The sequence below is a fragment of the Ensifer sp. SSB1 genome (assembly GCF_016652895.1).
Classification (GTDB): Bacteria; Pseudomonadota; Alphaproteobacteria; order Rhizobiales; family Rhizobiaceae; genus Ensifer.
On the sequence record NZ_JAEPRP010000033.1, the window covers coordinates 1 to 46,534 of the forward strand.

Annotated in this window: 34 protein-coding genes and 2 pseudogenes; 27 read left to right on the forward strand and 9 right to left on the reverse strand. The window is 60.4% G+C overall.

Going from position 1 to position 46,534, the window contains the following annotated elements:
• Nucleotides 1–2,501: molybdopterin-dependent oxidoreductase (locus I8N66_RS10870; RefSeq protein WP_291153431.1), on the forward strand; the 2,501-nt coding region annotated here is incomplete at its 5' end.
• A 49-nt stretch (nucleotides 2,502–2,550) separates the two neighbouring features.
• Here I8N66_RS10870 and I8N66_RS10875 read toward each other — a convergent pair.
• From I8N66_RS10875 to nuoH, 3 genes are all read right to left on the reverse strand, one after another.
• Nucleotides 2,551–2,991 carry a CBS domain-containing protein gene (locus I8N66_RS10875; protein ID WP_113540270.1) on the reverse strand — a complete coding sequence of 147 codons (441 nt, stop codon included), beginning with the start codon at nucleotides 2,989–2,991 and terminating at the stop codon, nucleotides 2,551–2,553.
• Between the two features lie 45 nt (nucleotides 2,992–3,036).
• Nucleotides 3,037–3,603 (reverse strand): NADH-quinone oxidoreductase subunit I, encoded by a 567-nt coding sequence (locus tag I8N66_RS10880; RefSeq protein ID WP_291153439.1) that lies wholly within the window; start codon nucleotides 3,601–3,603, stop codon nucleotides 3,037–3,039.
• A 104-nt stretch (nucleotides 3,604–3,707) separates the two neighbouring features.
• Nucleotides 3,708–4,703 carry an NADH-quinone oxidoreductase subunit NuoH gene (gene nuoH, locus I8N66_RS10885; protein ID WP_291153442.1) on the reverse strand — a complete coding sequence of 332 codons (996 nt, stop codon included), beginning with the start codon at nucleotides 4,701–4,703 and terminating at the stop codon, nucleotides 3,708–3,710.
• Between the two features lie 435 nt (nucleotides 4,704–5,138).
• On the opposite strand from nuoH, the gene I8N66_RS10890 reads away from it, so the two are divergent.
• From I8N66_RS10890 to I8N66_RS10920, 7 genes are all read left to right on the forward strand, one after another.
• Nucleotides 5,139–6,398, forward strand: a complete 1,260-nt coding sequence (locus tag I8N66_RS10890) for an ABC transporter substrate-binding protein (protein WP_291153446.1) — start codon at nucleotides 5,139–5,141, stop codon at nucleotides 6,396–6,398.
• Nucleotides 6,399–6,604: 206 nt separating this feature from the next.
• A complete protein-coding gene (locus I8N66_RS10895) occupies nucleotides 6,605–7,528 on the forward strand; it encodes a sugar ABC transporter permease (protein ID WP_113540266.1) in 924 nt (307 codons plus the stop codon).
• A gap of 5 nt (nucleotides 7,529–7,533) precedes the next feature.
• Nucleotides 7,534–8,400, forward strand: a complete 867-nt coding sequence (locus I8N66_RS10900) for a carbohydrate ABC transporter permease (RefSeq protein ID WP_291153451.1) — start codon at nucleotides 7,534–7,536, stop codon at nucleotides 8,398–8,400.
• Between the two features lie 4 nt (nucleotides 8,401–8,404).
• Nucleotides 8,405–9,466, forward strand: a complete 1,062-nt coding sequence (ugpC, locus tag I8N66_RS10905; protein ID WP_291153454.1) for a sn-glycerol-3-phosphate ABC transporter ATP-binding protein UgpC — start codon at nucleotides 8,405–8,407, stop codon at nucleotides 9,464–9,466.
• 10 nt (nucleotides 9,467–9,476) lie between these two features.
• A complete protein-coding gene (locus tag I8N66_RS10910) occupies nucleotides 9,477–10,229 on the forward strand; it encodes an SUMF1/EgtB/PvdO family nonheme iron enzyme (RefSeq protein ID WP_291153517.1) in 753 nt (250 codons plus the stop codon).
• Complete coding sequence (locus I8N66_RS10915; RefSeq protein ID WP_365887128.1) at nucleotides 10,229–11,215, forward strand: ScyD/ScyE family protein; 987 nt, start codon at nucleotides 10,229–10,231, stop codon at nucleotides 11,213–11,215. The genes I8N66_RS10910 and I8N66_RS10915 overlap by 1 nt, the downstream gene beginning before the upstream one ends.
• 444 nt (nucleotides 11,216–11,659) lie before the next feature.
• On the forward strand, nucleotides 11,660–13,582 hold the full coding sequence (locus I8N66_RS10920) for a HAMP domain-containing methyl-accepting chemotaxis protein (RefSeq protein ID WP_291153457.1): 1,923 nt from the start codon (nucleotides 11,660–11,662) through the stop codon (nucleotides 13,580–13,582).
• A gap of 199 nt (nucleotides 13,583–13,781) precedes the next feature.
• Here I8N66_RS10920 and I8N66_RS10925 read toward each other — a convergent pair whose 3' ends face one another.
• Nucleotides 13,782–14,264, reverse strand: a complete 483-nt coding sequence (locus tag I8N66_RS10925; RefSeq protein WP_291153460.1) for a hypothetical protein — start codon at nucleotides 14,262–14,264, stop codon at nucleotides 13,782–13,784.
• 390 nt (nucleotides 14,265–14,654) lie between these two features.
• Here I8N66_RS10925 and I8N66_RS10930 point away from each other — a divergent pair, with 390 nt between their 5' ends.
• The 8 genes from I8N66_RS10930 (at nucleotide 14,655) to I8N66_RS10965 (ending at nucleotide 24,754) form a co-directional block, all read left to right on the forward strand.
• A complete protein-coding gene (locus I8N66_RS10930) occupies nucleotides 14,655–16,028 on the forward strand; it encodes a lyase family protein (protein ID WP_291153463.1) in 1,374 nt (457 codons plus the stop codon).
• Nucleotides 16,029–16,068: 40 nt separating this feature from the next.
• Nucleotides 16,069–17,565: an aldehyde dehydrogenase family protein gene (locus I8N66_RS10935; RefSeq protein ID WP_291153466.1), complete on the forward strand. Its 1,497-nt coding sequence runs from the start codon at nucleotides 16,069–16,071 to the stop codon at nucleotides 17,563–17,565.
• 59 nt (nucleotides 17,566–17,624) lie between these two features.
• Nucleotides 17,625–18,662 carry an aldo/keto reductase gene (locus I8N66_RS10940; RefSeq protein ID WP_291153469.1) on the forward strand — a complete coding sequence of 346 codons (1,038 nt, stop codon included), beginning with the start codon at nucleotides 17,625–17,627 and terminating at the stop codon, nucleotides 18,660–18,662.
• Between the two features lie 61 nt (nucleotides 18,663–18,723).
• Complete coding sequence (locus I8N66_RS10945; RefSeq protein WP_291153472.1) at nucleotides 18,724–20,325, forward strand: ABC transporter substrate-binding protein; 1,602 nt, start codon at nucleotides 18,724–18,726, stop codon at nucleotides 20,323–20,325.
• Nucleotides 20,326–20,415: 90 nt separating this feature from the next.
• Entirely contained in the window at nucleotides 20,416–21,363 is a 948-nt protein-coding gene (locus I8N66_RS10950; RefSeq protein ID WP_291153475.1) for an ABC transporter permease, read from the forward strand.
• Nucleotides 21,360–22,202 (forward strand): ABC transporter permease, encoded by an 843-nt coding sequence (locus I8N66_RS10955; protein WP_291153478.1) that lies wholly within the window; start codon nucleotides 21,360–21,362, stop codon nucleotides 22,200–22,202. Before I8N66_RS10950 ends, I8N66_RS10955 begins: the two co-directional genes overlap by 4 nt.
• A complete protein-coding gene (locus tag I8N66_RS10960; RefSeq protein ID WP_291153481.1) occupies nucleotides 22,199–23,776 on the forward strand; it encodes an ABC transporter ATP-binding protein in 1,578 nt (525 codons plus the stop codon). Before I8N66_RS10955 ends, I8N66_RS10960 begins: the two co-directional genes overlap by 4 nt.
• 72 nt (nucleotides 23,777–23,848) lie before the next feature.
• Nucleotides 23,849–24,754, forward strand: a complete 906-nt coding sequence (locus tag I8N66_RS10965) for a LysR substrate-binding domain-containing protein (protein ID WP_291153484.1) — start codon at nucleotides 23,849–23,851, stop codon at nucleotides 24,752–24,754.
• Between the two features lie 1,383 nt (nucleotides 24,755–26,137).
• On the opposite strand, the gene I8N66_RS10970 is transcribed toward I8N66_RS10965, so the two are convergent.
• Nucleotides 26,138–26,893 (reverse strand): SDR family NAD(P)-dependent oxidoreductase, encoded by a 756-nt coding sequence (locus tag I8N66_RS10970; RefSeq protein WP_291153487.1) that lies wholly within the window; start codon nucleotides 26,891–26,893, stop codon nucleotides 26,138–26,140.
• Between the two features lie 321 nt (nucleotides 26,894–27,214).
• On the opposite strand from I8N66_RS10970, the gene I8N66_RS10975 reads away from it, so the two are divergent.
• From I8N66_RS10975 to I8N66_RS11000, 6 genes are all read left to right on the forward strand, one after another.
• Nucleotides 27,215–27,802: a L,D-transpeptidase gene (locus I8N66_RS10975; RefSeq protein WP_113540253.1), complete on the forward strand. Its 588-nt coding sequence runs from the start codon at nucleotides 27,215–27,217 to the stop codon at nucleotides 27,800–27,802.
• A gap of 190 nt (nucleotides 27,803–27,992) precedes the next feature.
• On the forward strand, nucleotides 27,993–28,124 hold the full coding sequence (locus I8N66_RS10980; protein WP_113540252.1) for an ABC transporter: 132 nt from the start codon (nucleotides 27,993–27,995) through the stop codon (nucleotides 28,122–28,124).
• Between the two features lie 126 nt (nucleotides 28,125–28,250).
• On the forward strand, nucleotides 28,251–28,823 hold the full coding sequence (locus I8N66_RS10985) for a hypothetical protein (protein WP_291153491.1): 573 nt from the start codon (nucleotides 28,251–28,253) through the stop codon (nucleotides 28,821–28,823).
• A gap of 203 nt (nucleotides 28,824–29,026) precedes the next feature.
• On the forward strand, nucleotides 29,027–29,614 hold the full coding sequence (locus I8N66_RS10990) for a protein-S-isoprenylcysteine O-methyltransferase (protein WP_291153523.1): 588 nt from the start codon (nucleotides 29,027–29,029) through the stop codon (nucleotides 29,612–29,614).
• Between the two features lie 10 nt (nucleotides 29,615–29,624).
• Nucleotides 29,625–30,407: a hypothetical protein gene (locus tag I8N66_RS10995; RefSeq protein ID WP_291153525.1), complete on the forward strand. Its 783-nt coding sequence runs from the start codon at nucleotides 29,625–29,627 to the stop codon at nucleotides 30,405–30,407.
• Nucleotides 30,404–31,282 carry an SDR family NAD(P)-dependent oxidoreductase gene (locus I8N66_RS11000; protein ID WP_291153494.1) on the forward strand — a complete coding sequence of 293 codons (879 nt, stop codon included), beginning with the start codon at nucleotides 30,404–30,406 and terminating at the stop codon, nucleotides 31,280–31,282. Before I8N66_RS10995 ends, I8N66_RS11000 begins: the two co-directional genes overlap by 4 nt.
• A gap of 146 nt (nucleotides 31,283–31,428) precedes the next feature.
• Here I8N66_RS11000 and I8N66_RS11005 read toward each other — a convergent pair whose 3' ends face one another.
• Entirely contained in the window at nucleotides 31,429–31,800 is a 372-nt protein-coding gene (locus I8N66_RS11005) for a hypothetical protein (protein ID WP_291153497.1), read from the reverse strand.
• 768 nt (nucleotides 31,801–32,568) lie between these two features.
• On the opposite strand from I8N66_RS11005, the pseudogene I8N66_RS11010 reads away from it, so the two are divergent.
• The 5 genes and pseudogenes from I8N66_RS11010 to I8N66_RS11030 all read left to right on the forward strand — a co-directional run.
• Nucleotides 32,569–33,707, forward strand: a pseudogene (locus I8N66_RS11010) (ATPase domain-containing protein); the annotation flags it as partial.
• Nucleotides 33,704–34,246: pseudogene (locus I8N66_RS11015) on the forward strand (response regulator); the annotation flags it as partial. The pseudogenes I8N66_RS11010 and I8N66_RS11015, both read left to right, overlap by 4 nt.
• A gap of 711 nt (nucleotides 34,247–34,957) precedes the next feature.
• A complete protein-coding gene (locus I8N66_RS11020) occupies nucleotides 34,958–36,187 on the forward strand; it encodes a hypothetical protein (RefSeq protein WP_291153500.1) in 1,230 nt (409 codons plus the stop codon).
• 97 nt (nucleotides 36,188–36,284) lie between these two features.
• Nucleotides 36,285–38,003, forward strand: coding sequence for a type I secretion system permease/ATPase (locus I8N66_RS11025; protein ID WP_291153503.1), 1,719 nt, complete (start codon nucleotides 36,285–36,287; stop codon nucleotides 38,001–38,003).
• A 1-nt stretch (nucleotide 38,004) separates the two neighbouring features.
• Nucleotides 38,005–39,540 (forward strand): HlyD family type I secretion periplasmic adaptor subunit, encoded by a 1,536-nt coding sequence (locus I8N66_RS11030; protein ID WP_291153506.1) that lies wholly within the window; start codon nucleotides 38,005–38,007, stop codon nucleotides 39,538–39,540.
• A gap of 751 nt (nucleotides 39,541–40,291) precedes the next feature.
• Here I8N66_RS11030 and I8N66_RS11035 read toward each other — a convergent pair.
• From I8N66_RS11035 to I8N66_RS11045, 3 genes are all read right to left on the reverse strand, one after another.
• A complete protein-coding gene (locus tag I8N66_RS11035; protein WP_291153509.1) occupies nucleotides 40,292–41,623 on the reverse strand; it encodes an HlyD family type I secretion periplasmic adaptor subunit in 1,332 nt (443 codons plus the stop codon).
• Nucleotides 41,620–43,455 (reverse strand): type I secretion system permease/ATPase, encoded by a 1,836-nt coding sequence (locus I8N66_RS11040; protein WP_291153512.1) that lies wholly within the window; start codon nucleotides 43,453–43,455, stop codon nucleotides 41,620–41,622. Before I8N66_RS11040 ends, I8N66_RS11035 begins: the two co-directional genes overlap by 4 nt.
• A 105-nt stretch (nucleotides 43,456–43,560) precedes the next feature.
• Nucleotides 43,561–46,534: DUF5801 repeats-in-toxin domain-containing protein (locus I8N66_RS11045; protein ID WP_291153514.1), on the reverse strand; the 2,974-nt coding region annotated here is incomplete at its 5' end.

Here is a 46,534-nt window from a genome sequence, read left to right on the forward strand (position 1 = left end):
CCCGCCGATTGGGCATCGATATTCCAACCTTCTGCTACCTGAAGCGCTTGCCGCCGCTTGCCTCTTGCCGCATGTGTCTCGTGGAGATCGAGGGGCTGCGCCGTTTGCAGCCGTCCTGCGCGACGGCTGTCACCGACGGCATGGTGGTGCGTACGGACACACCGTTGATCGACGAAACGCGGTCTTCCATGCTCGACATGCTGCTCGCCAATCATCCTCTCGATTGCCCGATCTGCGATAAGGGCGGCGAGTGCGAGCTTCAGGACATGGTAATGGCCTACGGTCCCGACAGAAGCCGGTTTCGCGATCCCAAACGCGTGTTCCATTCGCGTGACATTCGCCTGAGCCCAGTCGTCATCATGAACGTCAACCGCTGTATCCAGTGTCAGCGCTGTGTGCGGATGTGCGAGGAGGTCGTCGGCGCCGTTGCGCTCGGAACGGTCGAAAAAGGCATGGATACGGCTGTGACCGGGTTTGAGGGGAGCCTTGCCAGTTGCGACCAATGCGGCAACTGCATCGAGGTCTGCCCGGTCGGTGCGTTGATGAGCTTTCCCTATCGATACAAGGCACGGCCCTGGGATCTTGCCGAAACCGACACTGTCTGCCCGCATTGCGGTACGGGTTGTCAGGTGACTGTTGGGGCACGCAAAGGGGAGTTTATGCGGGTCCGCTCCAAGGAGGAGCACGGCGTCAACCGAGAAACCCTCTGTGCGCGCGGCCGCTTCGGTCTCGACTTCATCGAAGGGCATGATCGGGTCAAACGGCCGATGATCCGCCGCGATGGCGTCCTTGTTTCAGTCTCCTGGGACGAGGCAGGAAGTCATCTGCGCCGGCGGCTGGAGGACGTCCACGGCAAGGCGGTCGGTGGAGTTATATCGGCACGCTTGCCCAACGAAGTGCTCTACCAGTTCCAGAAGCTGTTGCGGACCGTCTTCCTCACCAACAACATTGACTGCTCGTCGCGCTGGTCCACGCGTTTCGATGCGCTTGCCCCCATCTTGGCGCGCTATACCCGCGGCCCTCTGAGTGAGGTGCTTGGGAAAGAATGTGTGCTCGTTGTCGGCGGCAACCCGACGGAGGAAAACCCGGTCACGGAATATCTGCTGCGTGATGCCGCGAGACGACGCAAGACCGGGCTTATCATGCTTACAGCCCGGCCGTCCCGTCTCGACGACGATGCGGAAGCGGTGGTTCGCGTGCCGCCCGGCGCAGAAGCGATGAAACTTCAGGCAGTTGTTGCCGGCCTAGCGGCGGCGGCGGGGGAGAGCCTCGATAGCGAGACACACGCGGCGCTGGGACCGACAATCGCCAGCGTGGTGGCCGACGAAGACGTCGATCGCCTGGTTGCCGCGCTCAACAATCGAAAGACCGTTACGGTCCTTCTCAGTGTCGACCTGCTGCGATTGCCCGAAGTGCGCGCGACATTCCAGCAACTGAGCAACCTCCTGCAGCTACTTGAGATCCTTGGCAAGGATCCGGCATTGCAGGTCCTTTTTGACCGCGCCAACCAAATGGGGAGCTGGGATATGGGTGTTCTGGCGGGAGCATTGCCTGGGATGCGGGTCATCAGTGACGGTGCTGTGCGTAACGCCTTTAGCCGAGACTGGGATGCAGAAATCCCAGATGAGCCCGGTGCTGACCTCGACGGCATGCTTGACCTTTGCGTCGCTGGAAAAATGGGCGCGCTTTACCTCATCGGAAGCGATCCCCTGATCGCATATCCGGACCGGGAGTTCGTGGGCCAAGCCCTTCGCGCTTGCGATCTCCTGATCGTGCAGGACAGTTTCCTGACAGAGACGGCCGCACTGGCCGAGGTCGTTTTGCCCGCGGCGGGATACGGCGAGGAGCCGGGCACCTTCACCAACAATGAGGGGCGCGTCCAGAAGGTCCGCAAGTTCCGCGAACCCGTCTTCGAGGCACGAAATAATCTGGAGATCTTCGATTTCGTCGCAGCACTGCGTGGCCGCAAATTGCAGCATTCGACGCAGAGCGAGATTTTCAAAGAGATTGCGCGGACCGTTCCATCCTATCAGGGGCTGAGCGAAGACGAAATTGGCGCCGACGGCGCCTTCACCACGACAAGCGCGATATCGCCTGGCAGCGCATTTTCCGCGTTGCCGCCTTCTTGCACAACTGCCGACGGCCTCATGCTCGTCACAGGCAACTGCCTGTTCCACAACGGCTACCTTTCGGAGCGCTCGGAGATCCTGAATACGGTCGCCAACGACCCTTATGTCGCGATGAACACGCTGGATGCTCAAGAATTGGGGCTTTCGGCCGGTGACCAGGTGACCGTTTGCTCAACCCGGGGCGCGCTGGTAGCGGCGCTGAAGGTCGAGAGGCAGTTTCCAAGACGCCTCGTATTTGTCCCTGAAAACTATCGGTCGCTACGCCTCAACAGCCTGATGCGGCGCGGTGAGTACCCGTGCCCGGTTGAGGTCAAACGCGTAGCGACGGCAGAGCAAACCGCGGTCACGAACCGGGTCTGGCGTGGACCGTGATCGCTAACCTTTGGCTCTGCGTAGCCACGGCCGACAGGCTTTAAACCGTTCAATGATAACCGGCCCCGGCGATGTAGTCGTGCAGGTGCAGTTCTGTGCGCTGTGCTTCCTCAAGCCGGTGCTTGACCACGTCGCCGATGCTGACAACGCCGACAAGCGCCTCCTCCTCGATGACGAGCACATGGCGTGTGCGCCGCTGGGTCATGATACCCATGACCACCGGCAACCCATCGAGGGCCGAACAGACTGCAACATTGCGGTTCATGATTTCAGCGACCGGCATCAGCGCCGCCTCGGGGCCGTACTCTGCAAGAGCATTGCAACAATCCCGCTCCGATAGCGTGCCCAGATATCGTCCAGGCGCGTGGCTGACGACCACGAAGCCGATATTGTTGTCCCGAAATAGCCTGAGGACTTCCACCATCGACTGGTCCGGAGCAACAGCAATGACGCCGGCACCCTTGTCCTTTACGATTTCGCCGACAAACATCTGACCCTCCTGCCTACGCGCGGCGGCCTGACAGATGGCGCGCGTTCACGTCCGCCGGATATTCCGCCACCAGCTATAACCATTCGACTCCTTGGTCTCGACCAACACGTCCGCTTTGGTGTTCAGACGCGCGGCGACGACGCCACCGCCGGTCAATGCCTTTCCCGGTTTGCCAAGGAGGTCGTCGCGCCCGATCACCAGGTCACGTGAGGAGAAACTTGAGAACTCGTACTGCTGACCGAGTGCGATCGCGTCTGCCGGGCAGGCGTCTTCGCATAGGCCACAGAACAGGCATCGGGCCGTGTCGATCTCGAATTTGGCGGGGTGGCGGTTGCCCTTCTCGTCCTCATAGGGGACGACCTCGATGCAATCGCAGGGGCAAATCCGCGCGCAGAGTTCGCAGGCGACGCATTTGATCTCGCCTTCGTCGTCACGTTTGAGGAAGTGGTGCCCGCGATAGCGCGCGTAGGGCAGCCATTTCTCCTTGTCCGGATACTGCATGGTCACGGGTCTTGAGAGCATGTAGCCAAAGGTCAACCTCAAGGCGCTTGCCAGATCGGAAAATAACGCCCAGCCGATCCATGTTCCAACTCTGTCGAGCACGCGTGCCATCACCGCGCCGTTCTACGACGCCCCTCTGCCCGCTTGGGCCTCGGGCGGCCGTAGCCCTTTTGATTGCTGCGTGTGTCCTGATCAGGAAAGACGCAGTGGAGCCTCTATGACCCCTGAGAAAAAGCAATTCCGGTAATAAGTATGTTCGCCAAGGACAGAGGAAGCAAGACTTTCCATCCGATCGCCATCAGTTGATCATAGCGGTAGCGAGGCAATGTGAAGCGAAGCCACATGAACAGGTAGACGAAGATCGCCACCTTAAGCAGGAACCACAGAAGCGGTGGCAACGGCAGGAGTATTCCGTTCCAGCCGCCGAAGAACAGGATCACCGAAAGCACGGATACGAGCAGCATGATGACGTACTCGCTGACCATGAAGAACGCGAAGCGGATGCCGCTATATTCGGTATGGAACCCGGCGCCGAGATCGCCTTCCGCTTCAGCCAGGTCGAAGGGAATGCGCTGCGCTTCGGCCAAGCCGGCAACGAAGAACACGAAGAACCCGATCGGCTGATAAACGATGTTCCAGACATCGCTTTGGGCGCGCACGATATCTACGAGGCTCATCGATTGCGCCAGCATGACGACGCCGATGACCGCAAACCCCATGGGAATTTCGTAGCTGATCATCTGTGCGCAGGTTCTAAGACTGCCGAGCACCGCGTATTTGCTGTTGGCGGCCCAGCCGCCGAAGATGACACCGTAGACCTCGAGGCCGATCACCGCGAAAACAAAGAGCAGGGCCACGTTCAAGTTGGAAACGTAAAGCGTGATCTCGGCATTCAGCACCGAGACCTTCTCACCGAACGGGATCGCGACAAAGACGACAAAGGGTGGTGCAAGTGCGAGGATCGGCGCCAACCTAAAGAGGAAGCGGTCGGCATCTAAGGGAATGTGGTCCTCTTTCGTCAAGAGTTTGATTCCGTCGGCCAAGGGCTGCAAAAGACCGTGCCAACCGACGCGCATGGGACCCATTCGCTGTTGCATATGCCCGGCAACCTTGCGCTCCAGCCAGGTTAGCGGCAAAGGCAGAAGAAGCAGCATTGCAATCAGCAATGCGATCTTGATGGCGATCAGGCCAAGGGCGAAAAAAAGTTCCATGATCCGCGGCCACCTGGTCAAAAGGCCGATACGCGACTGGAGTTTGCCCAACCTACCCCTGAGAACTTCGGGTACGTCTAGCTTGTTCTACTTTCTCACGAAACGACGGCTTTCGACAAGCGGCGAGAATGGCGAGGCTGAGCGTGACTAGAGACGAACCGGTCTGCCAATACCCACGTGCTCGCTCGCGCCGCTCATCCTCAACCACCGCGCGGGAGACGCAATTTCAAATAACAGCATTCCCTAATGCAACCACTCTGATTACGGCTTCCGATGTGGTAAACTTGACGCGGGAGCAACAGCCGGCTCTAGGAGACGTCGGCCTCCTCGTTCAGTCGTTCGTATATGTCGAGGCAACGTCTCCGTCAGGCCGGACAAAGGTCGGGCCTATTTCGACGTGTGCCTCGACCAGGAACTCGGAATGGGAGGTGTGCAATGGTTCGAAAACTGTTTCTCGCCCTGGCTGTCGCGGCGTCCGCGCTTGCGATCAATGGAGCCGCGTGGGCCGACATCACTATCCTCGTACCGTCGGGCAGTGAAGGGGACGGCTTGAGGGCTGCGGCCGAAGACTATGCCAAACTGAAGGGGGCCAAGGTCGAAGCCGTGCAGGCGCCCTATGCCAATGTCTTCGAGCAGGGCGCCAATGCTGGCGCGACCAAGTCAGGCGTCTTCGACATCATCCTGATGGACGATCCGTGGATTCCGTTCTTCGCCGAGAATGGGCATCTGGAGGATCTGATGCCGTTCTTCAAGAAGGCTGGCTTGGAAGGGCCAGACAGCGACTTCCTGTCGAAGTCTCTGGCAATCTGCCGCAACCCATATAACACAGGGCCTTATGTCTGCCTGCCCTATGTGGGAAACGCGCAGATGTTCTTCTATGACGCTGCCAAGTACAAGAAGGCGGGGGTCGGAGCCCCGAAGACCTGGGATGACGTTTTGAAGGCGAGCGCGGCGCTGACCAAGGACGGCGGAGGGCGCTATTTCGGCTACGTCTTCCGCGGCGGTCAGGGCAACCCGGTCGTTGCCGACTTCATGCCGATCTTCTGGTCCTATGGTGCGGATCTTTTCAATGCCGACCGGTCGAAAGTGACGATTGATACGCCGGAAGGCGCCGCCGCAATGAAGACCTTCATGGCCTTGCGTGACGTCTCGCCAAAGGGTGTCGAGAGCTACAATGCCAACGAAGTGGGTACGGCACTCGCCGCCGGTACGGCAGCGTCCTCGATCAACTGGCCAAACTGGGTCGCAACTTTCGAAGATCCCAGCCAATCGAAGATGGTCGGCAAGATTTCCTACGGCCCCATTCCGGCCGGAACCAAACCCGGCAGCTCGGAAATCGGTCACTGGACCATGGGCATCATGTCGGCGTCCAAGAACAAGCAGGAAGCCTTCGACTTCATGCTGTGGGCGACTTCCAAGGAACAGATCAAGATTTCCGCCGAGCGCGGCAATCCGCCGGTCAGGGCCTCGGTCTTCACCGATCCAGAGCTGACCAAGCAGGAGAAGTTCCGACACTATCCGGTGCTGATGGAGGCGATCCAGGCATCGACGCCGCGTCCGCGTCATCCGAAGTGGCCGGAGATCGAGAATGCCTTTGGCATCGAACTCTCAAAAGCAGTCGCCGGCACTGTCACGCCAGAGGAAGCCCTGAAGAACTCGCAGGCAGCGGTGGAGCAAATCACCGGCCTTAAGTAATCGGTGCTGCATGTTCGATTTGATGGCCGACTGAAGGAGAAGACATGCGGCCATTCAAAGTATGAAAGCGACCTTTGCGCGGTTGATAGGACGCGTAGCGCTGGAGGCCGGGCGCATGGGGTTTCGCCCGTCGTGGCCCGGCCGCACGATTGGTCGAACGCGTTGCAAAAGCCGGGAGCACGCTTTTTGGGAGGAGATCCTCGGCAATGTCGAAGTCCGCAAATGGTGCAGGGACCGCTGAGCTTCGGCCGGGTGGCCGCTTGGAACAATGGGCGGAACGCCATCTGCGCTACCTGATGCTGGCGCCGACCGTCCTGATCCTCTTGGCGCTGACAATCTTCCCCAGTTTCTACATGTTCTATGCGGCCGTTCACCGGATCAGCCCGAACCCCGACCTGCCCTGGGAATTCGTCGGCCCGGGCAATTTCGCCCGGCTGCTCACCGATCCGCAGTTTCATGTCGCGCTGCGCAACACTGTTGTCTTCACCGTCGTCGCCGTGACAGCGGAGTTCCTGCTTGGTCTCGGCCTGGCGCTCTTGCTCGACCGGTTCATTCGCCGACTGACCTTCCTGAAAACAGTACTCATGATTCCGATGATGCTGCCGCCGATCGCCGTCGCGATCACCTGGAAGCTCATCTACGAGCCCCAGTTCGGCGTGCTGAACGAGATCATGTACCGCCTTGGCCTGCCACTGCAGGCCTGGGCAGGTGATGTGAACCTTGCGATGTTTTCGATCATCGTTGCCGATGTCTGGCAGTGGACGCCCTTCATCTTCCTCTTGATGCTTGCGGGATTGGCGAGCCTCCCGGTGGAGCCTTACGAAGCGGCCGCGATCGACGGCGCCTCATCCTGGCGACAATTCTGGGACCTGACGCTACCTTTCCTGAAACCTGTGATCGCTATTGCGCTGCTGCTCAGGGTCATGGATGCGCTTCGTCTGTTTGATCTCGTCTTTATCCTGACAGGAGGAGGTCCGGCGGATCGTACAAAGGTGTTGAGCCTTTACATATACCAGGTGGCTTATCGCTTCGCCGATCCCGGCTACGCTGCGGCGATCTCGCTGTTCGTCCTTTTCGTGACGATTGTTCTGAGCACCTGGTTCATGAAACGCATGCGGTTGGCGGAGTGACGTTAATGGCGACGGGGACCCACCGCGCGCGCAGCCGCATCAGGGAATGGCTCATCCGACTGGCGGCCTATCTGGCGATCCTCGCTGCCGTGATACTCACGCTCTTTCCGATCTACTGGATCGCCGCGAACTCGCTCAAGTTCGACATCGACATCTTCGCCGTGCCGCCGCAATGGGTACCGCAGAACCCGACGCTGAAGCATTATGACGAAGCTTTCATCCAGCGCCCGTTCCTGCGTTACGCCTTGAACAGCTTTCTCGTCGCCGTCGGCACGACCATCGTTTCCGTGGCTTTCGGCACAATGGCGGGATATGCGCTGGCGCGCTTCAGCTACCCGTGGCAATGGCGCAAGCAGATTTCCTTCTGGATCCTGTCGACCCGGATGATGCCGCCGATCGTCAGCATCATCCCGCTCTACCTGTTCTTCAACTATTTCGACATGCTGAATACGAAGACGGCGCTGATCATCGCCTACACAGCCTTCAACCTCCCCTTCGCGACCTGGATGATGAAGAGCTATTTCCAGGACCTGCCGCTAGAGCTGGAAGAAGCCGCGATCGTCGATGGCGACACGCGCTGGGGTGCCTTCCTGCACGTGGCGCTGCCGCTCGCGCGGCCGGGGCTTGCAGCGACCGCCATCTTCTGTCTGATCATCTCCTGGAACGAATTCCTGCTTTCCCTGATCATCACCCTCACCGAGCAATCTCAGACGCTGCCGATCGGCATTGCGGGTCGCGTCACGCAATACAACACCTATTGGGGCGAGATCAGCGCTGCAGGCTTCATGGCCTGTGTGCCGATCGTCATTTTTGCGTTCATCGTCCAGAAGCATCTCGTCCGGGGCCTGTCCCTGGGAGCGGTCAAGGGGTGAGGCCATGGCGTCCGTCACGTTCAGCAATGTCTCCAAGAAGTTCGGCGATTTCATCGCCGTAGCCGGCTTCAACCTGGAGATCCGGGACAAGGAGTTTCTCGTGCTGCTTGGTCCGTCCGGCTGCGGCAAGACCACGACGATGCGCATGGTCGCCGGTCTCGAGGAGGCGACATCGGGCGATATCTACATTGACGCAGAGCGGATCAACGGCGTCTTGCCCAAGTATCGCGACGTAGCGATGGTCTTCCAGTCCTATGCGCTCTACCCGCACCTGACTGTCGAGGAGAACATCGGCTACCCGCTCAGGATCCGCAAGGTGCCGCTGGAGGAGCGCAAGAAGCGCATTACCGAAGTCGCTCGTCGAGTCGGGCTCGAGACCATGCTTTCCCGCTTGCCAAAAGAGCTCTCCGGCGGCCAGCGCCAGCGCGTCGCGCTCGCCCGGGCGATCGTGCGTACCCCGCGCGTCTTTCTGATGGACGAGCCGCTCTCCAATCTCGATGCCAAGCTGCGCACCCAGATGCGCTCGGAGTTGAAGCATCTCCAGCACGAGCTGCAGGTCACCACGATTTACGTGACGCACGACCAGATTGAGGCGATGACTTTGGCCCACCGGGTGGCGGTCATGAATTACGGCGTGATCGAGCAGCTCGGGACGCCAAAAGAGATCTACAGCGATCCCCGCACGCTTTTCGTTGCCGGCTTCATCGGCTCTCCGCCGATGAACCTCATTCCGGGGGAGATGCGCGACGGCGTGTTTGCGAGCGCCGGCCTCAGGGTCGGCGGGCTCGGCGGCGGGACCGTTGGTCGCGCGGTGCTCGGAGTGCGGCCCGAGGACGTTCACGCGACCGGCGCGGACGATCCCGATCTCAATCTGGTCGCGCCGATCTATTCTGTCGAACTTACCGGCGAGAACACGCTCGTCAGCCTGAGGATCGGCGCTCAATTGCTGACCTTGCGCGCCGATAAGAACTTTGCCGGCCAGATCGACCAGCCGATCGGTATCAAGGTCCAGGCTGACCGGGTGTTTCTCTTCGATGGCGAGTCTCAGCGTCGTGTCGACTTTTAATTTTTGCGCGGTGGTCACCGTAGTCGCGTTTACGTTTGCGATCGAGGCAACCGCTGCCGGTCACGGTCCGATCACCGGAAATCCGCTCGTCGAAATTCCTGCCGGACCCTTCGTTTTCGGTCGTGACGATGGCCCGGACAACGAACGTCCGCAACGGTTGTTGCAGGGGAGGGCATTTGCCATCAACCGCACCGAAGTCACCAACCGGCAGTACCGGGATTTCGTCGACGCGACCGGTCATCGCTCAGCCTTTTATGCCGGTCATCCGCTTCTCGGTTTGGACGATCATCCTGTTGTCGGCGTCAGCTGGGGTGATGCTGATGCCTTCTGCCTCCACTACGGCCTCACTCTTCCCTCGGAGCAGCAATATGAGCGGGCGGCACGCGGAAGCGAAGGACAGGCGTTCCCCTGGGGTAAGGCGCCACCGGACGCGCGGCACGTCAATGCAGGTGCCGCAACCTGTTGTTCCGGCGATGCCGCCGACGGCTATGCGATGACCGCGCCGGCCATGTCGTTTGCCGGTGGTGCGAGCGCCGAGGGAGTGCTCAATCTGCTCGGCAATGTTTGGGAATGGACTTCCGATCTCTATGCACCCTATAGCGCCGAAGGCGCAGCGACGGGTGCCAAATCCTACCGCGTATTGCGTGGCGGATCCTGGAACAGTGATCGGATCCATCTTACCACAACCTATCGTTTGGCCTATGATCCGGACTTCCGCTTCTCTGCCAATGGCGGCTTCCGATGTGCGCGCTCCGGCAAATGATGATCGCCACGGTTTTGCTGCTGCTGGCAATTGGCGCGACGGCCCAGCCGTCGGTCGCGCCGGGCTATCGGCTCGAAGCGGTGCGCGTGAAAGGTGCCGTTTTCGGCGGCCTTTCGCGTGACGGCGATGCTCTTCTGGTGACCGACCTTGCCGGTGGTTTGCTTTACAAACGCCTGGCCGGCGGCGAACTCGTCGCGTTGGGGCCAGCCTTTCCCCATGGGCTCGATGTGATCGGCGACCCGACGGGCCCCTATCGCGTGCGTCGCGTCGGCGATGATCTCATTGTCGCTCAAGGGTGGACGCCGGCCAATGCGGATGAGGGACCCTATGACCACGCCCTAGTCGCGATCGATCGCACCGGAAAACGCCGCGTCGTCAGCGCCGACTTCTGGAACCCGTTCGACTTCGTTGTGGCCGACGGTGCGTATTATGTCGTCGATTCTGCTCGCAACAGCGTCGAGCGTATCGGGGCAGATGGCCGTAAGCAGACGCTCATGAGCTTCCGCCGCTTGCGGCAACAGGCCACCGCGATGGAGACGCTCTCGCCGACCGAGTTCAAGGGGGAAGACAGCCAAGAGGTCGACGCTGTACCGACGGGTATCGCGCTTCGCGAAGGGCGCCTCTATGTCACGCTGTTCGGCGGCTTTCCTTTCCTGACGGGTGCTGGAAAGGTCGTCTCCATTCCACAGAATCTCGGCCGTGCGGAGCCACGATCTGATGTCGAGAACCTAAATGCACCGGTTGCAGTTGCGTTCGAGGGCGATGGTCGGATGCTCGTCCTCGAGCATGGCCTCTACGACCAGAAGGAAGGATTCCGCGAACACAGCGGCCGGCTACTGCGGTTCGACCGAAAGACGGGTGGCCGGGAAATAATTGTCGATGGGCTCACGCGGCCGGTTTCGGTCCTCGTATGGGACGCGCGCGAAATTGTCATCTCCGAACTCGGAGGCAGGCTTCTCTTTCTGACAAGCCCGCAGGGCCGTTGAATTTGCGTCGAGCGATGGCCATTGCTGCAACCTTGGCGCGCCGCGGAACGACAAGACCGTTGAGGGCTATGCTGGTCCTCGGCAAACGCCGGCCCCTGGTCAGATTCTCCTCAAACACAAGAGGTTGCTTGAGATTGTTGATCTGAGCCGGACGTTGGGTTGCGCCCGTTCGCCAATCCGATTTTGTGAGTACGTTCTCAGGTTCGATTGATCTCGCGCAAAGATGCAACGCCGGATTTGCGTAGGGGTGTCAGCGCGTCTTTCAGTGTTGCGGCGAGCTATGTCCGCGGCGGAAGCGCCGCTCAACATCATGTTGACGTTCTGGCCGCATGACCTGCCGCGGCTGCACTTCCTACATCAGTGCTGCGACAGTCGGTGACAATTCATCGAACTCTCGAGCGCGGATCGAAGTCGGCTTTGTATCTAGTTTCGGCTGTGTTCGTCATGAAAATGCTCACCATCAAAACCTCCTTGGTTGCGTTGATCGCCGCCATCATCGTTGTCGTCGCTGCGTCTTCGTCTATTTCGCTGAGAAACATGCGATCGATCACCATGTCTGCGGAAAAGGTCGGCAACTTCTGGATTGAGCGGTTGCTCGCCTCGCGAGAGGTGAAGGGTGATTTCGCGGACGTTCGTCTTTCGCTGGCGCGCTTTTCCATGATTGCAAACGAGAGCGAATTCCAGACTGAAATGCAGTCGTTTGCCGCGGCCAAGGCGAAACTCGAAGCTTCGATCACCAAGTACGAAGCCGGTGTCTTCTCACCGATCGGACGAGCGCTCATCACGGACATCCGATCGCTAACGACCAGCTATCTTGACCAGGCAGCTCGCTATGTCGACCGGATCAGGAACCACGATATGGATGCGGCCCGCGTCGTCTTCACCTCAGACATGAGGCCGTTCGCCGACCAGGCAAACCAGAAAATCTCGGAACTTGTCGCCTTCATCATGACGCAGACCGAGGCAGAGGTCGTAACCGCCGACAAGGCGGCGGAAGTGGCCTTCTCTCTTTCACTTGCCGCCGCTGCTGCAGCGGTATTGCTTAGCTTTGCGGGCATCTACGTCGTCGTTGTGCGCGTGGCCAATCCAATCCAGCGCATCACCGGGGCCATGCGCGCGCTGGCCAACGGCGACATCGACAGCAAGGTTCCGTTTACAGGCCGCACGGACGAAATAGGTTCGATGGCAGGGGCGGTGCAGGTGTTTCGCGAGAACGCTGTGGAACGGGCGCGGCTGGAAGAGGAAGCGGAGGCCAATCGCAACATCGGCGAGACTGAGCGCGTTCAGCGCGAAGCCCAGAAGGCGCAGGAGGCGGCCGAGGTGGAGTTTGCCGTCGGCAACCTCGCCGAGGGCCTCTCGCGACTTTCGAACGGCGACGTAACCCATCGCATAGGTGCTCCATTCTCACGGGCGCTCGATACCGTTCGCAGCGATTTCAACAGTTCGGCGCAGAAGCTGCAATCGGCACTGGCACGTGTTGCGGACAATGCCAGTGCCATCGACGCCGGCGCAAACGAGATCAGAACGGCGACCGATGACCTGGCCAAACGCAGCGAACAGCAAGCTGCCACCGTCGAGGAAACAGCGGCGGCAATCGAGGAAATCACGACAGTTGTGAAGGATTCCGCCAAACGCGCTCATGAAGCGGGCCAGTTGGTTGCTGGCGCCCGCAGTCATGCGGAACAGTCCGGTGTCGTGGTGCGCCGTGCCGTGGAGGCGATGGAGCAGATCGAGAAATCGTCCAATGAGATTACCAATATCATCGGTGTCATCGACGACATTGCGTTCCAGACGAACCTTCTCGCTCTGAATGCCGGCGTAGAGGCGGCCCGCGCCGGGGAAGCCGGAAAGGGGTTTGCGGTCGTCGCGCAAGAGGTTCGCGAACTGGCGCAGCGCTCAGGAAAGGCAGCAAAGGAGATCGCAACACTGATAGCGGTCTCGAAGGCCCAGGTCCAAGAGGGTGTACAGCTTGTCGGCGATACTGGTCGCGCCCTGGAGGCGATCGTGTTTGAGGTGCAGGCAGTGAACCATCACGTCAGCGGCATAGTCGAGGCGGCACAGGAACAAGCCTTGGGCCTGCAGCAGATCAATACTGCCGTCAACCAAATGGATCAGGACACGCAGAAGAATGCGGCGATGGTCGAGGAAACCACAGCTGCGATCCACAGCCTTTCGCGGGAAGTGTCTTCGCTGAACGAACTCATCGCACTTTTCAAAGTCACCGAGGTGGCGCCAAAGGCACCCAACACAGCATACCCGACAGTCGTGTCTCCGCGGCACTCGCCCGCACGTGAGCTCCGACGCCGGCTGATTGGCGCGTCCGGCAGCAATGCAACGTTGAGACGAGAGGACTGGGAAGAGTTCTAGGCACGCGAGGGTCAGATCCCAATGATCGCTGCTGCAGCTGAGCAATGGACCCGAAACTTGCCCGGATATGACTTCTGCGCCGACGAGCTGAGGACCCATATCCAAGGTTGTGAAGAGGGAAGTTGCCTGGGGGCGTTCAATCGAGGAGGCGCGCATGGCGCGAAGCCTCGTTCGAGGCTTGTCCATGCAGCATGGCACATCACAAGCCGATCCATAAGCCGGCAGTCAGAAAGGCGAGTGTGCCCGCCGCGACTTTAATGCCGCGGCTGTGGAGAACGCGCGTCATACGAGATGGGTGTCCTGGACGGCCGGTAATGTAGCGTTCCGTGACGTCAGCGTCGGCATGCATGATGTCTTCGTCATCCCAGCCGAAAGCTTCACAGGCTGTTGTCGGCCAAACGGAGCTTTGATTGAGCTCATCGATCGCCCTCAGACTACGTTCCTGCATCGCCTTTAAGGTGGCTTCCTTGGGCTGAGGCGTCTCGGTTATCTTGATTGCGACAAGGTCCGAAACCCTGACGATTTTCTTGCCGATGTTCACGCTCCCTCCGGTGCGATAGGGGACGACGAAGCGTTTGATGAACTGCCTTTCGTTCAGGTCGGAAAACACCAGCACAGCCTTATCCGCAGCCTGCGAGGTGCAAACGACGACGTGGAAGTATGATTGCTGCGGTTTGCCCATCACGCGCCTGCAAGTCCTCGATTTCCGCCGAGAAGTATCGCCAGTGACCGTCAGTTGAAGCATCCGGTCCACCGTATCAGACGAATATGAAGGTGATGCGTACGTCCCCGGTTCGGGCTCGCAGGTCTCTGTCGCAAAATGTTCCAACTGCCAGTCGCAAGAGCCAGGCGCACAAGCCGCCGGAATCGGTTGCTGGCACAGATGCTCATGACGCCCGGTTCCGCCAGGGCGTTGCAGGCAAGCCGGATGCGAACGCTGGAACGGCTGCGCGCTTGCGCCGCCCCTCTGCGAAGGGGCATGAGTTTTAGGAATGACCCCTGCGCGATAGTCGTTTGTCAGGCAGGGCCGAATACCCGATCTATGCGTCCCATTGGAGAGGAGAACGCATTTATGATCGCAGGCCACGGCCCGACCCGTCAGGAAGTTGACAGCATTGGCGCGCATGCCGTGCCAGCGGCGGCCGTATACGGCATCCAGACGCAGCGGGCAGTCGAGCTTTATCCGCTCGAGGGTGCCGCGCGGTTTGCCGACTATCCTTTGCTCCTCGCCGCCATGCTGCATGTTAAGAAGGCGGCCGCGCGGACCAATATCGAGACCGGCGCGATCGAGGCGGCCATGGGCCAGGCGATCATCAAGGCGATCGACGACCTCCTGGCGCGCATCCCTCCCGAGGCATTCCCGGTCCATGCCTTCCATGGCGGTGGCGGGATCTCGTTCAACATGAACATCAACGAGGTCCTGGCCAACCTGGCCAATGCCAGAGATTTCGGCGTCGCTTTTGGCACCTATGCGCCCATCCACCCGAACGACCATGTGAACGCCAATCACTCCACGGCAGACTGTTTTTCGACCGGCTGTCATATCGCCGCACTTGCTGCCTTCGATGGTCTTTCGCAGGAAATTGAAGGACTTGCTGCCGACCTCGACAGACTGGGTGCCGAATGGACGCCGCTGCGCAAGCTCGCCCGCACGTGCCTCCAGGATGCCGTGGACATCGGCTTTGAAGACTATCTCGGCGGTGTCGCGTCCTGCCTGCGTTATAATCTGGTGCGGGCGGCACAAGACGCCGAGGGCCTGCGCCAGATCAGTATCGGCGGCAACATCATCGGCCGTTCTACCGATTGCGATCCCGGTTTCTTCGCGCGGATCGTTCCCACGCTCAACGAGCAGCTTGAAGCAGCCGGACTGCCGGCCGCGCTCACCCGAACCGGCAACCTTTTTTCGGCCTCGCAGGCGCACGACCCTCTGCTGGCTCTTGCCGGATCGCTCGAACAGACTGCACGCACGCTGATCCGTTTGGCCAAGGATTTGCGCCTGATGGCCTCGGGACCGCATGGCGGTCTCGCTGAGATCCGCCTGCCTGCGGTGCAGCCGGGATCCTCGGCCATACCAGGCAAGGTCAACCCGACGATCCCGGAATTCATGGTGCAATGCGGCATGATGGCCTGTGGTCGCGCGGCCGCGGTGGCCATGACCGCAGATCATGGGGAGATGGACTACAATCCATGGGAAGCGGTGGTTGTCACCGGCCTCCTCGACATGATCGCGATCCTCACTTCAGGGGTTTTTACCCTCAGGCGCAATTGCGTGCAGGGCATGCGGCCTGATGCGAAGCGCAACACCGACAATGCCACCAGTCTCTTGCCCTCGCTGATCCGGCTGAAACAGCTGAAGGGCTACAGCTATGCCTCCGCCATCGCAAAGGAGGCCGCCGGCGACGTCGACTTCGTACGTCGCAAGGTGACTGAGGCCGAAGCCGGCTGACCTTTCCCTCCCAATCACTTCTAAGCAAGGCATGAAAGACATGTTGCAGGAAACCGAACTTGCCTGGGCTCAGCGTTGGCTCACAGCTGAGAAAAAGCAGTATATCGATGGCCAGTGGGTCCGGGGCGCCGGCGCCGAATGGTCTGTGATCAACCCGGCGACCGGCAAGGCGCTTTGCGCAATACCACTTGCCGATGCGGACCAGGTCGAGACCGCTGCGGTTGCCGCTAACCGCTGCCATCGCAGCGAGGTCTGGAGCCGAAAGACGTCGCGCAAGACCCGGGCTGACCTGTTGAACGCCATCGCCCGGCTGATCCGCGAAAATGTCGAAAAGCTGTCGCTGCTCGAAAGCCTTGCCAACGGCAAGACCTACGCCGAGGCGCTGGTCGACGACATCCCGACCTGCGCCGACATTTTCGAATATTATGCCGGCTGGACGGACAAGTATTACGGCGAGGTCTCGCCTGTCGAGGACGGGTTCCTGAACTTCACCTCGAAGGACCCGGTTGGCGTCTGCGGGCTGATCGCGCCCTGGAACTTCCCGCTCTACCAGGCCAGCCTGAAGATCGCTCCGGCGCTTGCCATGGGCAATACGGTGGTGATGAAGCCGTCGGAGTTCACACCGCTTGCCACGCTCTATCTCGTAGAGTTGATCGATCGCCATCTCGACCTGCCGAAGGGCCTCCTGAACCTTGTCCTCACCGATGGCGAGGCAGCAAACCAGCTCACCCTCAGCCGCAACGTGCACAAGGTCTCCTTCACCGGCTCGACCGTGGTCGGACGCAAGATCGTGCAGAATTCGGGCGTCTCGAACCTCAAGGCCGTGACGCTGGAACTGGGCGGCAAGTCGCCCTGCATCTTCTTCGACGATACGCCGAACCTCGACGGGGCGATCGACCGGGCCTTCACCGTGATGTTCTCGCACAAGGGTGAGAAATGCTCGGAACCGACACGCTTTCTCATCCAGAAGGGCATCTATGACTATGTGCTGGAGCGCCTGATCGACAAGGCCGAGGCGGTGCGTTGCGGCGATCCGCTTGCGTCTGGAACCCAGCAGGGTCCGCAGTGCAACGAGGCGCAGTTCCGCCGCATCATGAACTATATCGAGATCGGCAAGACCGAAGCAGAGCTTGTAGCGGGCGGACGCGATGACCGGGCGGGAGAGAACGCCGACGGCCTCTTTATCCGTCCCACCATTTTTTCAAACGTGCCGCAGACCGCACGTATCGTGCAGGAGGAGATTTTCGGCCCCGTCCTTTCCTGCACGCCCTTTTCGACGGCGGAGGAGGCGGTGACCCTCGCCAACGACACGGTCTATGGCCTCGCCGCGGGGGTCTATACCGGCAACGTGACCCTGGCCCACCGCATGGCCGAGCGGCTGGATGCCGGCATGGTCTTCGTCAACCGCTACGGTTGCTACGGGCTTTCCAGTCCCTTTGGCGGCTTCAAGGAAAGCGGCTGGGGCAAGGAAATGGCCGTGCATTCGCTTTCCTCCTACACCCGGACCAAGGGGACCTGGGTCTATTTCGGCGATTGAAACACTCGCCTTCCTCCCCGTCGCACATCCTCCCAACGCTCCATCCGAAAGTCTGAAGAATGCAATACATCCGTCTCGGTCAATCCGGCCTCAAAGTCTCTCGACTGTGCCTCGGCACGATGAACATGGGCTCCAAGAACTGGAAGCCCTGGATCTTCGACGAGAGCGAAAGTGAGCCGATTATTGCCCATGCGCTCGACAACGGCGTGAACTTCATCGATCTCGCCGACTTCTATTCGGCCGGCGCGGGCGAGGAGGTGGTGTGCAACGTGTTGCGCCGGGTGGCACGCCGGGAAGAACTGATCATCACCACCAAGCTCGGCTACGCCATCGGCAAGGGCGTCAACAGTGGCGGTCATTCGCGAAAGCGTGTCTTCGACGCCATGGACGGCTCGCTCACGCGCATGAAAAGCGACTACGTCGACATCTACATGCTGCATTACTTCGACACGGAGACCCCGGTCGAAGAGACGATGGAGGCAATGAACGATCTCGTTCGGGCCGGCAAGGCGCGCTACATCGGCGTCTCGACCATGTTCACCTGGCAGTTCGCCAAGATCCTGAAGGTCTGCGAAAAGAACGGCTGGGCCCGCCCAATCAACATGCAGCTTCAGCTCAACTGCGCCTATCGCGAGGAAGAGCGCGAGATGATCCCGTTCTGTGCGGATCAAGGCGTCGGCGTTTCGGTCTTCAGCCCGCTTGCCCGCGGGATCCTGACCAACGACATGAACTCGATCCGCAACCAGACCGATTTCTTCACCGCCGAAATGTACAACGACCGCGCCTCGCGCGACATCGCTCTTTCGGTCGCCCGGGTGGCCGAGGCGCGCGGCGTCAGTCCGGCGCAGATTGCCCAGGCCTGGGTTCTCGGGAAGCCGGAAATCTCATCCATGCTGGTCGGCGCCGATACCAAAGCGCAGTTCGACAGCGCCGTGGCGGCGCTCTCGACCGCGCTCGATGCCGACGAGGTGTTCGAGATCGAGCGCAACTACACGCCCTGCGACCTGATCAACGACTACACCGCGGGCAAGCGTCTGCCGCGCGAGCCGCGCCCGGCCGCCGGACGTTTCGCGGCACCCATGGCAGCAGTTGCCTGAGGAGGAGGGCGGACCGGATGGCGGTCCGCCCGCAAGGCAAGTTTTAGAGGGAGAAGAGGAAATGACGGATTACAAGACACTCAGCGGCGCGCCGCTTCATCCGGAGGCCGAGGCGCTCATGACGCGTCTTTCTGCCGGAGCAATTGACCGCCGCGGCTTCCTGCGTGCCATGGCCTGGCTTGGCGTTGCCGTCGGCAGCGCCAGCACCTTCGGCGGCAAGGTCTTTGCCCAGGAGACGCCCAAGGACGGGGGCACGCTGCGCTTTGCCTGCCAGATCCAGGAAATCACCGATCCGATGATGACGAACTGGATCGAGGCTTCGAACCTGTTTCGCAACAGTCTGGAATTCCTGACCTACGTCGACGAGAACAACATCACCCATCCCTATCTGGCGAAGAGCTGGACACCATCGGCGGACCTGACCGTCTGGGATTTCGAGCTTGACGAACGCGCCAAGTGGTCGAACGGTGACCCATTCCTGCCCGAGGACGTGATCTTCAACATCGAGCGCTGGATTGCACCGGATTCACAAAGCTCGAACAAGACTGCCTTCGGCGCAATCTCGCGCGTTGAAAAAACCAGCGACCACGGCGTGCGCATCACGCTGTCGCGGCCGATGGCATCGCTGCCCGAGCAGCTTTACTCCTACACCTGCCCGATCGTTCACCGCAGCTTCAAAGGCAACTGGCCGGCCGACCCCGTCGGAACTGGACCGTTTGCGCTGGTCAGCCACGAGGTCGGACGGCAGGCCGTCTTCCATAAGCGGCCCGATTACTGGGGCACGCCCGCCCATCTGGACGAGATTCAGTATATCGACCTTGGGCCCGATGTGACGACGCACCTGGCGGCACTCTCCGGCGGGCAAGTGGACGTCATCTACCGTGCCACGATTGCCGAGTACGACCTGATGAAGTCGCTGCCGAACATAAAGATCCTCTCGGTGAAGGGCGCCAACACCATCGTGCTGCGCATGCAGGTGGATCAAAAGCCGTTCGATGATATCCGCGTTCGCCAGGCGGTCGTTTTGGCCGCCAACAACCAGCAAATGCTTGATGTGGCCTATCGTGGGCAGGGCGATCTCGGCGCCAATTATCATGTCTCTCCCACGCAGGCCGACTATTTCTCGCTTCCGGCGACCCCGCGCGACGTCGAAAGGGCAAAGGCCCTTTTGGCTGAAGCTGGCCATCCGGACGGGCTGGATATCGAGCTGACCCTTGGCAATACCCAGGGCAAGTGGGAACAGGACACCGCACAGGTGCTGCAGCAGAACCTTGCCGAGGCAGGCATCCGGCTGAAGCTCAACGTATTGCCCGCCTCGCAGTACTGGCCGATCTGGAACAAGGTGCCCTTCGGCCTGACCTTCTGGGCGCACCGTCCGCTCGGCACGATGACACTGGACCTTGCCTATCGCTCTGGCGGCTCATGGAACGAAAGTCACTTCGCCAGCGCGGAATTCGACGCGGCACTGGACAAAGCCATGGCCGTTGTCGACCCGGAGGCGCGAAAGGCCGCCATGCAGGATGTCCAGCGCGTCCTTCAGGACAACGCCGTCATGGTTCAGCCTTTCTGGCCGGAGCGTCTGACCGCTGCCGCCGAGCGGGTGCGCGGCTTTGTGCTGCATCCGTCGGACTATTTCCGCATGGACAGCGTCTGGGTCGCGTAAGCGCAACGGCCGGGCGCAAGCCGCGCCCGGCCATCCAATCGCGCGCCGCGAATGAGGCGCGGCCTGTTTCACGATGAGGGGGAGAATTCGGTGTTTTTGGGCATGTTCCTGTTGAGAAAGGTAGCGATCGCGCGTGCCACGATGCTGGCAGTCTCATTCCTCATCTTTGTGGCGCTGGAGGTGAACGTCGAGGATGTCGCCGTCAAGGTGCTGGGGCAGTACTCGACCGTCGAGCAGCGTACGGCCTGGCTGGCGCAGAACGGCTACACCGATCCTTTTCTGTTTCGCTACATTCGTTGGCTGGGCCAATTCGTGGTCGGCGACTGGGGCATGTCCACCTTCTTTCGCGCGCCGGTGATCGAGATGGTAATACCGCGCCTTGCGGCCTCGGCTCTCCTGGCCGGCGGCGCCTTGTTGGTGATTGTCGTTTTCGGTCTCGGCTTCGGCGTACTTGCCGGCATGCGGGCGGGCTCGCTCCTTGATCGGGTGATTTCGGTCTTTTCCGTCGTGACCACCTCGATACCCGACTTTGCCTCGGCGGTGTTCCTGTCGGGGATTTTCGTATTCTGGCTCGGCCTTCTACCTGGTGCGAGCACGATGATCTCCGGATTTTCGCTGGCAGAACTGGTTCTGCCAGTCTCGGTGCTCGGGCTTTATTCGATGGGTTACCTCGCGCGCGTGACGCGTGCTTCGATGGTAGAGGTGATGAACGCGCACTACATTCGCACCGCGCGCCTCAAGGGTGCCGGGATGGGCCGGATCGTGCTGCGTCACGCGCTGCGAAACGCCCTGATTACGCCCGTCACGGTCATCATGCTGCAACTGCCCTGGCTCTTGTCGGGTGTCATCGTTGTCGAGGTCTTCTATGCCTACAAGGGTTTTGGCACGCTTCTCTACGACGCGGCGCTCAACCAGGACATCTACCTGATCGAGGCCTGCGCCATGATCTCCGTGCTTGTTGTCGTGGCAAGCCAGGTTCTGTCCGATCTGCTCTACGGTTGGCTTAACCCGCGCATCGCACTGGGGGTTGCGGCATGAAGACGATGATCTCGTATTTGGCAAAACCGCTTGTGCTTGTGGGAGGCGTGCTCGCCATCGGCTGGCTGCTGGTCGCCGTATTGGCACCACTGATTGCTCCCTACGACCCCTTGCAGACGCTACAGCCCCTCGCCAAGCCATTGACGACGGGAGCCAAGGGGGAATTCTTCCTCTTTGGCACGGACATGCTGGGCCGCGACATTTTCTCGCGCCTTGTGTGGGGCGCGCGTACGGTGGTGGTCTACTCCACGCTCGCCACGCTGACCGCCTATGCCTTCGGCCTTTTCTTCGGCCTCATCGCCGGTTATGCCGGCGGCCGGACGGACGCGACCCTGTCGTTCCTCGCCAACGTCGTGCTCAGCTTCCCGGTCCTGGTGCTCTATATCGTCATCATTGTCATGATCGGTGCCTCGCCCGTAAACATCGTCATCGCCGTGACGTTCAGCAGCGCGCCCGCCATCTTCCGTATCGTGCGCGGCATTACGATCGATGTCGCCAGCCGGGACTTCGTCAAGTCTGCCATCACCCAGGGCGAAAGCACCCTGCGCATTCTCTTCGTCGATATCCTGCCCAACACGACCGGGCCGCTCGCCGTCGATTTTTGCCTCAGGCTCGGCTATACGGCGATCACCATCGGCACTCTCGGTTTCCTTGGCCTTGGCCTGCCTCCACCGACGCCCGATTGGGGCGGGATGGTCAACGAGGGCCGCGCCATGGCCATCGCCTTCCCGCATCTCGTCATCTTCCCCTGTATCGCCATTTCGTCCCTGACCCTCGGCCTCAGCCTTTTGGCAGATGGCCTGCGCGAAGTGAACGACGCGAAGGAGCGCCAGGCATGAACCAGCCCCTCTTGCAGATCCGCAATCTTTCCGTGGCCCTGCCGAAGGGCGCCGACCGTCTTTTCGCGGTGCATGATGTTTCGCTTGAGGTGAAGCCAGCCGAGATCCTCTGCGTCGTCGGGGAATCCGGTTCGGGCAAGTCCGTGCTGACTTCGGCGCTGATGGGTGCCGCGCCGCGCGGTCTTAGTGTCGCGAGCGGCGAGGCGCGTATGGGAGGACGCGATCTGCTCGCGCTCACCGAACGCCAGTGGCGCGATATCCGCGGCAAGGATATCGGCATGATCTTCCAGGAGCCGATGGCGTCTCTCAATCCAGCGCTGACTGTCGCGCGGCAGATTGAGGAGGTCTTCGAGTTGCATTCCGACTATTCCCGGGCCGAACGTGCCGAACGCGCGCGGCAACTGGTCGTGGAAATGCACCTGCCCGAACCGGACCGGGTTCTCAAGAGCTATCCGCACCAGCTGTCGGGTGGCCAGTGTCAGCGCGTGGTCATTGCGATGGCGCTGGCGATGAGCCCGAAGCTGCTGATTGCCGACGAACCGACCACGGCGCTCGACGTGACCACCCAGGCCCAGGTGCTGAAGCTGATCCGGGAGCTGCGCGACAATCACGGCCACGGCATCATCTTCATTACCCACGATCTCGGCGTTGTGGCCGACATCGCCGATCGCATCGCCGTGATGCGGCGCGGCGAGGTGGTGGAAATTGGTAGCGCCGAACAGGTACTGAAGGAGCCTAAGCACGACTACACCCGCGCGCTCATCGCTGCGGTGCCGAGCCTCGTGCCGCACTGCCGCCCTACGGTAGAGGCGCAGGACGTGCCGGCTCTATCGGTCAACGGGCTCAACCACAGCTACGGCGCAAAGCAGGTGTTGCATGACATCGCGCTTTCGGTCGCACCCGGAAGGGTGCTGTCGATCGTGGGGGAATCGGGATCGGGCAAGTCGACCATCGCCAAGAACCTCATCCGCCTTACCGACCCGACCGAGGGGAGGATCGCGGTTGCCGGGCAGGACATACTTGAGCTGAAGGGCGGTGCGCTGCGTCGCATGCGACGGCGGATCCAGATGATTTTCCAGGACCCCTACGGCTCGCTCAATCCGCGCCGCAAGGTCGGGCCGATGATAGCGCGTGCCGCCATGCTGTCCGGCATGAGCCGTGCCGAGGCGGTGGAGCGAGCAAAGGAATTGCTGGAACTCGTCGGCCTGCAAGGCAACGCCTACGAGCGCCGACCGGCTGCATTTTCGGGCGGCCAGCGTCAGCGGATCGGCATAGCCCGCGCACTGGCGATGCGCCCCGACGTTCTTGTCGCCGACGAAAGCGTTTCGGCACTGGATGTGTCGGTTCAGGCCCAGGTGCTCGACCTTCTCGCCGATTTGCAGAAGCGCTTGTCGCTGGCCGTGGTCTTCATCACCCACGATCTCAGGGTGGCCGCGCAGATCAGCGACGAGATCGTGGTCATGAGCAAGGGCCGTGTCGTCGAGCGCGGCCCCGCAAGCGAGGTCTTGACCCGGCCGCAGCATCCCTATACCCGCGATCTGATCAAGGCGGCGCCGGGGCGCGGCGCCTTCTGATACGACCCGGTGGGCACAGTGCTATCGGGCCCGGATACTCAACGCACGCCTGGGGCCGGCCGCCCCGGAGCCATGACAGGTATAGCCGCGATGTCGGTTGCTCCATCCCTCACGTCTCTGCGGGCTTTTGCAGTCGTCGGGCAATGTCTCAGCTTCACCCAGGCAGCGCATCGCCTAGGCGTAACGCAGAGCGCAATCAGCCGGCAAATCCGGCAACTTGAAAGCACGCTCGATGTTGCCCTGTTCCGTCGCATCGGCAACAGCGTTGCGTTGACGGAGGTGGGGGCCGTCCTGCACGAGCGGTTGATCGTTTCGTTTGACCTGATGGACGAGGCGGTGCGCGAAGTGCGTGCGACTGTGCCGCGACAGACCCTGAAGGTTCTCGCCCCACCGACCTTCGCCGCGCGCTGGCTGGCACGGCGGCTTGCCTCCTTCCGCCAGCGATTTCCTGATCTCGATCTGTCGCTGCACATGCGAGGCGATGAGAATGTCCGCTTTGATTGTGTGATCCGCTTCGGCGCCGGCCCTCGGGAGCGCCACACCAGCACCCGGCTGATGACCGAGCAGCATATCGCGGTCTGTGCGCCCGGGCTTGAAAAGGATCCAGAGCGGCTACGCAGCAGTTGCCTGCTCTACGTGCTCGACCAATCACGTCGCCTGCCGACCTGGGACAACTGGTTTGCCGCCACACAGCGCGACCGGCGCGAACTGCCCGAGAACTCAATGGAGTTCGCCACGCTCGACATGGTGATCCAGGCGGCCCTGACCGGAGCTGGGATTGCCGTGGTGGACCGCAACATGATCGAAGCCGAATTGCAGGCTGGACATCTCATTCAGCTTGACCCCGTGGTGGTCACAGGGCCGGTCGGCTACTGGTTAGACATTTCCGGAGAACGCCTCGCTCATTCGCGTGTCGTGCATTTCGCGCGCTGGCTGCAGCAGATGGCCGGAGGCGGCCGGGAACTTGACCTTTCCTAGGACGAATTCAGGCCAAGTACCCGGCTACACCGTCCCACAACAGCCAGGTTTGAAGACGCAAGCCGGATGCTTGCATGTTCCGTTTATGCAGAGCCTGCAGTCACCGCAACATCATCGGTACATCCATCAGATGCGAACCGAAAATACCGAAAAAGACCTCTGCTACGGCTCTTATCTCGGCATAGGTTGTTAGAACAGCCAATCCCAGGATTGAGATCGCAGATCCGAACCGGATAGCAGCGCTACCATCGCCGTCATGAACGTCCGTCGTGGGCGCTGGAGCGTCCGAGGATGGGCGGTTGCCATGTAGAAGGTTGTCGTTCGCCGCGCGCAAGAGGCGGGTTGGTCGCGGATATCGAAGGCGACTTTTCTCGCATATCCCGGGATAAGCCTCGCAGATTGAGTTCGCCATCGACATATCCATGACCAGTTTGAACGTTTTCGATCTTAGGCGAACCGCTTCGTTTGGCCGTTCCCAGGGTAACTGGCCCCCCAGTTGGCATTCTCTTGCCACGGGGCGAAACGCCCCTGTTGTCGTTCTCGAAGGTACTCCTCAATTGGCAACCGCGAGGTATCGACCCAGGGGGCGCGTCCCTCCCGCGCGACCGGCTTACCTGCCTATTGAGCGCCCAAAATTCGATGCATTATCGACACGGCAGGGAACCAACCGGTCGCGACTTGGTGGCGCTCAGCGTTTCGACATTGGATCTGCGCATATCGTAAGATCGTGGAAGAGGGGTTCATTGACCTTGCAACGGGCATGACAACCCCGAATCTCCGCTATTGGCAATTGATGCCTATCTGCGTTAGCTCAGCCGACATCTTGGATCCGGTACACCGGAAGCACACTGGACGGAGGGGCCGGGACAGAAGTAGGCGGATGGTACGCTGTCCTCTTATCCTGGCGCAAAGGACCAAATGCAGGAACCCGTCGTCGCCCATATCGGGATCCGTATCCGCGCGCGAAGGATCAGGTCGAGAATGTCACGAGCGGAATTGGGCGCAGCAGTCGGCCTGACAGGCGGCGAAGTGGGTGAAATCGAGCGGGGCATAGCTGGGTCAGCCCACATCAGCTCTTGTCGATCGCCGAAGCGCTGGAAGTGGACGCTTCGCATTTTTTTCAGTGATCACAACCTGTTACAGCACCTGCTGCGAGGCAACAGGCAGTCGCGGGGGTGGCGCTGATCCGACCCGTTCGGTCGCTCAGATCGGCTTCGCATTCGTGCTCCAATAATGGTCGCAGAGCTGATTGCGGTTTCGATCGTGCTCAACACGGGTCTTTGCCGAACGCCCGGGTGTCTACCGGCACAGCAGGACGCAACGTCAATCTTGATCGTAGCGACTGGTGTCAAGAAGTTCGAGGCTGTCGCAAGAGGCGATTTCTCAGTGCGCCGTGTAGGCGCCATCCACAAGGTGAACGCTTCCTGTGATGAAACTCGCTTGCTCAGACAACAGAAAACAGATCAAGGCAGCCACCTCATCCGGCGTGCCGCGCCGTCCCATTGGCTGCAGAGACATTATGCGCCTGCTGTTTATCACATCGGCACTTTCTGAAGTGAGCGGCGTGTCGATCCAGCCAGGGGCTACGGCATTAATGCGGATCCCCGTTCGAGCGTACTCGATCGCAGCCGCCTTGGTCAGTCCGACCACTGCGTGCTTGGCGGCGGTGTAAGCGGCAGCGGTCGGGAGTGCGACGGAGCCCAGAATGGAAGCGGTGTTTACGATCGCGCCTGCGCCCTGCGCTGCCATCGCCGCAATCTCATACTTCATGCAGTAAAAAACGCCGTGCAGGTTCACATCCATGAGTGCGTGCCAGCTCTCAAGCGGATAGTCGGCAATCGGCCGGCGGACACCGTCGACGCCCGCATTGTTGACAGCAAGATGCAGGCCTCCACAGGCCTTCACGGCAAACGTTACCAGCTGTTCCACCGCGGCCGGATCGGCGACATTGGCCGCGATATCATGGGCCTTGCCTCCGCTCGAACGAATTTCGTCGGCGACCAGGCGCACGGCACTCGCATCAACATCCGCAGCGACGACTTCGGCGCCCTCGGCAGCGAGCTGGTGACACACTGCCGCACCAATTCCGGAACCCGCGCCGGTCACAAGCGCGACCTTGCCTGCGAAGCCTAGATCCATATGTGTTCATTCCTAACTTTGCCGTTCCGCGAACGCGCCCACGTCTTCGCAAGTCATTCTGTGAAATGCACCCTAGGACCGGATCCTCCAACCGGACCAGAACAGCAACGCATAAGAATGGCGACAACTTTAGACCCGATTCACGCAATGCATCTAGGCCCCCTTTTGGAATATACAGCGCTTTCCGTCTAATTCGCGGGAATGTCCGCAAGAAGCCATTTTCTTATCCTGTCCCCAGACGAAGTTTATTGCAGCTTGGAGGATAAATGTTGTAATGCTAAAAAACGATTCGGGGCGTACCATTTTTCTCAGCAGGTAAGAATGGACAATCACCGCATTACACGGAGGTTCCTGCTCATTGGCAGCCTTAGCCTATTGGCCGGGTGCAGCTCAAATTGGCAGCGCATTTCCTTTCCCTCCCTGTATGCCGGCACCCCCGGCGTCGATCCTCGCTTTCGAAAACAACACGTCCGCTTCGACGGCAATGAGCCAGCCGGCACAATTCTTGTCGACACCAACCAACGCTACCTCTACGCCATCGAAAAGGGCGGATGGGCGATGCGCTATGGCATAGGTGTCGGCGAGGAGGGCCTGACGCTCAAGGGCCGCGCCGTTGTCGGGCGAAAGGCCGAGTGGCCAGCATGGACGCCGACGGCAAGCATGATCCAGCGCAAACCGGAACTGGCGCAATACGCCGGAGGAGTTTCCGGCGGCCCTCACAACCCGTTGGGGGCGTCAGCTCTATATCTTTATCGCAATGGGCAGGACACCAAGTTCCGTCTGCACGGCACCAACGCACCCTGGACAATAGGCCAGGCCGTTTCCAACGGCTGCATCCGACTTACAAACGACGATATCGTTGATCTTTACGCGCGAACTCCGGTTGGAACGCAGGTATTGATCATTTGATGACGCCCTCTATGTTAGGGCGGTATTGGAATAGGGCTGACATACTTCTGACGAACTCTTCAAAGTTCGGTAATGATAAATGGACTGACGAGTGTGCCCTTTCCGCACTAGGCCGAATCTAGAATTGCTACTAATACTATGAATGTTGCCTTCGAATACCCATTCCGATCACAGAGGGAAGGAAATATTGATGAGCAGAATTCTAATCGTAACAGTTGCGTTGCTTTCCGTTGCTAGCCTCTCGGCTTGCGGAACAATCGGCAAAGGTAAGGGTAAAGCGCCGCCACCAGTGGCAGCGGAACCTGCGCCCGTTTACAAATAGTGGCTGACCTTGGTTCGGGGAGGGCCTCACGGTCCTCCCCGCCCTGTCTGATCGCGGCTGCGGTGGCAAGCCGCTCAAGATGGCCGCTTCAAGCGCTCATCTGAATTCAGGAGATATGGCGCAGTAATGACGCTCTCACTAGGTCGCATTCCGTTCGCCGTCATAGCCGCCCTGGCGGTTACCGCGTGTCAATCGCAAGACAAAAGCCCGCAGCCACGCTATGTCTCAACCATTGCAGGCAGTCCGGCGCAACAGCGCGATCAGGGCTATTTCATCGAATTTCGCTCCAGTTATGCGCTCAGTTACGGTCATACCTATGTGGTCTTTGGCCGCCTGGACGGGTCCGGAGCAATGGTCAATCCGGAAGTCGCGGGACTGGCTCCAGCAACAAGCGACACCGCTCCCTACGTGCTGGGGCATCTTCTGCCGGTACCTGCAGAAACGGGCGCAAGCGACGGTGATCTTGAGGAGCAATACAGGTCTGCAAGTTGGCGCGTCATGTTGACCGAAGCGCAATACCGCGACGTCGTCTCCAAAATCCGAAAGCTCAAATCCGAAGCCCACTTCTGGCACGCGTCGCTCTACAACTGCAATGCTTTCGTGGCCGACATTGCCCGCTCCATGGGATACAAGACACCCGGTATCTGGCTGAGACCCCAACAGTTCGTCACAAGACTACGCGAGATGAATGGTGGCTGATCCGCGATCAGCAGTCGATCAGACGACCTAGCGCCGGCTGACCATGATGGCTACCAGCGCCTGACGTCGGGCCGGCGTGCGTTTTGACGTGCTCGGTTTCACTTTAGCACCTTGTCAGGTAGATGCGGCGCGTGGCAGTCTCGCCCTTGCTTGAAGTTTTGGTGGCGAAGCAGCAGCAATAGCTTAGGTGATGCAACGTGAACATGTCTGTCGCTTCCATCGGTGAAGCTTTCTGGGTCATAGGCATCGTTGCCTGGTATGTGGTCCGGTACCCGTTTGAACGCCGGGCGAAGCGGGTGCGCGTGACAACCAGTCGCCGCTCGATGACCGACACCATTGGTCTTGCTGCTGCTTTGCTTGGTCTTGCGATTGTGCCCGGGCTTTATGTTGCAACCGGTATCCCCCGCTTTGCCGACTACCCCGCACAATCATGGATGGTGGTCCTCGGGGTTCCCATATTCGCCATGGCTCTATGGACGTTCCGCCGCACGCACAAGGAGCTCGGTCGGAATTGGTCTATTTCGCTGGAAATTCGAGAAAAACACCAGCTGATCAGCAAAGGCCTTTACGCGCTCGTACGCCACCCGATGTACACGAGCTTCTTGCTGATGGGCATTGGCCAGATGTTTTTGCTGTCGAACTGGCTGGTCGGCCTTGCGGGCGTCGTTGGTTTCGCCGTGCTTTTTTTCCTGCGTGTCGACAAGGAGGAGCGTCTGATGCTGGAGTTTTTCGGCGCCGAGTACCGTGCCTACATGGACAGGACGAAGCGCATTATACCCTATCTGTACTAGAGGTGGCATGATGCGGGGCCGACCGGTCAAGCTTTCTGCGGCACGGCGCCTTGTCGGGGATCTCATGCGATTTTCGATCGGCGTGCCACGGGTCACAGTGCAGCGACAGATGCGTCTCAGCACGCTACAGGAAGCCAGAACGAACCAATCGGAACGCCCCTCTTGGATGGTGCTGTTCTTGAAGGGCTACGCGCTCCTGTCCAAAGAGATACCGGAGTTCCGCCGGGCCTATGTCAAGTTGCCGAGACCGCAACTCTACGAGTACCCTGGAAGCGTCGCGTCCGTGGCGCACGAGCGCGAGTACCAAGGTGAACGGGTTGTGCTTCTCAGTACGATCAAGACGCCCGAACGGCGGTCGATCCCGGAGTTGAGCGCTCTGGTTCAGGAAGCTCGATCCCGCCCGGTTCTTGAGATCAGGGAGTTCCGTCGAGCGCTGAAGATTGCGCGTTTTCCAGCGCCGCTGCGGCGGCTGTTGATGTGGCTCAGCCTCAACATGGGACGCCAACGAGGTCACCGCTTCGGCACTTTCCAGTTGTCGGTCTACTCCGGGTTGGGCGCGGAATCGCTTAATCCGCTGACGCCTTTGACGACGATCTTCAACTATGGCCCAATCGGCGAAGACGGATCGGTTACGGTCCGTATTCACTACGATCACCGCGTCATGGACGGCGCCAATGTCGCGCGCGCGCTCCTGCGCTTTGAGGAAATCTTGAACGGAGAGATCGCAAACGAGGTGGCCAGTCTTTCCGCGGCCGAATACGCTTTGAATGCGGCGCGGGAGCCCTCGGCATGACGTCGCATCATCTTCAACGACCCGCAATTGTCGTGGTCGGAGCGTCCCGGGGGATAGGCAGAGCGATGGCCGAACTTGCCGCACGAGACGGCGCGCCCGTGGTCCTCGTTGCGCGATCGATCGAGGGTCTCCACGTCGTGGAATCCTCAATCAAACAGGCGGGCGGCCAAGCATTCTGCCTCTCGCTTGATCTGACATCTCGCGATGCTTCGACCAATCTTGAAGAGTTCCTTTCGCGCCAGGGTCTCGTCTGCGAGGTACTTGTCAACAGCGCCGGCTTCGGCTTGCGAGGTGCGGCCACATCGTTGCCGATTGGCGACCAGGTGGGAATGATCGACGTCAATATGCGCGCTCTTGCTGAAATGACACTGCGCCTGTTGCCGGGCATGGTCGAAAGACGCCGTGGGGGCGTCATCAACATGGCCTCTGTGGCCAGCTTTACCCCTGGCCCCTACATGGCGATGTACTATGCGAGCAAAGCGTTTGTGCGCTCCTTCTCAGAGGCCCTGCACCAGGAGACGCGAAAGACGGGGGTAACTGTGACCTGCGTGGCGCCGGGACCAGTGTCGACCGAATTCCTCGAAAAATCAGGGGCTAACAGGGCTGCTCTATTCAAGGTTTTGCCCAAAGCCAGCCCCGATTATGTGGCAGCCGCCGCGTGGCGCGGATTCAAAGCGGGCCGCCGGCTGGTAATTCCCGGCGTTTCTGCAAAATTGGCGATCCTTATGGCTGGGATGCTTCCGTCCTACGCGCTACTGCCACTCGTCGGTAGGCTGCAACTGCGAGGCAACGATCCTTGCCCTTGTGGGTCCGGGAAGCAGCTCAAGCACTGTTGCCGCGCAGGTCCTCCCAAAGGTGGGACTGCCTCAGTGTGATCGAGGCGGAATTCTCCACCGACGGGATCCCACTTGTCATTGGTCGTCCGAGGCACACGGCGAAATTTCGACGATTTTCGCAGCCGAATCTTGGTTTTGTCGAGGTCTTGGCCTTGTAACTGTGCTCGTTCGATGACGCAGGAGCATCACCTGGTGCTGCAAGGAATCGCCCGCCAATTGGAATAACGAGCATTGAGCAAAGTTGAATTCCCATCCACCACGAGCCACAATTCGTTGCCCAAAGGGCGAACCGTGAGGGGTTTTCGCTTCTCCTGGCGGCCATTCGCCGCCGTCAGCATATGGCGGTTCGCATTGACGATGCCTCGGTCGCGCGCGCGGGTGTTGACCAACTGCTCGAGGGGGATAAGAAGGTGTGGTTCGCCAAGGTCGAAGTAGAGCGAAGGGTCGTCGGGAAGCCTCGTAAGCAAGGCGGCGATTTCGCGGTTGAACGCAGCTTTGCCAATAGCACCGCCTGGCTCGAGAGTTAGGTACCTAAGCAAAGTTCCTTCAGCTGTCATTATAGTGCCTCTCCGAGATTTGAGTGCTGCTCTGCAGCGATGGCGACCCCGGACGATCCGCGGTTTGGGTGCCCGGGATGCGCAATGACCTTTTACCGGCTGGCGCTACTGGGACGCTTAGCAAAGGCGGCCGTCGGCCGAGGGCGAACAAATACGGGGACTTTCTTCTCAGCAGAGTTCACCGCAGGCGATGCGCTATGGGGGCGTGGTGTTGCAGGTACTGGACAGTCGCTTGAAATGTGAGTCTTCGGGCCGCCAATATTACAACTCGCCAATTCTAATGTCACCGAACTCATACCGCTGAATTTAACTTTTCGCGGTGCGGCCACCTTCGGCACCTGCGGCGTGGTGTCCATTCTTCATGTCGCCGCAGATCATTCGCGCAAACTCTTTGCTGAGCCGATCTCGTGTCACTTCGGGGTTCGAACAGTTTGAAAGCGCTCAGTCGGGGTCCCTTTCATAGCAACAGTCCCGCAAGATCGATCTCGACATGCGATGGTGCCAACGCGGTCGGCGCTTTCTCACGCTTCTTTCGTGATGTGCACTGCAACCGCAGTCTGTTCTCCGCAGGAGGCGATGTTCGGCATAGCGGCCGAGGTCGTTGTGTGGTCACCGCCTATCCGGGGAGTGGGGGCCGCCGATCGATGCCGACGCAAACTGGAGGCCTGGAACATCATCCAGGTTGAGCCGTTTCTGCCATGTGAGATCACCTCTCGCCGTTGCAAGTATGCCGCCAGGCCCTCACCGGCGGACCAACGGAGGGCGAAAATGGACAAAATCATTTCGGCGAGGGCGAAAACAGGTGTCGAGGGTCTCGACGATATCCTTTCGGGCGGGCTGTCGCGACGACACGTGTTCCTCCTCGAGGGGTCGCCTGGCACGGGAAAGACAACGATCGCGCTGCAGTTCCTTCAGGAGGGCGCAGCTCTCGGCGAGAAGTGTCTCTAGATCACGCTGTCTGAGACCGAAGAGGAACTTCGCGACAGTGCGCTATCCCACGGGATGGAAATTGACAGGAAGATCGCGATATTTGAGCTCGTTCCGCCTGAGAATTTGTTGAACGACGAACAACAGCAAAGCCTGCTCTGTTCGTCGGATCTGGAACTTGGCGAGACCACGAAGATGATCTTTGAGGTCTTCGACAGGGTTCAGCCGAGCCGTGTCGTACTCGACAGCCTGTCGGAAATCAGGCTTCTCGCGCAAAGTTCCCTACGCTACCGGCGGCAGATCCTGGCGTTGAAGCACTTCTTTTCAAGGACGGGTGCAACTGTGTTGCTTCTCGATGACATGACCTCCGACAGTCTCGACAAGACGGTGCACAGTGTCGTGCACGGGGTCATCCACCTCGAACAGCTGGCGCCCAGCTATGGTTCGGAAAGACGTCGGCTCAGGATCACCAAATACCGCGGCCAAGCGTTCCGCGGTGGCTATCACGACTTCACGATCAAGACGGGCGGGGTTTTCGTCTTCCCGCGCCTGCGGGCGATCGAGCACAGGACGGAGTTCGAACGCTCGACGCTGACGAGCGGTATCACCGAACTCGACGCGTTGCTGGGTGCGGCATCGAGCGGGGATCGAGTACGCTATTGATCGGCCCGGCGGGCACTGGCAAGAGCCTGTTTGCGTTGCAATTCGTCGACGCGGCCGCCAAGCGCGGCGAAAGGGCGGCCCTCTTCATCTTCGATGAGGAATTGGGACTGCTGTTCGGACGCACGAAAGCGCTGGGTTTCGACCTGGAAGACTATCAGCGCGACGGGCTGATTCATATCGAGCAACTGTATGCAGCCGAACTTTCGCCCGGCGAATTCGCCCAGCGCGTGCGCGACCGCGTTGCAAGCTTTGGCGCCAAGACCGTGATCACCGACAGCATCAAAGGCTATCAGGCTTCCATGCCCGAGGAAAACGCGAACTTGGCAAGGGTACCGGACTGGGCCTGTCGATGATCCATGGCCTTGCGCTGCAGCTGAAGGGAACGTTGCGGCTCAACAGCACGCCAGGGAAGGGGACCACGGCCGAACTCTGGATTCCGGTTTCGAACGAGTGCAAGGTCGAGCCAGAGGAGCCGGAAGCGCCGGTGCAAGATCAGCGGATCGCCTCACTACGCGTCCTTCTCGCGGACGATGATTTCCTTATCGCGATGAGCTCTACGGATATGCTCGTCGATCTCGGCCACGAGGTGGTGGAGGCGCATTCCGGAAGGGAGGCGCTTGCTCATCTGAAGGAGAATGGCCGCTTCGATCTGCTGATCACGGACTATTCAATGCCCGAAATGACAGGCGGAGACCTTGCCAAGTCCGCGCGCGACCTCTTTCCCGATCTGCCTATCGTCATCGCATCCGGATATGCGGAACTGCCATCCGGCCTCGATCTGGACGTGGCGAGGCTTGGAAAGCCTTATTCGCAGCAGCAACTCGCCGTTGAGATCGAGCGCGTCTTACGAGCCTGAGGCTCCGTAGAAGGAGCGGTTGGAGCCGACCACGACAGCGGCGGCGGCGAAATGCAAGAGGCACGGACGCCCGTCGTGGGTCGATTGTCAGTAGCGCGAAAGCTCTAGATCAAGCAACGGGAGGCCTACGAGGTGGGAACAATCGCTCCCGATCGATCGAGATTATCGAAGCTCTGTTGTTTATGCGCTTTGAAATTTGAAATAAATCCGAAGCACCCAAGAATGGCTAATCTCGCTGCTCTTAGTGCGTGCTAATCCGCAGAGATACAAGAGCCTGGTCAAGAAGCCGTTGCGGACGCCGCGGAGCCTCAATCAGAATCTATGGGGAGAAATACCATCCGATTGGGAGCGCCGCCCCAATGTGGAGGATGATGATCTACGCTAGGTTGAATTGGGCCTAGGAGTTGGGACAGGCAGTCAACTGAAGCCGCAGTAAGCCGCGTACAGCACGCTCATCGTGCGTTGTGTCGGACTCGCGTTAACTGTGATGGTTAGCCATTTGTTAAAAAAGGGATCGGAGCCAAGTGACAGTAGTCCGAATCCGTGGCAATAGGGTTTGTGTGAAATTACTAAATAAGGATTATCAATATCATCTATAAGATGCATAAGCAGGTCGCGATTGAATAGGCGAAATTGATTATCCAATACGGCACGTGAGCGACGTCAAGCGACGTTCTCGTAGAGTTTAAAGGAAATAGGGGGCTTTCAACGTTGTCGACTTTTGATTACGCAAACGAACTCAGTACGCCGGTTAACTCAAACCAGTCTATTCAAGGCACGCTGTCTTCGAATTACACCAACTGGGCACAGAACCAGGTTCACGACGCCGCGGATGCGATCGCCTATCAGTGGTTTCAGGCGCATGGGGACCTCGACGCGGCCATCGCGATCCGTGATGCGCTGCAGGGCGGGCAGTTTTCAGTCGAGGACCTTTTCCTGTCGGCAAACGGAAAGTCCAGCCTCGGTTCCAATCTGGCGGGGGATCCGCATCCAAAGCTCGTTGTTGCCGGTCAGGTCATCGACCTCACCTCTTTCTTCAGCGGCACGCATGTGACGGAATGGACGTCGGGCAACGCCAAGAACGTGCAGTATCACGCCCGCGAATATTACACGAACTTCCATGCGGACGACGCGCCGGCCAACTGGGATCACCCGGTCACGCAGAACCATCAGCCGACGGCCACAGCGATCCACGTGGACGTGACCGAGACGCAATCGGTCTATAACGACGCTCATCAGATCACCAATCTCGCCCCCGATGTCGAGACCGTTCAACTTATCAACGGCGTCGCCAGCGATGTGGATGGAGATGCGTTGCACATCGTTGACGGCAGCGTGAGTTTGGACGGCGGTGTAAGCCTGCCCTCCTACATCACGGTCGTTGGGGATACGATCGAGATCGATAAGAACAGCCGTGCGCTCGACGAGCTCTTGAATGGTGGCGTCAAGGAGATCAAGCTCACCTACCAGATTACCGACGGCCATACCGATCCGATCACCAACACGGTAACGATCGATATCACCGGCACGGCGGACCAATATCATGTGCTTGGTGGAAGTTCCGTTTCCGCTACTCATTTTCGCTCGGATTCGACCACCGGCGGCGGAAACATCAATGGAAACGTCCTGTCCTTCGCCAATCCGCTTCCAAGCGACGCCTTCGATTTCCACTTCAGTGGTACGCTGAAGGCACAGTCGGCGGGTCTGACAGGCAACGAAAATGGTGGCGTGAGTGATAGCGGTGGCAGCGCAGGAATTGACTGGACCAGCGGGGCTATTAATTTGGATGCAACGCATCAGTCGGGGCAGGCGACATTGACCTCGACGGCGTTGAACGATCACCAGGTCGACTACAATGTCCACTTCAACGGCCAGGCCGATCCTGGCGATTCAATAAAAGTCACGCTCGAATACCAGTACGATTACTGGCACATGGCCTGAGCGAGGTCTTCAGCGGGCTTTGACAAGGGGCGCGTCTGCGCCCCTTGTTGCAAGTCCCGAAAGTCAGCCAGCGGGGGCGGCCTGGGCCGGGCGAAGCGTGAGCGTCAAACCAAAATCCGAGGAATTGAACGCGGCCTTTTCGGCCTGCCGGCGTTATTTCGCAACGGCGGCGCTGTTCAGCCTTGCCATCAACATCCTGTACCTGGCCTCGCCGCTCTACATGCTGCAGGTCTACGACCGGGTCATCAATAGCGGCAGCGAAGTCACGCTGGTGATGCTGACGCTGGTTCTGCTGGTGGCGCTCGGCGCACTCGCTTCACTCGACATGGTGCGCGCGCGCATTCTGTCGCGCGCCGGGGTTCGCCTGGACAGCCTGCTGGCGGGGCGTATTGTCGGCGCAACCTTCGACGGCATATTGCGGCGCGGGCGGGCGGCGCATCCGCCGCTTCGCGATTTCGACACCTTCCGACAGTTCGTCACGGGGCCGGGCATCCATGCCCTGTTCGATCTGCCCTGGGCGCCGATCTACATCTTCGTCATCTTTCTGCTGCACCCATATCTGGGTGCCTTTGCCCTGTGTTGCGCGCTCATCCTGGTCGGCATGACGGTTGCCAACGAATGGCTGGTGCGCCAACCAATGGTCGATGCCAATGAGGCTGCCTCGCGCAGCTACAATTTCACCGAGGCCAGCCTGCGTAACGCGGAGGTAATCCAGGCCATGGGCATGTTGCCCGGCCTTCTCGTGCGCTGGCGGCGCGATCGCAACAGGATGATCGATCGCCAGCAGCTCGCCAGTGACCGCTCCGCGGCGGCGTCGGGCCTGATACGGTTCCTGCGGTTGACGATGCAGTCCCTCATTCTGGGCGTCGGCGCCTATCTGGTCATCGAGCGCATGGCAACCAGCGGCGCGATGTTCGCGGCCTCAATCATGCTGGGGCGTGCCTTGCAGCCGGTGGAACAGATGGTCGGTTCCTGGCGCAACCTCGTAGCAGCGCGCAGCGCCTATGAGCGCATCAAGCTTATGCTCCTCGACAACCCGGTGCAGGAGCAGAATTTGAGCCTGCCGCGCCCGGAAGGGCACCTGGCGCTGGAAGCGGTGGGTTTCGCGTTGCCAGGCAACGGCAAGCCCATCCTGCGTGGCATCAGCTTCGGCATCGGCGCCGGCGAGGTGCTGGGTGTCGTCGGCCCCTCGGGCGCTGGCAAGTCGACGTTGGCCCGCCTCATCATCGGGGTCACGGCGCCCTCCGCGGGAGTCGTCCGATTGGACGGCGCCGACGTTTCCGTTTGGCCGCGCGCCACGCTCGGCCGGCATCTCGGCTATCTTCCGCAGGATATCGAACTGTTCGCCGACACGGTTGCGGCCAACATCAGCCGTTTCCGCCGCGAGGGGGACATGCGCGTGATCGAAGCCGCCAAGCTGGCCGGCGTGCATGACATCATCCTGCGCCTGCCGAAGGGCTACGACACCAATCTGGGTGAGGGTGGAGCTGTGCTTTCCGGGGGCGTGCGCCAGCGCATTGCCCTGGCGCGGGCCGTTTACGGCGATCCCAGCCTCGTCCTTCTCGATGAGCCGAGTTCGAACCTGGACGCGGACGGCGACGCCGCACTTCTTGCCTGCATTGCGGAGTTGAAGCGGCGCGGGACGACCGTTGTCATGGTGACCCACCGCCCCAATACCTTGTCGGTGGTGGACACCCTGCTGGTGCTGAAGGACGGAATGGTGGAGGCCATGGGGCCGCGGCAGGAGGTGATGACCCGGTTGGTGCGCCCGACCGTGCCCAATGCCTTGCAGGACGGTAACAGGCGGGGGGCATGAAGTGACGCTGACCAATGCGGGCAATTTGAAATCGCTCCTGGAACGCCTTGACAACCGGCTGCGGCCGGCCGTGGCCGATTCCGTGCGTGCGGCGCCTGCGCAGGAGATGGTGGAGCAGGCCGGAGCGGACCGAGCGATAGCGGTGGTGCGGGCGGCCACTTCGCTGCCGGATACTCACCGCAAGAGCGTCCCGCAAATGGGCCCCGGCGTGGTGGGCGACGACGGCCAAGACGGGAACGATCCACCGCCGTCCGACTCCATCCGCCAGCTGTCGCTGTTCGGCTGGGCCGTTATCTTCCTGTTCTTCGGTGTGCTTGGTGGCTGGGCCTTGTTCGCTCCGCTGCGTGGCGCGGTGGTGGCCAACGGCGTCGTCAAGGTGGAGGGAAACCGCAAGAGCGTCCAGCATCTGGACGGTGGCATCGTCAAGAGACTGTCGGTGAAGGAAGGCGACCACGTCAAGGCGGGCGACCTTTTGTTAGCGCTGGACGATAGCCAGGCGCGCGCCGAGTTCAAGGTGCTGCTGCAACAACTCTATGCACTACGGGCCGCCGGTGCGCGGCTGAAGGCGGAACTCGCGCGCGCTTCCAGCCTTGTCATGCCCGCGGATCTGAAAGCCGCGCAGAAAAAGGACGTGCAAGTCACCGATATCTGGAACGGCCAAGTGCAGCAGTTCGAAAGCCGGCAGGCGGCGCTGGAAGGGCAGCGCAACGTCCTGCGGGCGCGGATCGCGCAATATGAAGCCCAGATCCACGGCAGCGAGGCGCAGGTGAACGCCTTGCGCGCACAGCTCCAGTCCGTCCGCGAGGAGCTGAAAAGCATCGACCCGCTCGTCAAGAAGGGATTGACCTCGAAGCCCCGCCAGCTCCAACTCGAACGCACCGGCGCCCAGCTCGAAGGCGAGGTGGCGGATATGATTTCCGCGACGGCAAAAGCGCGTCAGGCTATTGCCGAGCAAAATCAGCAGATCGCGCAACTGGACAACGAACGGCTTTCCGACGCTTCGAAGGAGTTGGAAGCTGCACAGGCCAAGGAGCTCGAAGTCCTGTCGCGCCTGGACAATGCCAGGGCCGTGTTTGCGCGAACCGAAATCCGTGCGCCCTATTCCGGGCAGGTGGTCGGGCTGACTGTGTTTTCGGTCGGCGGCGTGATCATGCGCGGAGAGAAGATCCTCGATCTGGTACCGGATCAGGATTCGCTGGTGATCGACGCCCAGATCACGGTTGACGAAATCAGCGATGTCCATCCCGATATGCTGGCCGAGGTTCACCTGACAGCCTACAAGCAGCGCATAACGCCTATGGTGCAGGGCCGCGTCGTCAACGTTTCCGCCGACAGGCTGGTGGATAACCGAACAAACGCGCCATACTATGTGGCCGAGATCAGAATAGACCAGAACCAACTGTCCGAACTTCCGCAGGTCAAACTTTATCCGGGCATGCCGGCGAATGTCATCATCCCGACTGTCGAGCGCACTGCGTTCGAATACATCGTTGGCCCGTTGACCATGACGTTCAACAAGGCGTTCAGGCAGAAATAGCCTTTAGACAGTCTCCTCCAAGTGACCAGAACACTCTGCCGCAACGAGGAGGCGGCCACGCAAGTCCAGCCTCGCGGAACCGTCGTTGAGGTCCGGCTACGATGCTTTGGCAAAAGGTGCAGTTCGATGGAGTCGTTGGTGAAAAATACAGCGGAAATCAGATTCTAAAGCTAATGGGGATGGCATTATCGCGTCAGAACTAGGACCCGAAACCTACAGGAGAGATAAAGAAATCTTGTTCACATTTGACGCTGACGGAATAGGCGCCTATTGCGGGCTCCGACGGAAACGCGGTTTCTGTGTCTTCGTAAGGTCGCCACCTACTCCTTAAGCAGTATTGAACCTCGATGGCTGCGCGTCCACTTCAGATTGGTGATTGAGAGGAGATCACCATGAAAGCCATGATCTACAGTGCAGTTTTCGCCATCGTGGTTATTATTCCGGCCATTGCCCTTGCATCGAAGATAATTGGCAACGGCTGAACCCGATAGAAACGGCCAGCTGCCGAAGCAATCTGGGTGCGCTGTTGTGCCAACAATCGAGGCCGGCCGGCCCCCGCTTCGGCGAGCGAACCCGCATACACCCGCCGTTAGTTCGGATTCGTTCAGGCGAGGAAATCAATGAGCAATGCTTGGTTCCTGGAGCGGCACGTTGGAGCCGGGTGCGTCCGTGCACTTGGGAGGCGCTATACCTCTTGATCGCCACCGAACTTACCTCTTTGTCGATTCCGCCGTAGCGGGCCCGCTCTTTCCTATTTTTCCCGTAACGCCCGGCGGAAATTCTGTGTAATAGGCTCGGCAAGGTAAGCAAGCACGGTACGGGCGCCCGTGCTGATCATCACTTCGCTGGTCATGCCAGGCAACAATTTGCGGCCTTCAAGGTTGGCAAGTTCGTCTTGGTCAATGACGACGGTCGCGGCGAAGTATGGCGCTCCGCTGCGCTCCTCTATCATGCGATCCGCCGATACGATGTCCACGACGCCGTCGAGTGACGGGAGGTTGTAGCGGGCAAACGCCGGGAAGCTGACGTGGGCCGGCTGCCCAGGCGCGATCGTCTCGACATCTTCCGGGCGGACCATGGCTTCGACGACGAGTTGCTGTCCGAGCGGGACCACGGTCATCAATGTTTCCCCCGGCTTCACGACACCGCCGGTCGTGTGCACCTTCAGATCCATCACGATGCCGTCAACCGGTGCGGCGACATTGGTTCGGGCAAGCACGTCGTTGGCGGAACGCTCCTGCTGCTTAAGGTCGAACAGGTCCGCCTCGACCTTGCTCAATTCTTCGACGGCATCTTTCAGCCGCACAGTACTAAGGTTCAATATCTGCGCATCAATCTCGGACATGGCGCTTCTCGCACGAGCGATCGCTGCGATATTGGTCGCCCGCTCTCCCTCGATCTCGCGCTGTTGGCGTCTAAGAAACAGGTTCCGCTCGCGGGTGGTGAGTGCCTTCTTGAGCAGAGTTTCAAGATCCCTGGTTTCTCCTTCGAGGGCCTCGATCTGTTTGTCCTCGGTCGCAATGAGTTTCTCCAGTCCGGCGATCTCTTCCTCGGCCTGGTGCCGGCGCTGCCCGAGAATGATCCGCTCGTCTTCCAAGTTGTGGCGCCTTGCCGCAAACACGTCGCGCTGCGTGACCACCGCGTCCTTGGCGGCGCTCGCAGAGTTTGCCAACAGCGTCGGACCAAACTCGATCTCGGTCTTGTCGTCACGCTCGGCCCTTAGCCGGGCTGCCAGCGCCTCGCGCGTCGCGATCCGGTTTTGAACCAGATCCAGCTGCGCCTTGGCCTGGGTGTCGTCGAGCCGGATGAGAACCTTGCCGGCCTTCACGATGTCACCGTTGGCGGCGTCCAACTCCGAGATGATGCCGCCCTCGAGGTGCTGGATGAGTTTGCGGTCGCCGGAGACCTTGACGACGCCCGGTGCTACTGCCGCGCTTTCGACCGGCGCCAGCGCCGTCCACCCGCCGGCTGCGCCAAAAAAGAGGAGCATGATCGTGAACCCGACCCAGGTTAAGCCGGCAAGGCGCAAGGGTATCGGCTGGGGCATCGCAGGTGGCGGAGCGGGCAATCGTACGACGGTCATATCTGTTTCCGCTCCGTTTGCTGGGGAGCGACCATATCGGCTCCTGAGAGACCTCCGGCAACAAGGTTGCGTACGGAGAACTGACGAACCGAAACGGGGCCGCGATCCTGGTTCGCCGCAACAGCCGGGACCTGAACCACCTCGCGGCTGCGCCGGGCGAGTTCGTTGAAGACATGGTCACGCGGCCCAAAGAGATCCTGCTGGCCGCGGTTGAGGACGAGTGCTTTGTCGACCTTCTGCATGATGGTCGGTCGATGCGCGATCAGGATGATCGTGGTGCCTGCCGCCTTGGCCGTGCCAAGCGCTGCGAGCAATGCCTCCTCGCCGTCCCGATCGAGATTGGAGTTCGGCTCGTCCAGGATAAGGAGGGCCGGATCGCCGTAGAGCGCCCTTGCCAGTCCGATACGCTGACGCTGGCCGCCCGACAGTGCCGTGCCCTGCTCGCCGATCTCGGTCGCGTAGCCTTTCGGCAGTCCCTTGATCAGTTCGTGAACCCCGGCCAGTTGCGCCGCCTTGACCACATTGTTGAAGGCCGCCGTATCGAGCTTCGCAAAGCGGCAGATGTTCTCGGCGACTGTACCGGCGAAGAGTTCGATGTCTTGCGGCAGGTAACCGACGTAGCGGCCGCGATCCTCCGCGGCCCATTGAGCAACATCCATGCCATCAAGCAAAGCGCGTCCTGCAGTGGGCCGCCAGGCGCCGGCCAGTATCCGCGCAAGACTCGTCTTGCCGGCCGCGCTCGGACCGATCAACGCCATTACCTCGCCTGGCTTCAACTGGAAGCTGATCCCCTTCAGGATCGGCTCGCCGCAGTGGCGGACGAGCGTCAGGTTGTCGGCTTCAACCCTGCCTTTCGGCCGCGGCAGCGGCAGGACCGGTGTGGCCTCCAGGTGGTTGCCGGCAACCGCGGCAAGGCGTCGGTAAGCGGTCCGCGCTCCAACCGTCGCCTTCCAGGTACCGATCGCCTGTTCGACCGGGGACAATGCACGACCCATGAGGATCGAGGCCGAGATCATGATGCCGGGCGAAGCCTCATTGCGAAGAACGAGGTAGGCTCCAAGACCCAGTATGGCCATTTGCAAGGCCAAGCGGTGACACCGGGCGATGGCCGCGATCACGCCGCCACGGTTGGCGGCGAGAACCTGTCCCTGGTTTGCCTCGTCCTGATGTGCCCTCCACCCCTCCAGCAGCGGCTTCAGCATGCCCATCGCCTCAACGACCTCCGCATTGCGGATAGCCGCCTCGGCCTGCACATAGGCGCGCGCCTGGGCGCTTTGGGCCTCCGTCAACGGTTTGCGGGTGAGGTATTCGTTGAGCAACGCCAACGCGAAAAGGACGATCCCGCCGCCAAGCGCCAGCCAGCCGAGCCAAGGGTGCATGAGGAATATGGCCCCGAAGAACAGCGGCGCCCACGGCGCATCAAGGATCGGGAAGATACTTGGGCTCGTGAGAAAATTCCGGACCTGTTCCAGGTCGCGCAATGGGCGGGCATTCACCTGACCTGGCGCAGAAGCGGCATATTCGACCGCCGCTGTCAGAAGCACCGGCGCCAACCGCGCATTCATCCAGGACCCGACTGTTGCAAGTAGACGACCGCGTACGATTTCCAGCGCCGCCATCGTGGCAAGCGCGCCTGCCGCCATCAACGACAGCATTCCTAAGGTTTCCAGGCTGTGGCTGGACAACACACGATGGTAGACCTGGAGCATGTAGATCGCTCCGGTCAGCATCAGCACGTTGATGCCGGCACTGAAACAGACAAGCGGCCGGATGGCCCGGCTGGCTTCTCGCATCACGACTTGCAGGGCAGGGCGCTGTTGACTGGTTTTCATCTTCTAGAACTCTGGTACGCGGAACAGAAGAACGCATGGCGAGAGGACAACCCGTGCTATCGACCGGGGAGGGGGCAGACTTGGCTGCCCCCTTGGCGCGGGATCTCAGGTGACGTCGATGTTGACGAGGATGTGCTGTGTGGCCGTCGTATCGGCGTCCGCGTCCGCGACCTGGAAGGCGAAGTCGAGGTTGGCAGGGATCGTCCCCGACGAGTTTTGAACGAAGCCGATGTCCACGATCTTCAACACGTCATTGTCGCCGATGGGCTGACCTTTGGAGTTCAGATTATTGTCCCAACTCTGGGTCCCGGTCGAAAACCCAGTATCCCCGGTTACTCCATTGAAATTGATGGCGTTACCGGTCAGGCCATTGCCTGACTGCATGATTTGGACACCCTGTATTTGCCATTTCTTGCCGGCATCGAGGTTGTAGTCATTGCTCTCGATGATCACCAGGCCATCATTGTTGTCCAATGAAAACTCGGTGCTGTAGGGGAAGGGGACATTGGCGTTGCCCTTGATAATATCGGTGTTGTCCACCCTGATCGCCCGGGTGGTTTCCGTGTCGGCATCGTTGCCGGTTCCACCGACCTTGCCGTCAGCACCATAGTCGATCAGGTTGAGGATCATCATCAGGTCCTCACTGTTGCCGATGCCGTCGAACTTCAACACCACGCCACTTTCCGTCTGATCCGGATCGCTTGCCTCGCTGGCAATACCGACATTGTGGTTGAAGAAGCGGAGCGTCAGGACCTCGCCAAGCTGGATGGTGTCGCCGGCCACACCGTTGGTGCTTTGTGTCGCAGACACCCAGTCGGGATGGCTGTTTGCGACGAAATCACCATTGTCGAATGCTTTGTCACTGCTGCTGGTGTCCTGCCCTGTCGTGTTGAATGAGAAGCCAATCTGAGACGTGGTCGTGTTCGCGGTGAACTGCACGAAGAGCGGGTCGGGATCGTTGTTCGGCGTGAGCCTCTCGGCGACGATGTTAGGGTGACCGGAGTTGCTGGTCGGCTCCTTCGACACCAACTCCGCAGTGTGCAGAACGTCGAAGCTGAACCCGTCGATCACGTCCGTGAGGGTGAAGCCATAGGTGTCGAGAACCTTGTCGAAGACAAGCGTTCCGGCAGCCATGGAGTCTTGTACACCGGCCGTGATCGGATCCTTGTCGTAGTGGAACGAGAAATTGAAGGACGCGGTGGTATCGGTCTCAGCAGTAAGCGTTGCGACTGCGTTGGTAATGTTCGGGTTCTGCGCGTTATCGACCGAACCCGAGAGCCCGATCTGGATGCCCGCCAAGGCACCGTTGGTATCGACGAAGTCGCTGATGCCCGCCGCATATTCGGCGGCCGTGTGCTTGTCCGTCATGTCGTAGCCGAATGTTCCGCTCGCTGTCGCTCCCACGACGTTGTTGAGATGCTCCGGCGTTTGAGCACCAGGTGTGCCCGGATCCGCGTCAAACGGCCTCGTAATTGTCGGATCGGTATCGTTGAAGGTCAGCGACAGCCCCGAGCTGGTGGCCTGCTGCGACACGACGTCCTGGTCGCCGTCCGTCACTGTCACCGTGGCCACGACGTTGATCAGGCCGCTGAGGTCGAGCGTGTTGTCTTCGTTCGGGCCTTGCGAGTTATCGTGTTCGAGGGCCACCAGAGACGTCAGGGTCACCGTCGTGCCGGATAGCGTGACCGTGAATGCCGTCGCATCGAGCGATCCGTTGTTGTCGCTGTCGTACTTGCCTGAGATCGCAGTGGCCGAGTCGGCCACCAGCGTGATGGCGTGGTTGCCGTCCGTCGTCTGCAGCCCGGTCGCAGTCGGGCCCGTCAAGGTCAGAGCGTAGGTCACATTGGTCGTCTTGCCGTCGACGGCCCCTGAGTTGAACGCAGGCGGCGTGATCGTCGCCTGGCTATGCCCGCCAACCCCGCTTGCCTCGACCACCTCGGCCGGTCCAACCACCGGTGCTGCAGTGATCGACAGTGTTGGGTCGGTATCGTCGATGGTCAGCGACAGTGCCGAACTCGCGCTCTGCTGCGACACGACGTCCTGGTCGCCGTCCGTCACTGTCACCGTGGCCACGACGTTGATCAGGCCGCTGAGGTCGAGCGTGTTGTCTTCGTTCGGGCCTTGCGAGTTATCGTGTTCGAGGGCCACCAGAGACGTCAGGGTCACCGTCGTGCCGGATAGCGTGACCGTGAATGCCGTCGCATCGAGCGATCCGTTGTTGTCGCTGTCGTACTTGCCTGAGATCGCAGTGGCCGAGTCGGCCACCAGCGTGATGGCGTGGTTGCCGTCCGTCGTCTGCAGCCCGGTCGCAGTCGGGCCCGTCAAGGTCAGAGCGTAGGCCACATCGGTCGTCTTGCCGTCGACGGCGCTGGAATCGAATGTCGGCGGCGTGATCGTTGCCGCGCTCTTCCCGCCGGCACCACTGGCCTCATTTGCCGCAGCAGCAGCAATCACAGGGGCGGCCGTGATCGAAAGCGTGGGATCGGTGTCGTTGAAGGTCAGCGACAGCCCCGAGCTGGTGGCCTGCTGCGACACGACGTCCTGGTCGCCGTCCGTCACTGTCACCGTGGCCACGACGTTGATCAGGCCGCTGAGGTCGAGCGTGTTGTCTTCGTTCGGGCCTTGCGAGTTATCGTGTTCGAGGGCCACCAGAGACGTCAGGGTCACCGTCGTGCCGGATAGCGTGACCGTGAATGCCGTCGCATCGAGCGATCCGTTGTTGTCGCTGTCGTACTTGCCTGAGATCGCAGTGGCCGAGTCGGCCACCAGCGTGATGGCGTGGTTGCCGTCCGTCGTCTGCAGCCCGGTCGCAGTCGGGCCCGTCAAGGTCAGAGCGTAGGTCACATTGGTCGTCTTGCCGTCGACGGCCCCTGAGTTGAACGCAGGCGGCGTGATCGTCGCCTGGCTATGCCCGCCAACCCCGCTTGCCTCGACCACCTCGGCCGGTCCAACCACCGGTGCTGCAGTGATCGACAGTGTTGGGTCGGTATCGTCGATGGTCAGCGACAGTGCCGAACTCGCGCTCTGCTGCGACACGACGTCCTGGTCGCCGTCCGTCACTGTCACCGTGGCCACGACG

Coding starts and splice junctions, on each gene's coding strand:
- I8N66_RS10875 (WP_113540270.1), bottom strand. CDS start 2,991: ATGTTTGTCGGCGAAATCGTAAAGGACAAGGGTGCCGGCGTCATTGCT.
- I8N66_RS10880 (WP_291153439.1), bottom strand. CDS start 3,603: ATGGCACGCGTGCTCGACAGAGTTGGAACATGGATCGGCTGGGCGTTA.
- nuoH (WP_291153442.1), bottom strand. CDS start 4,703: ATGGAACTTTTTTTCGCCCTTGGCCTGATCGCCATCAAGATCGCATTG.
- I8N66_RS10890 (WP_291153446.1), top strand. CDS start 5,139: ATGGTTCGAAAACTGTTTCTCGCCCTGGCTGTCGCGGCGTCCGCGCTT.
- I8N66_RS10895 (WP_113540266.1), top strand. CDS start 6,605: ATGTCGAAGTCCGCAAATGGTGCAGGGACCGCTGAGCTTCGGCCGGGT.
- I8N66_RS10900 (WP_291153451.1), top strand. CDS start 7,534: ATGGCGACGGGGACCCACCGCGCGCGCAGCCGCATCAGGGAATGGCTC.
- ugpC (WP_291153454.1), top strand. CDS start 8,405: ATGGCGTCCGTCACGTTCAGCAATGTCTCCAAGAAGTTCGGCGATTTC.
- I8N66_RS10915 (WP_365887128.1), top strand. CDS start 10,229: ATGATCGCCACGGTTTTGCTGCTGCTGGCAATTGGCGCGACGGCCCAG.
- I8N66_RS10920 (WP_291153457.1), top strand. CDS start 11,660: ATGAAAATGCTCACCATCAAAACCTCCTTGGTTGCGTTGATCGCCGCC.
- I8N66_RS10925 (WP_291153460.1), bottom strand. CDS start 14,264: ATGGGCAAACCGCAGCAATCATACTTCCACGTCGTCGTTTGCACCTCG.
- I8N66_RS10930 (WP_291153463.1), top strand. CDS start 14,655: ATGATCGCAGGCCACGGCCCGACCCGTCAGGAAGTTGACAGCATTGGC.
- I8N66_RS10935 (WP_291153466.1), top strand. CDS start 16,069: ATGTTGCAGGAAACCGAACTTGCCTGGGCTCAGCGTTGGCTCACAGCT.
- I8N66_RS10940 (WP_291153469.1), top strand. CDS start 17,625: ATGCAATACATCCGTCTCGGTCAATCCGGCCTCAAAGTCTCTCGACTG.
- I8N66_RS10945 (WP_291153472.1), top strand. CDS start 18,724: ATGACGGATTACAAGACACTCAGCGGCGCGCCGCTTCATCCGGAGGCC.
- I8N66_RS10955 (WP_291153478.1), top strand. CDS start 21,360: ATGAAGACGATGATCTCGTATTTGGCAAAACCGCTTGTGCTTGTGGGA.
- I8N66_RS10960 (WP_291153481.1), top strand. CDS start 22,199: ATGAACCAGCCCCTCTTGCAGATCCGCAATCTTTCCGTGGCCCTGCCG.
- I8N66_RS10965 (WP_291153484.1), top strand. CDS start 23,849: ATGACAGGTATAGCCGCGATGTCGGTTGCTCCATCCCTCACGTCTCTG.
- I8N66_RS10970 (WP_291153487.1), bottom strand. CDS start 26,893: ATGGATCTAGGCTTCGCAGGCAAGGTCGCGCTTGTGACCGGCGCGGGT.
- I8N66_RS10975 (WP_113540253.1), top strand. CDS start 27,215: ATGGACAATCACCGCATTACACGGAGGTTCCTGCTCATTGGCAGCCTT.
- I8N66_RS10980 (WP_113540252.1), top strand. CDS start 27,993: ATGAGCAGAATTCTAATCGTAACAGTTGCGTTGCTTTCCGTTGCTAGC.
- I8N66_RS10985 (WP_291153491.1), top strand. CDS start 28,251: ATGACGCTCTCACTAGGTCGCATTCCGTTCGCCGTCATAGCCGCCCTG.
- I8N66_RS10990 (WP_291153523.1), top strand. CDS start 29,027: ATGTCTGTCGCTTCCATCGGTGAAGCTTTCTGGGTCATAGGCATCGTT.
- I8N66_RS10995 (WP_291153525.1), top strand. CDS start 29,625: ATGCGGGGCCGACCGGTCAAGCTTTCTGCGGCACGGCGCCTTGTCGGG.
- I8N66_RS11000 (WP_291153494.1), top strand. CDS start 30,404: ATGACGTCGCATCATCTTCAACGACCCGCAATTGTCGTGGTCGGAGCG.
- I8N66_RS11005 (WP_291153497.1), bottom strand. CDS start 31,800: ATGACAGCTGAAGGAACTTTGCTTAGGTACCTAACTCTCGAGCCAGGC.
- I8N66_RS11035 (WP_291153509.1), bottom strand. CDS start 41,623: ATGACCGTCGTACGATTGCCCGCTCCGCCACCTGCGATGCCCCAGCCG.
- I8N66_RS11040 (WP_291153512.1), bottom strand. CDS start 43,455: ATGAAAACCAGTCAACAGCGCCCTGCCCTGCAAGTCGTGATGCGAGAA.